The following is a 41,418-nucleotide window of genomic DNA, read 5'->3' as shown; positions in this document are numbered from 1 at the left end:
GTCTTCGCCGGCTCAGAGGTACAGCCCGGTGGAGTCCTCCGACCCCTCGAACCGGTCCGCGGCCACCGCGTGCAGGTCCCGCTCGCGCATCAGCACGTACGCGACGCCCCGGACCTCGACCTCGGCCAGGTCCTCAGGGTCGAACAGGACCCGGTCGCCGGGCTCCACGGTGCGTACGTTCTGCCCGACCGCGACGACCGCGGCCCAGGCGAGCCGCCGCCCGACCGCCGCCGTCGCGGGGATCAGGATGCCGCCGCCCGAACGGCGCTCGCCCTCACCGGTCTCCTGCCGCACGAGCACCCGGTCGTGCAGCATCCGGATGGGCAGCTTGTCGTGGTGGGGGGTGCTCTGCTCGTCTCTGTTGGCGCTCACGCCCCCGAACCTACCGGTCCGCACGGCACGGACACGCCTCCGGGTCGCCGCTGCTCCCCGCCGCGGCGACCCGGTCGTACGTGCCGGCGCCCGGTCAGCGCTTGTGCCCGCGCTTGCGCGACCCCGCGACGATCAGCCCGACCGTCCCGGCCACGATCAGCGCGGCAGGCACGACACGCTCCATCCGGGGCGCGCCGTCGTCGTCCACGAACTGGTCCCGCACCTCGGTCATCACGCGGTTGACCTGGACGTACGCCCGGCCGAAGACACGGTCCACGCCGGCTACGGCCTTCGCCTTGGCGTCCCCGACGATCGTCTTCGGGTGCACCCGCACCCCGATCTCGTCGAGCGTCTCGGCCAGCACTTCACGACGGCGCTTGATGTCCGCCTCGATCTGCGCCGGTGTTCTGGTGTCCGACGTCTCCGCCACCGTACGGCCTCCGAAATCTCTGATGCTGTTCCGAACAGTCTGTCAGCTCTACTTCACGTCGCACGGCAGGGGCACCCGGTTAGGCTGGCCGGATGAGCGAGCGACTTGAGCCCGGGGACGTTGCCCCCGCCTTCACCCTGCCCGACGCCGACGGCAACGAGGTGTCCCTGTCGGACCACAAGGGCCGCAAGACCATCGTGTACTTCTACCCCGCGGCACTTACCCCCGGCTGCACCAAGCAGGCGTGCGACTTCACCGACAACCTCGCCCTGCTGGCCGGCGCCGGGTACGACGTCCTCGGCATCTCGCCCGACAAGCCGGAGAAGCTGGCCAGGTTCCGGGAGCAGGAGGACCTCAAGGTCACCCTCCTCGCCGACCCGGACAAGAAGGTGCTGGAGGCGTACGGCGCCTTCGGCGAGAAGAAGCTCTACGGCAAGACCGTCACCGGTGTCATCCGCTCCACGGTCGTTGTGGACGAGGACGGCAAGGTCGAGCGCGCCCTGTACAACGTCAAGGCGACCGGCCACGTGGCGAAGATCATCAAGGATCTGGGCATCTGAAGCCGCCGCCCGGCCGCTAGCATGGCCGGGCAGCAGCAGGCGGCCGTGGTGGAATTGGCAGTCACGCTGGGTTTAGGTCCCAGTGGGGTAACTCCCGTGAGGGTTCGAGTCCCTCCGGCCGCACCAGCTCTCAGCCCAGCAGCTCCCGCACCACCGGGACCAGGGCACGGAACGCCTTCCCGCGATGGCTGATGGCGTTCTTCTCGTCCGCGCTCAGCTCCGCGCAGGTACGGCTCTCGCCCTCCGGCTGCAGGATCGGGTCGTACCCGAAGCCGCCCGTACCCGCCGGCGCCTGCCTCAGCGTGCCGAGGAGCTGCCCCTCCACCACCCGCTCGGTGCCGTCCGGCAGCGCCAGCGCGGCCGCGCAGGCGAAGTGGGCGCCCCGGTGCTCGTCCGCGATGTCGGACAGCTGGGCGAGCAGCAGGCCGAGGTTGGCGGCGTCGTCGCCGTGCCGGCCTGCCCAGCGGGCCGAGAAGATGCCGGGGGCGCCGTTCAGCACGTCGACGCAGAGCCCGGAGTCGTCGGCCACGGCGGGCAGTCCGGTGGCCCGCGCGAGCGCGTGCGCCTTCAGCAGGGCGTTCTCCGCGAAGGTGACGCCGGTCTCCTTGACGTCCGGGATCTCGGGAAAGGCGTCGGCGCCGATCAGCTCGTGCGGCAGCCCGGCGTCGGCCAGGATGGCCCTCAGCTCGGTGATCTTTCCGGCGTTGCGGGTGGCGAGGATCAGGCGGGTCATGGGGGCCAGTATCCCCGGCTCCACGCCCGCGTCCCGCCGGGGGTCACAGCTCCGTCCGTCCCGCCCCCGCGAGCGTCCGCGGTCGAAGACCTCGGCCGTCCTCAGGCGTCCTCGGGCACCGGGCACCGGGCGACGGGCACCGGATGATCCGGCCGCCATGACGCGGCATATGGGCGAACGGAGTCGACGGGCACCTGCCCGAACGCCCCTCCCGGTCCGACGCCGGGAACTTCCGGCCCGTTCCGCGAGTCGACGGGAAGGGACAATGTGTGTGCGGGATCACCGATCGGGCGGAGCGAGATGGAACGCGCGCAAACGGAAGAGGCGAAGCCGGGGCGCACTCCCCGGCCGGCCACGGCTGCCGGACGGGCCGGGGCGTACCGGACCATGACCGCCTTCACGGCGGCCGACGAGGAGCGGCAGCGCGGCGTACGGCGCATGAAGCTCACGGCAGCCGGACTGCTGCTGCTCGTCGCGGTCGTGTACGCCCTGGCCACCTGGGCCGGGCACTCGGGGGCGGGCCCCTGGACGGGTTATGTGGCGGCGGCCGCCGAGGCCGGGATGGTCGGCGCGCTCGCGGACTGGTTCGCGGTCACCGCGCTGTTCCGGCACCCGCTCGGCCTGCCCATCCCGCACACCGCGATCATCCCCACCAAGAAGGACCAACTGGGCGTCTCCCTGGGCGAGTTCGTCGGGGAGAACTTCCTCTCCGAGGACGTCGTACGGCAGCGGCTCGCCGCCGTCGGCATCGGCAGCAGGCTCGGTGACTGGCTGGCCGGGCCCGAGAACGCCGACCGGGTCACCGGTGAGCTGGCCACCGCGCTGCGCGGCGCGCTGACCGTGCTGCGCGACTCGGACGTCCAGGCGGTGGTGGGGGAGGCGATCACCCGGCGGGCCGACGCGCGGGAGATCGGGCCCGCCGTGGGCAAGCTGCTGGACCGGATCGTCGCCGACGGCGGCCACCGGCGGGTGGTCGACCTGGTGGTGGGCCGCGCCCACGAGTGGCTGGAGCGGCACCGGGACGACGTCATGGTGGCCATCGAGGGCGGCGCGCCCGGCTGGACCCCGCGCTTCGTGGACCGCAAGGTCGGCGACCGGGTCTACAAGGAACTGCTGCGCTTCGTCACCGAGATGCGGGAGATGCCGGCGCACCCCGCGCGGGCGGCCCTGGACCGCTTCCTCACGGACTTCGCCTCCGACCTCCAGTCCGACACCGAGACCCGGGCCCGGGTGGAGCGGCTCAAGAGCGAGGTGCTGGCGCGGGACGAGGTGCAGGACCTGATCGCCTCCGCGTGGACCGCCGTACGGTCCATGATCGTCGCGGCGGCGGAGGACGAGCGCAGCGAGCTGCGGACGCGGGTGCGGGCCGGACTGCTCTCGCTCGGGCAGCGGCTGGCGACCGAGCCGAAGATGCAGGGCAAGGTCGACCGCTGGGTGGAGGGCGCGGCCGTCCACGTGGTGACGTCCTACCGCAAGGAGATCACCTCCCTGATCACCGAGACCGTGGCGGGCTGGGACGCGGAGCACACCACCCGCAAGATCGAGGCGCACATCGGGCGTGACCTCCAGTTCATCAGGATCAACGGCACGGTGGTGGGGTCGTTGGCGGGGCTGGTGATCTATACGGTGTCGCGGGCGCTGGGGGGTTGAGGGGGTGTCCTGCGGGGTCTGCCCGGGGGCGGGGCGGCTCGCCTCCAGGGGTGAGCCCGGGGGCCGAAGGGCTCCGCCTGCGGGGTGAGGGTGGTGGGCTGAGTGGCCGTCCCCCTGGGTGAGCCTTGCGGGCGGCCCGGTCTCGTAACACGCGGGACGGGCACCCGTAACTCGTCCTTCGACGACGAAGGGGTGCCGATGAGCGAGGGGTGTCCATGAGCGCGGAGTCCGGGACGCCGCCACAGGCCGGCGGGACGACCAGCACCGACATCCCGGCCCGGCTGGACCGCCTGCCGTGGTCCCGCTGGCACTGGACGATCGTGATCGGTCTGGGCACGGTCTGGATTCTCGACGGCCTGGAGGTCACGGTCGTCGGCAACATCGCGAGCCGGCTGTCCGAGCCCGGCAGCGGTCTGTCGATCAGCTCCGGCCAGGTCACGGGCACCGCGGCCGCGCTGTACGTGGCCGGTGCGTGCGTCGGCGCCCTGTTCTGGGGCCGCCTGACGGACCATTTCGGGCGCCGCAAGCTGTTCATGATCACGCTGGCGGTGTATCTCGCGGCGACGGCGCTGACCTCGCTGTCCACCGAGGCGTGGTGGTTCTTCCTGTTCCGGTTCCTGACCGGCTTCGGCATCGGCGGCGAGTACGCGGCGATCAACTCCGCGATCGACGAGCTGATCCCGGCGGCCTATCGCGGCCGGGTCGACCTGATGATCAACGGCAGCTTCTGGCTGGGCGCGGTCGGCGGCTCCCTGCTCTCCATCCTGGCCCTCGACACTGCCTTCCTGCCGGAGAACATCGGCTGGCGCCTGACGTTCGCGCTCGGCGCGGTACTGGCCGTCGTCATCCTGCTCGTACGCCGGCACGTCCCGGAGAGCCCGCGCTGGCTGCTGATCCACGGGCGGGAGCGGGAGGCGGAGGAGATCGTCTCCGGGATCGAGCGGAAGATCGAGGAGGAGCGCGGCGAGCCGCTGCCCGCGCCGGAGGGCCGGCTGGAGATCCGGCGGCGCGGCAGCGTGACGTTCGTCGAGATCGCCCGGACCGTCTTCGGCCGCTACCGCAGGCGGGCGGTGCTCGGCTTCTCCCTCTTCGTCGGGCAGGCGTTCCTCTACAACGCGATCACCTTCGGCTTCGGCGCCATCCTGACCCGCTTCTACGACATCCCGGCCGACCACACCGGCTACTACTTCGCCGTCATCGCGGTCGGCAACTTCTTCGGCCCGCTGCTGCTGGGCAAGCTGTTCGACACGGTGGGCCGACGGGTGATGATCTCCTCGACGTACCTCCTGTCCGGTGTCCTCCTCTTCGCCACGGCCTGGCTCTTCGGCCGGGGCACACTGAGCGCGGTCACCCTGACGGCCTGCTGGTGCGTGGTCCTCTTCTTCGCCTCGGCGGGCGCGTCCAGCGCCTATCTGACGGTCTCGGAGATCTTCCCGATGGAGACGCGGGCCATGTCCATCGCCTTCTTCTACGCCCTCGGCACGGCGACCGGCGGCATCAGCGGCCCCCTCCTCTTCGCCGACCTCACCGGCACGGGCCGCGTCGGCGACACGGTCCTCGCCTTCCAGATCGGCGCGGCGCTGATGTGCGCGGCGGGGCTGGTGGCGGCGGCGCTGGCGGTACGGGCGGAAGGACGCTCGCTGGAGGACGTGGCTACGCCGTTGTCGTCTTCGGCGGGGGCGGAGGAGAAGGGGGTGGGGGTCAGGTAGCGAACTCGGGGCCGTCCGCGTACGTCGGACGGACCCGCCCTGCTCAGCCCCGCCGGTCGGCTACCGCCCACGAGGCGAGAGCGACAGCACCGGCCACCCCGAACACGGACGGCCAGGCCCCGACCTTCTTCGCCAGCGGATGCGACCCGGCGAACCCGGCGACATAGACCCCGCTCAGCGCCGCCGCCGCCGGAACCCCGGCCCGCGCACGCCACTCCCGAGCGGCAACGACCCCGGCGGCGGCCAGCACGACGCCACCGAGCGGGCGCTTCTTGGTCCAGCGGGCTGTGCCATATCCGACGATGAGGCCGGTGGCGGCGATAGCCGCGCCAGGAACCTTGGCCATCTCTGTCTCCTGTCGTCCCGTATGCCGTTGTTCGGTTTGTCCGCTGCCGAGGCTAACGCGCGCCGCCGAACGCCCGGCGACCGGGTCACCCACCTCGAAGTGGTCGAAAGCCTTTCCATGCCCCGCCGATCGAGGCGCACCTGCGCCTCGCTGTCCCAACGAAGGCGCAAGCGGTTTCACATCATCAAGCCGCGTGAATTGCCCTGCCAGCTGAGCATCAGCGGGACAACCTCATTCGGCTTGCGGCGCAAGGTCTCCTATGTGTTAGCGATGTCAGCTTGCTCCGCACGCACGGTGTGCACTGCTGCCCCCGCCGCCTGAATGAGCTGTACCAGTACCGCCTGCACCGCTGGCTGAGTGCTGATCTGGTCCAGCGAAGCCACCAGGACGTGAGCGACGTTCTCCTGACGAACCGTGTGCACGAAGCGGTCGAGCTTGAGCACGCCGTCGTCCTCCTCCACGATCGCCCGCAGCTCGAAGCCATTGCGCTCGGCGTACCGCTTGAATTTCTCTTCGATCGCTCGGAGGTCGGTGTCTCGCGTGTCCTGGCGCACGCGCATGTATCCATAGGCGACGGGTTTGGTCGTCATGATGCGTCCTTCTTTGGTCGGAGGCTTTCGCGCAGTCCGACAAGGACGCGCTGCATGAGGGCGGTCGATGCTTGCTCGGCCACCGGGCCGGAAGGCGGGTTCGTCGCGCCGCGTACACGCCGAAACGGCAGGTGAACGCTGGCCGGTGGCGCGGGCGGAGCCGTCAGCGCAAGGTGCGCCCAGACGACTTTGCCGCCAGCCGGCGGTCGATAGACGTTCCACCGTTCGGCTAGCGCCTCGATGAGATGGAGGCCGCGTCCGCCCTCGGCGTCCGCGGCAGGAGTTCGCATGGTCGGCAGCTTCGCGCTGCGGTCCCAGACCTCGACGTGCAATACGTCATCGACGGCCCGAAGCTGCACGGCTATGACGTGCTCGGCGCTGACCTGCCAGGCCGGGTGGTTCGGGTGGGGGAAGCCAGTGGCCTCAACCGCATTAGTGAGCAGCTCAGATGCGACGAGTGCGGCGTCGTCCATGTGGTCGTGCAGGTTCCAGTGACCGAGTGTTTGCCGTACAAAGGCGCGGCCGACAGGAACAGCGCTTGCGACGGCTGTCAGATGAAGGCTGGCGACGTAGAGCGTGTTCCCGGCAGTGTTGGCGACGATCACGGGTGATCACCGCCCGGTGAAGTGACAGCCAACTCGGCCCAGACGCTCTTTCCGATCACCTTGAGCGTCACACCCCAGTCGACGGCGAGCGCTGCTACGACCTGGATGCCTCGGCCGGTTTCAGGCAGCTCACCAGCGGACGCCGGCGAGGGCGCCATGTGCGGACTTCCGCTGGCCCAGTCGCGTACGTCCACCCGGAGAACATCATTTTCGAGGTGATAGGTCACCACCACGCGACTTCCGCGAGCTGCACGTCCGTGCACGATAGCGTTCGTGACCAATTCGGTGACTACCCACTCTAGAGAGGTAGCGATCTGGGGTAAGTCCCAGCAGTAGGCAACCGTTCGTGCTTTAGCGCGGGCGCCGGGCACGGCTGATCGATGTCGTCGGTACTGTGCCTGCTCTGACCTGGTTTCGGCCATAAGCGATCCCCTCGGATGGGTCCAGTGTGCCAAGGGTGTTGCCATCGGTCGCCGCGTTCCGTGAACGCATCGACACTATGGGTACTGTGCACCGTGGACCTACCAAAGTGTCAAGTCCCCACTTTGGTAGGGGTCGAACCCTTGTTGCCCTCACCGTGCGTGAACGGCACACTTGACGTGCATAAAGGAGTAGGGGAGGCGGCCGAACGTGCCGATCAACAACAACCCGACGTTCCGTCAACGACGTTTGGCGCGGACGTTGCGCGAGCTGCGGACGGCCGCCGGGCTGACCCACGCCGACGCCGCGAAGGTGCTCGGCTCAGCCGAATCAAAGGTCGGCCGCATCGAAAACGCCCAGTCTGGCATTCGCCTGCCCGACCTCCGCGCCCTGATGGACGCTTACAACGTCACGGACCCGACCGAGCGGGCTGCCATTGAGAAGCTGAGCCGGGAGGCGAAGCAAAAGGGGTGGTGGAGCCGCTACCTCAACGTGGTTGACCCGGCCTATGCGGCGTACGCAGCGGTCGAGTGGGACGCGAGCGAGCTTTACAACGTCGAGACCAACCTGGTGCCGGGCCTGCTACAAGTGCCGGAGTACACCGAGGCGTTGATCCGCTTGCAAGCTCCCGACGCCACGAAAGACGCCGTGCAGGCGCAGATCAACGTGCGGCGTGAGCGTCGTGCGATTCTGACGCGGGACAACCCGCTCCAGCTCTGGGTGATTGTTACTGAGAACGTACTGCACCACCGCGTCGGCAGCACCGACGTGATGAAGACCCAGCTAGAAGCCCTCATCGAGGACAGCAAGAAGCAGAACATCGAGCTGCAAATCCTGCCGCGGGAAGACCCGATGAACGCCTGCCTGTTCGGGCCGTTTGTGATCATGAGCTTCCCGACCAGTGCAGAGACCGACGTGGTGTACACCGAGTCGCCCACCAGCACCCTCTACTACGAGGATGCTGCCGACGTGGAGACGTATACCACCCTGTTTCGGCGGCTCAACATGGCAGCTGCCAACGTCAGCAAGTCGCGGGCTCTGATCTATGACGCCCTCAAAGAAATGGAACAAGGCTGATGAAGCCAAACATCGATATCGCTTCGGCTGCCGGGTTGGAATGGGTGAAGTCGAGCTACTCCGGCAACAACGGCAACTGCGTCGAAGTGGCTGTGCTCCCCGCTGGCGCCCGCGCGCTGCGTGACAGCAAGAAGCCCCACGGCTCAGCGCTCGTGTTCAGCACGGAGGAGTGGGGCACATTCCTGGCTGGCGTCGAGGCCGGCGAGTTCAAGTTGGCGTAACCGTCGCTCGCTCTCGGACGCAGTAATGCCCGGACCGCTACGGTGCCGGGCACTGCTGCGTTTTGCAAGGAGGGGCATGGAACAAGGGCTCGTGGCCTGAAAATTGAAGACGCAACACCGACGACGGCCCGCTTGAACGCGACCTCAGTCCTCACCATGACTTCCCTGCGACGGGTGCCGCCCGGACCAGCCGGCTCCTCGCCGCGGTTCAGGGTGTACGGATCAGCTCGCCGTAGCGACTGCCGAATACGTCCATACGTCGGCCGGCAGTTCATGCTTGAGGCGCCAGGTGATGGCCATCGGCTTGCTTCCGTTATGGGCCTCGTACGTGGCCGGTCCCAGCAGCATCCAGGGTTGGGACTTGCCTATGTCGGTGTTCTTGTACCGGCGCATGAAAAGGAGGACTTCGGTGCCCAGTGCCTGGTGTTGCTGGTAGCGCTTACCCGTTCGAGAATCCTCAGAGGTAGCGTTCTGAGACTCCCAGTGGAATCGGGTCGGACTAAGCGCGTAATCCCGGTACCTGACAGTGGGAGAGAAATCCTTCTCGTTTTTCTCCAAAGTGATGAGCAGGGCATCCGTTTGCAGTTCATCGACCCACTGCACCCCTTGTGCGAAGGAGCGCGGCATCTGTCCGCCGAAGCGAGCGACACCTAGGGCAGCGAGGACCTCCGAGCGGTTGTAGGCGCTATGTACCTTCAGTGGTACCTCTCCCAGGCGCCCGGCCAGCGAGATAGGGAAGTGATCAGCCCGATCCATCACGTAGGTGAGGAGCTGGCGCAGCTCGTCACGGAACTCCTTCAGCGGGCGCAGCGACTCTAGGCCGTCTTGGTAGCTGGTGAAACCGCCAGCATTGTCCCAAATGTTGAAGAACAGCATGCGAGCGTAAGCCTGATCAAGGGGGCTCAGCTCCCCGTAAGTCGGGGCGTCGTCCTGGAGCAGTCGCTGATAGGCGTCCGCGCGCTCCGGATCGTCAACATGCAGGAACGCGTGGACTCGCTTGAGCAGTGCAGCCTCGGCAGGGGGTGCGGCCTCTTCCAGGAACCCAGCGCGACGCAACACCGTGGTCCAGGAGTTGTCGCTTTTGTAGAGCTCCTTGATCTCGCGCCGACTTTCTCGAAGGTAGTCGGCCAGACGAGGTGTGTGGTACGACTTCACCTCCTTGACCAGGGTCTTTACCGTGGCGCCCAATTGGGTGCGGATATTATCGAGGACGAATTCCTTGGACTTCCCCTCCAGGATGATCTGGCAGCCCGATGGGAGCTGGGGGAAATCGTGCTCGATGTGATCGACCAGTCTGTTCCGGGTCAGGTTGGTCAGAGCTCGGAACTGCTCCTCGAACCGGAACTCGGCCCTGTGCTGTCCGATGAAATCGAGGACGGTCAGTACCGGCTTGGTCTCGGTACGCCTCAGCCCTCGGCCCAGTTGCTGAAGGAAGACAGTAGCGCTGTTGGTCGGGCGGAGCAGGAGCAGAGTGTCCACGTCGGGGATGTCGAGACCCTCGTTGAACAGATCAACAGAGAAGATCACCTGAAGCTTGCCGTCACGCAGATCGGCAAGGGCCTGGGCGCGTGCGTCCGGGGAAGAGTCACTGTCGAGCGCTACAGCCTGGAAGCCGGCCTCGCGGAAGAAACCCGCCATGAAATGCGCGTGAGCCTTGGTGACGCAGAAGCCAAGCGCGCGCATGGCGCCGGGGTTAGAGACCTTGTCCTGGATCTGCTTCACCACGATCCGAGCGCGAGCATGGTTGCCCGTGTAGAGCTTGTCGAGGTCCTGGTCGGTGTACGAACCCTTCTGCCAGTTCAGGTTCGTCAGATCCGTGCCATCGGGGACGCCGAAGTAGTGGAAGGGACAGAGGAGGTCATTCTCCAACGCCTCCCAGAGGCGCATCTCGGCAGCGATTCTGCCATCAAAGAACTCATCCTGGACGTTGCGTCCGTCCATCCGCTCGGGAGTGGCCGTCAGCCCCAGCAACTCCCGGGGTGCGAAATGCTCAATCACTCGTCGATACGTAGACGCGGTGGCATGGTGGAACTCGTCGATCACGATAATGTCGAAGTGGTCAGAAGCCAGCTGCTCCAGACGCTGCACATTGAGGGACTGAACGCTGGCGAAGACGTGATTCCACTCGCGCGGGTCTTGGCCGCCGTGGAGAAGCTCACCGAACGACCCGTCATCGAGCACTTCGCGGTATGTACGGAGGGACTGCCGCAAGATTTCCTTGCGGTGGGCGACAAAGAGTAGACGCGGCTGACCACCCTCGAAGTTCTTACGCAAGCCGCGGTAATCAAGGGCGGCCATCACGGTCTTGCCAGTGCCGGTGGCAGCAACGAGGAGATTCCGGTGGCGCCCACGCAGTTCCCGCTCGACTGTGAGGCGTTCCAACATGTCCCGCTGGTGCGGGAAGGGGCGTACCTCGAGACCAGAAAGGTTGATCTTCAGATCCCTGCCGGAGCTGGTGCCGCTCGCTTGCGCCAAAGCTTCGTCCAAGCGCGCACCGTGCTGGTCAGGGTCGTATGTCTCGAAGGCGGTGTCATTCCAGTACGCGTCGAAGGTTGCCTCGAACTTGTCCAATACGGCCGGCGTGGCTACCGATGACAGGCGCACGTTCCATTCGAGCCCGTCGAGCAGTGCGGCTCGAGAGAGGTTCGAGCTTCCCACGTACGCCGTGTCAAAGCCTGTGTTGCGGCGGAATAGCCATGCTTTCGCATGCAGCCGGGTGGAGCGGATTTCGTAGTTGACCTTCACGGTGGCGCCAAAGTCTCGTACGAGGCGGTCCAGGGCATGGCGGTCCGTGGCACCCATGTATGTGGTGGTGATGACTCTGATCGGCACACCGCGTTCCTTAGCTGCGCGCAGGGCATCCTCAAGGACTCGTATCCCGTACCACTTCACAAAAGCGCACAGCAGATCAATGCGGTCCGCGGTAGCAAGTTCGGCTCGAAGCTCGGTGCCGAGGCTCACATCCTCCGGGGAATTCGTCAATAGGGATGCCTCGGACAGTGGTGTTAGCGGTCGGACGGAGTAGGCCCCCGGAGCTTCCTGCTTGGCAAGCGCGAGCAGTTGCTGCGGGCCCTCGATGAGAGCGCTGACCGGCTGCGGCTCGCTTTCGGGCGTGCTCTTGGTAGCGAGGGCTGCCAGGAGCTCGTTAGCGAACGGCACCCGCTGGTCCGATGGGAGCTCGGCGAGCTTCTGGGTGACCATTGCGCCGATGTGCCGAGCAAGCACATGAGGCGTGGACTCCGCACTGACTTCTGTGTTAATGGCCTTCCAGCCCTGAGCCTCAAGCTGCGCGAGCCCACGCTGGTCGTCTTGAGTGATCAGCTTCTCGTACACCCCAGCAACCGGCTCTGCCGGTCCCTTGGCCTCTGCCACTGCAACCCCCTCAGGTGCCCGTCAATGTCGCTTAGTTGTAACAGCCAGCACTGACAACGGTCGAAGGGGTGGTTGGCGCGCCCTACCTCGCCCCATGGCACTCCGCATAATCCCGCCCACTCACACACCAACACCCATCCCCCCGCCCCGGCGGCCAGGTCACCGCCAACCCCCGGGCCGCCAGCGTCGTCGCGTACTGCGGGAGCAGGGCGGGGTCTGTCGGAGAGGCTCCCTCCGAGGCGGCGAAGGCTTCGTAGGAGGGGACCGTGCCCGTGACGATGCCGAGGTTGGGGGTGCCGGAGGTGGAGAGTTCGCGGAGGGAGGTCTCTATGGTCGCCAGGTGGGCGGGGTGGGAGGGGTACTCGGACTCCAGGGCCGGGTACGCCGTCACGAGTTCCGTCAGTTCCGGAGAGGGCCAGTGCAGGACCGCCACCGGGTACGGGCGGGAGAGGGCCTCGCGGGCCGTGGAGAGCTCGGCTCGGAGGCGGGAGAGTTCGGCCTCCAGTTCCGCCGGGTTCTCCGAGCCGAGGGACCAGACCCGCTTCGGGTCGTGGAGTTCGTCCAGGGAGACCGGGGAGGTGTGGAGGGTGTCGGCGAGGGCGTCCCAGGTGTCGTGGGGCAGGCCCAGCATGCGGCGCACGCGGTGGCGGCCGAAGAGGAGGGGGTGCGTGGCGTACGGGGGTTCCGGCACGTCCGTCAGGAGCAGGACCGCGCCCTCGTGGAACGTCTCGTGCGCCGCCTGGAGTTCGTCGTGCGACTCCAGCGCCTCCGCGACGATCACCCACGGCGCCGCCTCCCGCGGGGCGCCGGCGCGGATGCCGTCGATGATCGCCCGCGCCTCGGCCTCGTGGCCGTACTCCCACAGGTTGGCCGCCTTCAGGGCGCGGACGAGCTGCGGATGCTCCAGCGGACCGGCGGAGGACAGCAGGCGGTCGTAGAGCGCGGTCGCCTCGGGGTGGGCGCCGGACAGTTCCAGGTGGGCCGCGGCGCGCAGCAGCAGGGCCTCCGCGTCCTCGGGGTACAGGCCGGCGGTCCGCTCCAGGCGTGCCGCTTCGGCGGTGTGGTCGACGTTCTCGGCAGGCGTGTCGGGGCGCATGGGTGACACGGTACTGCCGAGGGGTGACAGCGCAGGAGGGCGGCCGAGGAGGAGATTTCTCCAACTCCCGGCGAAGATCGGGAACCGGCTCGCCACACCCCGCGTTGTACGGGGTGAGCGGGCCTGTACAGCCCGTGGCCATGGGGGTGGGGGACGCGAGAAGGGGGGTGGGGTCCGTGGTGAGTGGTCGGTTCGTCGTCCTGCGTGCCCTGCTGCCGCTGTTCGTCCTGGTCCAGCTGGTGCTGCTCCAGGCCGCGTTGCTCGGGTCGGGCGGTCTCACCACCGCCGTCGCGCTCGCCGCGACCACCGCCGCCGGCACCGCCCTCGCCCTCTGCTCGCTCCTCGCCGCCCGCCGCGTCCCCGCCGTCCCGCCGACGCGCGTCCGTACCGCGATACGCGACAGGGCCCGCCGTACGGCGTTCCTGGCGCAGCGCGACCCCGACGCCCGGGGGCGCCGCCGCCCCCGGGCGCCCGGCCGGGTCCTGCCGACGACCTGCGCGTAGGGCCGCACCACCCGTTGTCAGCCCCGCCCGCGCGGGTCGTCCTGCCAGCGGCCGTTTCCGGCCGCGTCCAGCACCCGGCACGACGCCACCCCGTACGGAGGGTCACCCATGTCCGTCTTCGCCCGCCTGGTCGAGCAGCTCGCCGATCTGCTCCAGCCGTTCTTCCACGCCTCGGCGACCGCCGCCGCGATCGTCCTGTTCACCGCGCTGGTACGGCTGGCCGCCCATCCCCTCGCCCGCGCCGCCGCCCGGGGGCAGCGGGCCCGCGCCGCGCTCCAACCCAGGATCGCCGAGCTGCGCGAGAGGCACGCCCGGCATCCCGAGCGGCTCCAGCGGGCGGTGCTGGAGCTGCACACCGAGGCGAGGGTCTCCCCGTTCTCCGGCCTGCTGCCCGTACTGCTCCAACTCCCGGTGTTCTACCTGCTCTACCACCTCTTCTCCAGCGCCACGATCGGCGAGAAGCCCAACAGCCTGCTCGGCCACGACCTGCTCGCCGCGCCGCTCGGCGGGCACTGGGCGGACGCGGTGGGCGGGGGGGTCTTCGGCGGGGCCGGCCTGGTCTACCTGGTCCTCTTCGCCGTCGTCGCGGCCGTCGCCACCGTCAACTGCCTGCGGGCCAGGCGGACGGCGGCCGGGAGCCCGGCCCCGGCGGCCGACGCCGTACCGGGGCTCGGCGTGGTCGGCAAGGCGGCCCCGTTCCTGTCCTTCCTCACCCTGGTCACCGTCGCCGTTGTCCCCCTGGCCGCCGCGCTCTACGTCGTCACCAGCACGACCGTGAGCGCGGTGGAGCGGGCGGTGCTGTCATGACCGGCGGCCAGGGGGCGGAGGGGTCAGAGGAGGATGTCCGCCAGCTTCCGCCAGGCCGCGCGGGGCAGGTCCTCCGGGGAACCCTCATGCACGACCTGGAGGGCGACGTGGTCCGCGCCCGCGGTGAGGAAGGAGTTCACCGTGTCCCGGACGCGGTCGTCGTCGCCCCAGGCGTACAGCGCGTCGATCAGCCGGTCACTGCCGCCGTCACGCAGATCCTCCTCGCTGAAGCCGATCCGCAGGAAGTTCTTGGTGTAGTTGGGCAGCGTGAGGTACATCGCCAGGTGTTCACGGGCCAGCGCGCGGGCGCGGGCCGGGTCCGTCTCGAGCACCACCCCCAGCTCCGGCGCCAGCAGAGGCTCGGCACCCGTCATCTCGCGTGCCTCGGCGGTGTGTTCGGGGGTGGTGAGATAGGGGATCGCGCCGAGGGCGCGGTCGGTGGAGAGCGTCAGCGCCTTCGGGCCGAGGGCCGCCAGCACCCGGCGGTCGGGCGGCACACCGGCGCTGTCGAGCTGGTCGAGGTACGAGACGAGGGCCGTGAAGGGCCGGTGGTACTGCTCGGCCAGCTTGGCGTGGCTCATGCCGAGGCCGAGCAGGAAGCGGCCGGGGTGGAGGGCGTCCACCTCGAAGTAACCGGCGGCGGCGGCCTTGGAGTCGTGCTGCCAGATGCTCTGGATGCTGGTGCCGACGATCAGCCGGTCGTCGTCTCCAGCAGCGGCAGCGCGTTGACCGGCGCGCTGGAGCCGCCGAGCCACGCGGTGCCGTAGCCGAGTTCCTGCAGCTCGGCCGCGGCCTCCCCGATCTCAGCGCGCCGGCTCGGGTCCTCGTTGCGCAGGCCGATGCTCCAGACGCCGTACCGGCCGATCTCCGCCTTGGAGATGCTCCTGCTCGTCGAGTCGCTCATCGGAATCTTTCCCTCCGGCTGGATGTCGTGCACGAACGATCGTCGTGCACGCCGGGCCCGACCGGAAGGAGCCGCGCGGGGATCACTCGCCGAGGAACCGCTCCAGGGCCTCCACCACCAGGCGGTGGTCCTCCAGTTGGGGCAGACCCGAGACGGTCACCGAGCCGATGACACCCACGCCCGCCACGGTGACCGGGAAGGAGCCACCGTGCGCCGCGTACAGGTCGGGGTCGAGCCGGGAGGAGTCCTCGAACGTGGTGCCCTTGGCCCGGAAGCGCGAGCCGACCAGGTAGGAGGCGGAGCCGTAGCGCTCCACGACCCGGCGCTTACGGGCGATCCAGGCGTCGTTGTCCGGGGTCGAGCCGGGCAGTGCCGCGTGGAAGAGCTGCCGGCCCGCGCGGTGGATGCCGACGGCGATCGGCGCCTGCCGCTCCCGGCCCAGCTCGACCAGGAGGGAGCCCAGCGCCCAGGCGTCGTCGTGGGTGAAGGTACGGAAGACCAGGCGCTGTTCCTGCGCCTCCAGCTCCGCCACGCTCAAGGCGTCCTGTGCTTGCGTCATCAGAGGGTCACCGTCACCTTGTCGCGGGCGGAGCGGCGGGCCGCCTCCAGTACGTCGAGGGTCTCGGCGGCCTCCAGCGCGGTCACCGGGTTGGGGCCGGTACCACGGACGGCGGCGGCCACGGCCGCGTAGTAGGCGGGGTAGTCGCCGGGCAGCGTCCGGACGGCGGTGCCGCCGCCGGTGACCGGGGACTCGCCGGCGCCCAGGCGGCCCCAGAGCGACTCCTCCTCGACGCCCCACGCGGTCTCGGTGCCGGGGCGGGCGCCGTCGCGCAGCGCCGCCTCCTGCGGGTCCAGGCCGTACTTCACGAAGCCGGCGCGCGAGCCGAGCACCCGGAAGCGGGGGCCGAGCTGGGCGGTGGCGGCGGAGACGTGGAGGTGCGAGCGGACGCCGCTTGCGTGGGTCAGGGCGAGGAAGGTGTCGTCGTCCGTCTCGGCGCCGTCCCGGCGGACGACCGTCTCGGCGTACACCTCGGTGACCTGGCCGAACAGGGTCAGTGCCTGGTCGACGACGTGGCTGCCGAGGTCGTAGAGCAGACCGCCGATCTCCGCCGGGTCGCCGGACTCGCGCCAGCCGCCCTTAAGCCGCGGGCGCCAGCGCTCGAAGCGGGACTCGAAGCGCCAGACGTCACCCAGCGCGCCGTCGGCCACCAGCTTCCGCAGAGTGAGGAAGTCGTTGTCCCAGCGGCGGTTCTGGAAGACGGAGAGCAGCACCCCGTGCCCGTCGGCGAGGGCGGCCAGCTCGCGGGCCTCGGCGGCGGTGCCGGAGACCGGCTTGTCCACGACGACCGGCAGGCCGGCCTCGATCGCGGCGGTGGCGAGCGGGACATGCGTCTTGTTCGGGGACGCGATGACGATCAGGTCCAGCTCACCGGCGCGCTCGAGCAGCTCCTCGGGGGTCGCCGCGACGCGGACGTCCGGGAACTCGGCGCGGGCCTGCCGGCCGCGCTTGGGGTTCGAGGTGACGACCGTGTCCAGGACGAGGCCGTCCGTGGCGGAGATCAGCGGGGCGTGGAAGACGGAGCCGGCGAGGCCGTAGCCGATCAGGCCGACGCGGAGGGGTGTACCAGTCATGCCTCCTACTTTGGTAACGCTGTTGCCAAAGTGCAAGCGGCAGGGAGAATGGACCCGTGAACAGGACTGACAGGACGGGGAGCGCGCCGACGGGAGCGAATCTGCTCGCGGTGCGGTCGCACAACGCCGCGCTCGTGCTCGATCTGCTGCGCGGCGCCGGGCCGGAGGGCATCAGCAGACTCGAACTGGCCGAGCGTACGGGGCTCACCCCGCAGGCCGTCAGCAAGATCACCGCCCGGCTGCGCGAGGACGGCTTCGCCGCCGAGGCCGGACGCCGGGCCTCCACCGGCGGCAAGCCGCGTACCGTGCTGCGCCTGGTCCCGGAGGCCGGGCACGCGGTGGGCGTGCATCTGGACCGGGACGAGCTGCGGGTGGTGCTGCTCGATCTGAATGGCACCGTGGTCGGCGAGCGGCGCGGTGAGACCGGCCTCGGCGCCGGCGCGGAGACGGTGCTCGCCCTGGTCACGGACGAGGTGACCGCGCTGGTCGCCGAGGTGCTGGGCGGCCAGGTCCCCGCCGACGCCGGGACGCTGCTCGGGGTCGGGGTCGCGCTGCCGGGACCGCTGGACCACACGGGCGGGGTGCTGCACCGGGTGACCGGGTTCCCGCAGTGGGAGGGGTTCGGGCTGCGGGACGCGCTCGCCGGGCGGCTCGGCGTACCGGTGGTCGTCGACAAGGACACCAACGCGGCGGCGCTCGGACTGGCGGCGGGGGGCGAACACGGCTCGTTCGCCTACCTGCACCTCGGTACGGGCCTCGGTGCCGGCCTGGTGATCGGCGGCACCGTGCACCGGGGCGCGCGGACGGGGGCCGGGGAGTTCGGGCACCAGGTCATCCAGCTGGACGGGCCGCTGTGCGAGTGCGGGGACCGGGGGTGCCTGGAGGCGCTGTGTCTGGCGGCCGTCGGCCGCGGCGAGACCGCGGAGGCGGCCCGGGTGCTGGGGGTGGGGGCGGGGAACCTGGCGGCGCTGCTGGACATCGACCGGTTGCTGCTCGGCGGGCGGACCGTCGCGGCGGCGCCGGGGGCGTACATCGAGGGGGTCTCCGGGATTCTCGCCGCGCGGGCCCGGCGTGAGGGGCTGCCCGGAGGGGCGCTCCCGGTCCGGCTGGCGCCGGGTGGGGAGGGGGCCGTGGCCGTGGGGGCGGGGCAGTTGCTGCTGGCGCCGCTGTTCGGGCGGGCGGGTGGCTGAGCGGGGGCTGCCGGTTGGCGCAGCCCCGGTCCACTGATCGAGCGGAGCTGAGGGGTGGGCCGGAGTGGCGTGGGGCTCTGTGCCGGGTGTCCGGCATGTTCATATGCTCATGCGATTGTCATCCGACCTGTTGATGCCCCTGTCACTGTCCCGGCCTCGGCCTCGGCCCCGTTCACGGCACCGGTCCCTGTCCCTGTCACTGTCCCTGTCCCGCTCCTCCGCGTCCGCCTCCGTGCCGGCCTCGCTCTGTCTGGTCGCGGTCACCGCACTCGCCCCCGTGTCGTCCGCCGCCGCGGTGGCCCCGTGCGCGGCGGGCGATGACGGTTCCTTCCCGCTCGGTACCCGTATCCACGGCGGTCCCGCCGGGTACCGGGCCGGCGGCGCGCCCGGCACCTGGTACATCGACCTGGTCAGCACCGGGTCGCAGACGTGCGCCGGTGTTCACCCGGTCGTGGTCCTTGTCGACGACGAGCGTCTTCTGCGCCCCTCGCAGGCCAAACTCGACTTCTACGACGGCCGCAGGCGCCGCCCCGTCCGGCTGGAGAGCACCGATCAGCAGGAGCTGGTCGGCGTGGTCGGGGCCGACGGTTTCGCCGGGTACACGGTGGCCCCCGGCAAAACGGTCACTGTCAGGTTCCGGCTGATGATCACCTCCGACGCCTTCGCCGACCACGTCACCGCCAAGGCCGCCCTGGTCCAGCGGCGCGGCCAGGACGGGGAGTGGGTGGGGGAGTCCGGCGACTACGTCTTCGACATCGACGGCGAGGAGCCGGAACGCAACGAGTCGCGCGACCCCGCCCGCACGGAGGGGCCCGTACCGCCGGACGAGCCGGACCGGTCCAGCCGCCCCGACCGCCCGACGGCCCCGGACGAGCCCGCCCGGCCGGTGGGCGCCGATGAACCCGGCCGCCCCACGGGAACGGACGCATCCGGCCGCCTCACCGGCACCGCCGAGCCCGGCCGCCTCACCGGCACCGCCGAGCCCGGCCGTCCCACCGGCACCGCCGAGCCCGGCCGTCCCACGGGAACGGACGAGTCCGGCCACTTCACCGGCACCGATGAGCCCGGCCGCCGCACGGCCACCGACGAGCCCGACCGGCCGACAGGTACGGACGAGCCCGGCCAGCTCACGGGTACGGACGAGCCCGGTCACCTCGCAGGCACCGACCAGCCCGGCGGGACCACCGACCCGACCGACCCCGACAGCTCCCCGGTCAGCCCCTCCCGAGCCCCCGACACCACGGAGGCAGACGTCACCCCGGCCGCCGAGGACGACCTCGCCGCGACAGACCTCCCCACCACCGCTCCCCCGGCCTCGGTCGACCCCACCCCGCCCGCGACCGGCGACGATCAGGACGACGACGATCACGATGACGACGACGATCACGATGACGACCCCGACCAGCAGCTCGCCGAACTCGCCCACACCGGCCGCCCCCTCCCACGCGGCCTCCTCGCGGCGATCGCCGCCCTCCTCGTCCTGCTCGGCACCACGGCCCTGGTACTGACCCGCAGACGCCACTGAGCCAGCCGTACCCCAGCGACCGCGGGCCACCACCCCCACAAGCCCTGGCCCGACACCCCCCGCCCCCGCCACCCCTCCCACGTAACTACCCTGGACACCTCAGCCGTCGGCAGACACCCGCAGGAGGACGCACGCATGGCAGACCGCAGGCCCATCGAGTCATGGCTCACCGACATGGACGGCGTTCTGATCCACGAGGGTGTGCCCATTCCCGGCGCCGACGCCTTCCTGAAGAAGCTGCGCGAGGCCGAGCGGCCTTTCCTGGTGCTGACCAACAACTCCATCTACACCGCCCGCGATCTGCACGCGCGGCTGACCAGGCTGGGCCTGGACGTGCCGGTGGAGAACATCTGGACGTCCGCGATGGCCACCGCCCAGTTCGTGGACGAGCAGCGGCCCGGCGGCAGCGCGTACGTCATCGGCGAGGCCGGGCTGACCACCGCGCTGCATGACGTCGGCTACATCCTCACCGACCACGACCCCGACTTCGTGATCCTCGGCGAGACCCGCACCACCGAAACATATTTGGCCCTGACCTGCGGCTTGTCGCCCTCGGTGACGAGACGTAAACGTGTGGTCCACCCTCGCAGAAGGCCCCCCCACGATAGCGGGAGGGCCCTCTGCGTTTCCAGCGGCTTCAGATCAAGTCGACCAGATCAGCGATCGAGTCGACGACATGCGTCGGCGCGTAGGGGTATCGGTTGATGCTCTCGCGGCTGCTCAGGCCGGTCATGACGAGAAACGTTTCCAGCCCGGATTCGAGCCCGGCGAGCACGTCGGTGTCCATGCGGTCGCCGATCATCGCGGCGGCCTCAGAGTGGGCCCCAATCTTGTTCAGCCCGTGGCGCATCATCAGCGGATTGGGCTTCCCGATGAAGTAGGGCTCCTTGCCCGTGGCCTTCGCGATCAGTGCGGCAACCGATCCAGTTGCCGGCAGAGGCCCCTCGGCGGAGGGGCCGGTCTCATCGGGATTCGTGCAGATGAACTTGGCGCCCGCGTTGATCAACCGCACAGCCTTCGTCATGGCCTCGAACGAGTACACCCTCGTTTCGCCGAGAATGATGTAGTCGGGGTCCACGTCGGACATGGTGTAGCCGACTTCGTGCAGGGCGGTGGTCAGACCCGCCTCGCCGATCACGTAGGCGGTGCCGCCGGGGCGCTGCGAATCGACGAACTGCGCGGTGGCCAGTGCCGAGGTCCAGATGTTGTCGACCGGCACGTCGAGGCTCATAAGGTCCAACCGGCGTTTCAGGTCTCGCGGCGTGTACATCGAGTTGTTCGTCAGGACCAGGAACGGCTTCCCCGAACCCTGAAGCTTCTTGAGGAAGGCGTCGGCGCCGGGGATGGGGACGCCTTCCTGTACAAGGACGCCGTCCATATCAGTAAGCCATGCCTCGATCGGCCTACGCTCGGTCATGATCTCCAACCCTCCGGCCTCCGGGTCCTATGTGCCATCCGACCTGCGGCGTCAGCCTATGGGACGGAGCGGAACCCTTCGATAGAACGCGCGTACGGCTTTGCAATGGGGTGCAAGGTTGCTTACGTGACGCAAGGGAGTAAGCGGACTACCCATGGATATTTATTCTAAACGTACAGATCGTATGCCAACATCAGCCTCTGCCGGTGCTCGAACAGAGTGCGAACGCTGGCTGCCGCCAGCCAGCACCCGCACCGCCAGGGAACCGTCGCATGTCCACCTCCGGCCTGATCCGCCAGCTCGACGCCGATGTCGAGTCCCGCCACCGCCTTATCAAGCCCAAAGGTCGCGGCCCGCTCGCCGCGACCGCACTGGGGCTGGGCTTTGTGTTGGTGGGCCTTACCGTCTCGGCCGGACGGATGACGTACGAGTCTTCAGGCGACCCGTCGCCGGGGTTGCCCCATAGCGCAAATGACGAACTGCCGTCGAGTCGGACACCTGAACCCAAGTCTGCTGACCGCGCAGCCGCCATCTTGCAATCCCTAACCGGCCCCGATGAGGTATCCGGCCAGAAGATAAGCGGACATACACGCGGCACATTCATCGTCGCGCTGAAGCGTGCCGGACTTACGGCAGCAGAGGCCACCGCCGTCATCGACACGGCCGTACTCCCCGCCTCCTTGCGGAGCGAGATGCACGCGTTTGAGAAGGCTGGAATGGCCTCCGTCAGGCAGGGAGCCACGAGGCTGAACGCGATGCTCATGGTCGCGCTCGGTAACCTACCAGCACATGATCAGCGGTATCCCGCTGGCGCTGGACAGGGAGGTCAGGGAAGCGGGACTAGCCGACCGCAGGCCACCGTCCGAGTCGCGCCCGACTTCAATGCGGCCTCTGACGAGACGGATCGCGGCAACCCGCACGATGATGCGCCCGCAACCGCCGAGGGCGACTTTGACTATCACGATGCGCTCGGCGATCTAGTGGACGCGCTTAATCCGTTCCAGAGCTGGAGCCGATCGGCCTTCCGGGTGTCGAGCCTTGTTATCCCCTCGGTTTCGGAGGAGTCGGGCGAGATCAGGGTGACGGTGACGACGGAGACACGGCAGGGCGTGACCGTCACAACCGAAATCACGCTATCGATAGAGAGCGAGATTGCCACCCTGGTCACGCAGGCCATCGACAGTGACTCCGGCGAAGTGTTGACCGACCCGATCACGGCCAAGGCGCCAAACGAGGACGCTGTATCGGCTGTCGCCTTCGGGCAGCTCGCACAGGGTCTTTACGAGGCACGGACCGAGCAGAGGGCGCAGGAGAACGATCACGCTGCGCTGACGGCGCGGTATGTGAGAGCAGAGGCGATCGAGTCCACTCAAGAGTCTTCGGAGCCTGCTCAGGAAGCCGAAGAAGCGCCGGAGGAGGATACGTCTTCCGACGCCCCTCCTGAGGCTGTCCCGGAGAGGTCAGAAGCCGGTGACGGGCTGCCCGGTAAGTCGCTGAGCGATCTGCCACAGCATTCCGCCGCGTGATGCTTTCAAGAGCACCGTGTCGCCGGGCTGGAGGATCTTTTCAAGGAGGTCGGCGGCGGTCTTGTTGTCGGCGACCATGGCAAGATTCTCAACTCCGTGTACCCCGGCGTAGAGGACCATCTGTTTCACGATGTCGCCGCCGACGCCGATCACGATGTCGACGCCTAGCTCGCCAGCCATCCTGCCGACGCTGCGGTGAGCCTCCAAGGCTCCGTCGCCCAACTCCAGCATCTCGCCCAGGACGGCGATGGTGCGACCGCCCTGCGGCTGTGGCGTTGTCTCTGTGGTGACGGTGCCGTCCGCCTTGGTCATCGGGCCTCTCCGGTGCTTAGGGGTGCGAAGGTGATTGCCCTCCCCGTGTAGGAGGCGGACAAGCGGCTGAGCTGAACGCGGTCGTGAGTCTGGCCCCAGCCCGATGGGTCCCTGAAGTGGATCGTCGGGCTGGGGCCGTCCTCATAGCCGCGAAGAGTGACGAGATGGCCGCCCTTGCGTCCGTCTACGGGGAACTGCTCAGTTACGGACACGACGAGCGGGGCCTTGTCGAGACGCCCGAGCAGGTCTTCCGCAGGCACCGGCTCTGCGGCGGCCGGCACGCCGAGGTCGCGCGCCAGGCTCGCGAGCCCCGCATGAAGGGCTCCACGCGGGGTTAAGACCTCGTGCTTGACGGCGAGCTTGAGGAGTTCGGTCACTGTAGGGGCTTCGCGTCCGTAGGCGATCAGAATCGCCCGGAGCGAGGCTAGGCCGCACGCCCGATTAGACCACTCAATCCGGTCTCCCAGCGCCCATCCGCCGTACAGATCCCATTCGGCGGGGTCGATGAGCTGTCGGCACAAGGGGACATCGTGGACGCGCGGCACAGTGGCAGGCTCCTACCTGCTAGGCGGCAGCCTCCCGCGTCGCAGTAGGCACGGAGAACACGGGAGCGGGCAGGGGGACATCGTACGGCCGGCGGGCCAGGGCCTCGTGAAGCATCGCCAGTACGACATCCGTGTGCGTGAGCCCGACCATCGCGGCCCCGACCGCGAAGTTGCTGTCTCGGGACATGCCGGGAGTGCTGTTGACCTCCAGCACGTACGGCTCACCGTCCTCAGTGAGAATGAAGTCGACGCGGGCTGAACCATGTAGGCCGAGCCCGCCCCAGAGCGTGTGGGCGTCCCGATTGATCTTGGACAGCACATCTGGCGTCAGGTCGGCGGGCCGCACGGTGACGGCACCCTTGGAATCCACGTCGAGCTTCGTGTCCGCGTCGTAGAACTCGGCCTCGGTCGCCTCGGTGGTCAGCGGGGGGAAGGTGACCACGGTACCGCCGGGCAGCTCAAGCAAGCCCACGGTCAGCGGCGTGCCGCTCACGTAGTCCTCGATCAGCACTTCGGCGGTCTCCTCCCCGGCGGCGTCCACCAGGGCGCGGGGCAGGTCGACCGCCTCGCGCACGAGGCTCATGCCGACGCTCGATCCTCCGAAGGGAGGCTTGATCATGACCGGGCGGCCGGTCCAGTTCGCCGGTCCGCCGGACCAGACGCGCCAAGCCGGAGTGGGGACGCCGAGCGTCAGCATCACCCGCTTGCAAAGGATCTTGTCGGCGCAGACCGCAGATGCCGCGACCCCACTGCCGCAGTACGGCTTGCGCAGGTAGTCGAGGAGGCCCTGCAATCGACCATCCTCTCCGTAGGGGCCGTGGAGGTTAGAGAGTGCCACGTCGTACGCGGTCAGGTCCGCGATGAACTCGGGCTCCGTGGGGTCCAGGACGCTCCACTGCGCGCCGATCTCGTCGAGCGCGTTGCCGAGGGCGGTCACGGACCGCTGTTCGACGGGGCACTTCGAGTGGTACAGCCTGTCTTCGGCGGATACGGGTCCGTAGATCAGGGCGACACTGAGGCCCTGCTGGCTGTTGCTCCACTCGCGCAGGTCATCGGCGGCCTTCTGGACCGCGAGACGGGATTCAGGGCTGAGGAAGAGAGTCATGCGATCACTCCTGAGAAGGTGTGGGTGACCGGGCCGCCAACCCACGCGGCTCGGTCCGGACGGGTTTCGTGCGGACGGACGGTGAGCGGCTCCCCGGCCTGGTTGTGGACCCTGACGGCCTTCTTGGTGACGAGACCGCGCATCTGGGCGATGACGACGGCCGCGACGGCGCCGCTCCCGCAGGAGAGCGTCTCGGCCTCGACCCCGCGCTCGTAGGTGCGGATCTTGAGGGCTTGGTCGCCGAGGCGCTGTACGAAATTGACGTTTGTGCCAACAGGGGCGACACGCTGGTGGTGTCGGACGACGCGTCCCGCCGTCTCGGTTTCGATGGCGTCCACGTCGCTCACTACGGCCACGACGTGTTCAGTGCCGGTATGAACGCTGTCGAACCATGTGGGTTTGCCGTTGATGGCGACCTGCAAGAGACGCGGGTCGATCGCGTTCACCTCGGCCGTCACCCATACGGCGTCCGACGCGACGACCGACTCGTGCATGACGCCCGCCATGCGAAGCTTCGAAGTTGCCTTCGTTCCCGAACTGTCGCTGTAGGCCACCCAGGCCGCGCACCGCAGTGCATTGCCGCACATGGTGGCCACCGATCCGTCCGCGTTGTAACACGCGACTTCGAGCACGTCGGGGTTGTCCTTGGCGGGGTGACTGATGACCAGACCGTCTGCACCGACGCCGGTACGCCTCGCGCACAGGCGCACCGCCGTCTTGTCCCAAGTAGCGATATTCCTGGGGGCGTTGGTGATGAGAACGAAGTCGTTACCCGCTCCGTGGACCTTGCGAAATTGCATGCCGAAGTTCCTCACGTCGTGCGGTGAAGGGGGTTGGTGCTAAGCCCGAGTGGGCTGGTCAGATGGGGCGGTAGACGGTGCGCGGCTCGCGCATGATCCAGGGCGGACGGCCGACGAAGTGCAGGACGCGACTGGAGGTGGTGCCGGCCGACCTCATGTCCCGTATCTGCTCGTACTGGCCGTCGAGGAGTACGAAGTCGCCTATATGAACATCGCCGGGCGGGCTGTACGTTCTAACCGTCCCGGCGGGGGCGGGGGGCGACTCCTGAGGTACCACCGGTTCGCCCCACTGTACGTACTGCATTAGCCCCTCCAGATTCCGATCACGATGGCGCCGCCGATCGCGAAGACGGTCGCCAGGTAGGCAAGTTGTTGATGGCGGTGACTCATCAAAGTCCGATCAGGAAGCTCTCTACTCGTCGCCTAACCGCCTCGACTCCGATCTCGGGCAGAGACATCCAGGCGGCGCCGCCTGCTTCGATCACGGAGGAGGAGACGGCATTGGAGTGGGCGCGGAACAGGTAGCGGATGCCGACACGGAGGCGGGGGCCGAAATGGTGGTGACCCGCCTCGGTCACGTCGACCAGGAAGGCGCTGTCGGCACTGCCATGGGTCCACACGTTCCGGATGCCGATCTGCTCGTCCAGCAAGCGCAGGGCGGCACCGCTCAGAGTGTCGTCCTCGTCCTCCGGCTCGGCCTCGGCGAGTGCGTAGCGGCCACCATTGCGCAGGCACAGGATGCGGGCCTGCTCGTCCACGACGACGGCCCCCGTCACGACGATCGGGCAGCGTTGGTCGTGGGTGCATGTTCGGCGTCGCGAGTGGTCCACTGCTGCGTCGTAGACCGGCAACAACCCCATCTGCTCGTCGGGGTGTCTGGATATGTAGTGGGACAGTTCTTTGATGATCTGGTCTTCGCCGATCACGGTGCCTCCAGGTCGTTCCTGGAGGTGTAGATCCACAGCAGCCGGCGGGAGAGGTCGGCGATCTCGCGGAGGTAGATGAACGTCCCGAACGTCGGCGTCTCAGCGGTCGGTCGGTTCGGGAGTTCAATCAGTTTTCGCGCCTGTCGCACGATCTGCTGCGTGTCGGCATCCTCTTGGGCGCCGAGGTCCGTGTCGAGAAGGCCGCTCAGTTCGCTGGCAAGTCGCGGCATGTAGTGGTCCATCTGCTCGCGAGTCGTCGTGCCGAGGCGGAATCCGAGAACGGTATCGGTCAACGAGGTCACTTCCGGGACGCAAATGGGGTCATCGTCGCCCCCACCTTCGTGCGCCAGTTCCCCGGGCTTGCCTAAACTTGCCAACGCCATCACGTCCCTCCCAGGCACGTTTTGGAACCGTGCGCACAACGGTAGGAGGAATGGCGGCAATAACTCCAGGAGTGTGCCCGTACTTGCCAGGCTCAGTCGAGTGAATCGACGGCTTTGGTGATGATGTCGCGTGCGGCATGTCCCGTGACAGCGAGACCGGCCAGTGCCGAGAACGTCTCGGCGTACATGGCGACCTCATGCCTTTGCACGACAGTCAGATGCGCGGAAACCAGTTCGACATTCACTGTGTGATCATCGAAGAGAAAGAACCCCTCAACGGGCATGAAAGGCCGTTCGATATCGCGCGGGATGATCCCGATACTCACCGTGGGCAGAGCCATGACCGTGAGTAGATAGCCGAGCTGCCCCGCAAGCACCGTCGGTCCGCCGACACGGTGATAGAGGGCGTCCTCCTCCAACAGGATGGAGAACTGATGATTCCGGTAAACGATCTTCTGCTTCTCGACGCGGACTTCAACCGCGGAGTCAATGTCGTCGACCAGGCCGCGGTGGTTGCGAATGGAGATCAGTAGCGACTTGATGTAAGAGGCGGTCTGTACGGGGCCTGGGATCAGCCACGGCGAGTAGAAGCGAAAACGCTGAGTGCGCTCCCAGAGCGGCAGGGCGGACCGCTGAGCGTGAGTGAGGCCCTCGCGCTCCATGTCGCGCCACTCGACGTACATGCCTTCGATGCCCTGAACCGTAGAGACCAAGTCCTCGGCCTGGTCATCCGCGCCGCACGCGTGGCACCACGCACGGAGGTCGCGCTCCGAGGGGGCGCGTGTGCCGCTCTCGAAGCGCGATGCCTTCGACTCGTGCCATCCGAGCCCTTGAGCCAGGGCTCGCTTTGTGAGCCCGGCCGACTTTCGGATCTCTCCGAGGCGTCGTCCGAGCGACTTACGGGCTTCCTGGACGCTCGAAGATGCCGGTTCCATTTTACGGTGAAGATCCTATGCGAATTTTCAGTACGGCTCGAACTCTGCGTGAGGTGTGGCTTCATTCCAAACGGACTCGAATGCAGCTCCGCAGAACTTCACAATCTCCGAGTCGTCTGTGAGTTCTGGCTCTGTAGGCTCGCCTTCTCCGTCGAAGTGGTTCACGTACACGAGGCGGGAGTCGAAGATCCAGAAGTCATTTCCCGGCAAGGATAGGCGCGTGGCATCTCGCCGCGAAAGCCAGCGCACGTCCTCACCCGCCGCGATATTCAGCCCGTCCGTTACTTCGTACTCGAAGCGAATGTACTCGCTCACGGGAACGGAGACGATTCGCGCCCGTCGTACCTCGATACCTCGCGATACGGCCTCCGAGACGGTGGAGAGCCATGGCCCCCAGCGCTCCACCGGATCGATGGTCGCACCGGCTTGCCAGTCGATGAAGACGGGGTCCGACTTCATGTAGGCGTCGCGCGATTCCAGATGGACGGCAGTCCTGTGGCAGTCGCGGAACAGTTCCTCAAAGGTTGGGGTCGGCACCCTTCTCCTCCGGGTCGAGGTTGGCGGTGGAGGGGTCCGTGTCGACGGCGAGGAAGAACTTCGCCATGTACCGGGGTATGTCCACCGCCGTTTCATGGGGCGGGAGGTTCAGTTGGGCGAGTCGCTCCTCGTCCACCTTGAACCCCTGCACGAGGTACCTGTCCGTCTCCTCGTCCAAGTACACGGTGGGCGAGTTGCCGTTGGGGCTGTTCGGGTCCTTGCCCAGCTTGCGCAGTGCCATGGTGCCCTCCTCATGGGGCTGGTGTCGCCCTCTGTGCCCGATCCTGCACGATGCACCACTGGGGCGTCGAGAAACTTGCCGGGACTTGCCAGGGTGCAGAAGTTGACGTTACTCAGCCGGCATGAGGGCGACGAGCAGCGGACCGGCCGCCGCACTCCCCGGCTAGCCGAAATTGACCGCAAGGGAGCCATGGGCGAGTTGGGCGGGTTCGACGGGCCTGCTAGATGGGCCGGCTGGTGAGGACGGACAGTACCTTGATCACGCGCTTCAAGGTGCCGCCGCTGTAAGCCGCGAGGTCGGACAGGTTCTTGATCTGCGCAGTCGCCTGCTCTGCGGTCGGAGCTTCCAGGGCGAAGTAGGCCAGGGAGAGATCAATTCGCTTGTCGAGGTAGTCGATGGCGGCGAGAGCTTCCTCATGCAGGGCATCGAGTGCGGTTTCGTCCTCGACTTGCTGCACCTCTTCGTCGTTGAACGGGCGAGTCATGAGGGTGCCGTCCGGCTGCCGCTCGTAGTAGGTACGGCTCGCGTCATCCCAGAACTCGAACTCGTCCACGTCCATCTCCGGCGGCGCCTCCACCGCAGGCTGCTCGGGCGGGGTCTCGCTCATGCCGCGATCTCCAAGTCATCGTAGCTGTCGATGTAATCCGCACCGTTGAGGTGGGATGCGAGCTTGCCAATGCCGCGTTCAAGGCGGTAGCGGATGGCCCGGTCGGTGACGGCCTCACGGGTGGCGATCCTCATGTCGTCCCAGTCGAGGGCAAAGCGCATGAACAGCGCCCGCCGCTCGGCGAGGGACAGGGGGGCCGTCTTCCAGCCGCGTCGGATGTCGGCGAGGTGGGCGAACAGGGTGCCGGCGGATTTCTTGTCGACAGTCCCCTTCGGCATGTCCGCGTCCGGGGCCGTGGGGTTGCGGATGCCGTACGCGGCCTCCACGTCCCACACGGCCGGTAGTAGGTGCTCGACCAAGCGCCGGTCGTACCCGCTCACACTCGCCCTCTCTCGGCCGCCTCGCAGGCGGCCTCGTAGGAGGTGTGCCGGATGCGGCGCTTCGCCTCGGTCTTCACGCGGTCGGTGAGGTCGAGGAACAGGCGGTGATAGAGGACGCCGAGGCCGAGGTCCGGGTCGGCGAGGCACTCGTTCACCATGTCCGGCTTCGTCGCCAGGATGATCAGGGCCTCTTGCCGGGCGTCGTCGTACTCCATGGTCAAGGTGTCCTCGTAGCCGTCCGCGATGCGGCGGGCTGCCCGGCCCGCGAGGGCCACGACCTCGGGCAGGTCGAGGACGCGCCAGTCGGCTGTCACCTGACCACTTCCTTGACCGGCACTTCGCCGTCCTTGGTGATCGCGACGATCAGGCCCGGCGCCCCGCGCGTGCCCTTCATGTGCCTCCACCACGTCGACTCGGACTCCATGGCCGGGATCTGGATGAAAGTTCTGGGACCGTCCGTGTCCACGAACTCGTGGTGCAGATGGGCGGCGAGGAGGAGATCCGCGGTGTGCAGGGCGCTCGTCTTGTCGAATGCTTGGCCGCGCCACCACTCGAAATGCTTGCCCGGCCGCCACTGATGCCCGTGGGCGTGGACCACGACGGTTCCCGAGCACTCGACGGTGACCGTCAGCTCGTCCGTGTCCGGCACGTACACCTCGACATGGGCGAACTCCTCGCCCGCGAGGGTCAGCGCCTCGCTCACGGAGATCAGGGCGTCAGTGTCGTGGCTGTCGTCGTACCGGGTCACGCCCTTGCCGCCCGGCCGGACTGCCTCGCCGTGGTTGCCGGGGACAGCTACGACGGTCAGCCGTGCGACCAGCGGAGCGAACTTGATGATCGCGTAGGCCATCAGGCGCCGGGTAAGGCGTATCTGCTCGGTGAGGGTGAGCTGAGTACGCCACGTGTTCGCGCCGCCCTGCGAGACGAAGCCTTCGACGTGATCGCCGAGCCAGGCCAGGTGAACGTGCTCGATCTCGAACCGCTTGCGGTAGTCGTCGAGCCTGGCTACGGCCTGATCGATGCAGTGCATCGCGCGTACGAGGGTGCCCTCTGGGCCGTCGCCGTCGATCTTGCCGAACTGCATGTCGCCGATGGCGACGATCATCGTGTGGTCACCCGTCAGGCTGTCGGGCACCCAGCCCGGCGCCTCGTCGAAGACCTTCAGCAGTTCCTCGATACTCGGGCGTTCGAGTACCGCCGGCACCTTGCGGCGGCCGAAGGAGAAGCGGGCCGAGACGCCCGGCTCACCGCTGGCCATTGTCCACTCCGAGGAGCGGAAGCCGGTGACTTCCCACTCGGCGGGGTCGAGCTGGTGGGCGCGGAGGACATCGGCGGCAGTCGACTGCGGGTCGATGCCTTCGGGGCCCCGCACAGTGACCTCGGCAGCGTCGCCGGACACCTCTATCTGGCGGGTGAAGTCCTTGTCGGGATCAGCCTGCCGCGTGGACGGGGCCGGGGCTGTCGGGACCGAGAGAAGGTCGTCGAGGAGAGAGTCTGGCACTAGGTTAAAACCCTTCCCGCAGTGAGCGGCGGTAGGTGCGGATGGTGGAAGCCGAGACGGCGTGGCCGTGGCGGCGGAGGACGAGCGCCAGGCGCTCGGCGGAGGAGGCGGTGTCGAGGAGGCGGAGGACGACGGTCTCCCGCACATCGGGCTCCAGCTCCTCGTAGATACGGTTGAGGGTCGGTCCGGGCTGTCCGGGCAGGGGATCACTCACTGGCGCCTCGCTCGTCGAGCGCCCGCGCGGCCTGCACCGCGTACGCGGCCACGGTCAGCAGCCGGGTTCGGCGGGCATCGTCGGTGCCGGCGGACAGAGCTGCGAACGCCTGCTCCAGGAGGTGACCGTCCGTGCCCTCGACCCCCCTCTCGGCACGGCGCAGGTTGTGCGCGAGCCAGGCTTCGTATCGCTCGGCATAGTCGGCGAGGTGGGGCGTCCGGCCGCCGACGAGCGGCAGGGAGGGCGGGATCTTGGCGGCCCGGTCCTGCACGGCCTTAAGCGTCTCGTCGATCGCGGGGGCGCGGCGGGTGGGCTTGCGGGGTGCGGTCTTCTTGGCGGTCTCGGTCACTGTTCGTCCCCCTTGATCAGGTTGTGCAGGGCTGCCATGCCCCCCTGCTTGTAGGTGTCGGTCACGTCGCCGTCCCGGAGTCGCATTCCCTTCGCCTGGCGCAGGGCTCGGCAGATCCGGGTGGTGAACTCGGCGCCCGCGTCGTCCGGGTCACCCCACACGCGGACGCGGTTGAACCCGGCGAGCATCCGGCGGTGACGGCCCTGCCAGATCGAGGCTCCGGGGATGGCGACGGCGTGCAGGCCCGCCTTCTCCAGGATGATCCGGTCGAGTTCGCCCTCGGCGACTTCGATCGTGTCCCCAGCCCTGTGGATGGAGTTGACCCCGTACATGCGGGGCGGCTCGTCCTTCACCGTGGCGTACTTGCCGTGGCCGAAGGCCCGGTGGTCGTGCTCCTCAAGACAGCGGAAGCGGATCGCGAGGGGGCCGCCGCTGCGGTCGAGGTACGGGATCGCGAGCCATCGCCGGTACTTCTCGTGTCCAGGGAAGGGATGGTCATCAGCTACGACGCCAAGCCGGTATGTAGCTGCCTCCTCCCGTCCGATTCCCCGGTCGAGGAGGTACCGCGCGGCGCCCGGAGTAAGAGCTGCCTGATAGGCCGCGGTTGCTTCCTCCAGCATCTCGCGTTGCGAAGGAGACAGAGGCCGCAAGGGCTCGCGCTCCGACAAAGTCAGTGCCTTCCTTTTCCATGATCAGTGAGTACGAGTCGCCGCCCTTCCCGCAGGAGTGGCATTTCCAGAGCTGCCGGTCGGTGTTCCACGAGAAGGAGGGCGTCTCGTCGTCGTGGAAGGGGCACCGCGTCATGCCGGCGGCCCGCTGCGAGTTGAAGTCGATGTCGTAGTGCTCGAAGACGGCTTCGAGCGTGGGCTTCTCGTCGTGGTCCTGGCGGTCGTTGTCGACTCGGGCGAACCTCATGCCGCCCTCCGGCCGACGAACCACCCCTGGTCGTCGTCGTATCCGAGCGATTCAAGTCCGGCGCCTGCGGCGGTCTCCGGGCTGAAGCGGCCCAGCTCGGTCAGCAGCCGCTCGTGCTCGGCCGCTTCTTCGAAGGTCAGGGCGGTCACTCGATGTCCAGCCCGAAGTGCCGGGCCACCGTGGTCAGGACGTACGCCTGGTGCCAGGGCTTGCCTCGCCGCTTGACCACCACGATGCCGTCGACCCTGCGTACATCGATGCCGCGATGGCGGGCGAAGTTGGCGACCTCGCGCTCCATCTCGTCCACGAAGGGGCCGGGGGTGAACGCCGAGGCGTTCTTGTTCTCGATCACGGTGAACAGGCCGTCGTCCTCGCGGACCACCTGATCGCCTTCGTCGTCCTTGCCCGCAAGGCGCAGGCGCTCGATGTCGAAGCCCTCCGCGCGCATCGCCTTGTTGAAGTCGATCTCCCAGGCGGCGCCCTTGCGCTTGTTGGCCCTGTTCCGGGCGGTCACATCAGGCACTAGCTTAAAACCCCCTACTGCTTTTCGAGGACGGCCGTGGGCGACCACGGCTGGGACGGAGAGGCGAGCGGGATCGTCCGCTCCAGCTTGGAGAACCGGGTCACCTCGGGGTGGCAGCGCATCGACGCGTACCGGCGGGCGGTGGGGTCGCAGGGCCCCATCCTCTGTTTGATCACGGCGACCCGGTACTCGTGGCTGTTCGGGTCAAGGGCGACCGAGAGGCTCAACTCCGGCTTCTCGGACAGGCCGCCCTTCACCTGATCCCTGGATGGCGGGGCCCAGGGGTCCGACTTCGCCTCCCAGGACTTGTCGCTCGCGTGGTGCAGCACGATCACCGTCGCGCCGGTCGCGCGGGCCAGCTCGGTCAGCCCGCTCATCACGGCCATCTGCGCGGTGTAGTCGGACTCGGCCTCGGCGAAATCCATCAAGTTGTCGAAGACCAGGCAGCTCGGATAGTTGTCCCACAGCTCGACCCACGCTTCGAGTTCCTCGTCGATGGCCTCCCAAGTGATCGGGGAGCCGAAGGCGAACGTGAAGGGCAGGCCGGACAGGGCGTGCAGGTACTCCGTGCGGTGGCGTCCGCCGGCAGCCATCCCGGCCTCGACCATCTCCGTGGTGTCGCCGGTCATCATCGACGCGAGCCGCGAGGACGCGGTGAAGGCGCTCATGTCGGCGGAGAAGTACAGGGTCGGCAAGGCCATCTGGGCGGTCCAGTACAGGGCGAAGCCTGACTTCTGTGTGCCAGACCGCCCGGCGATCATGATGACCTCACCGTGGCGCGGGCGGCACCCCATGCCGTATAGGGCCTCGAAGGCTTCAACGCGTGGGAGTTCCTTGCCGGACTCGGCGTGCAGGGCGAGCGACCTCGCGGGGGTCAGCACGGGCGGACTCCTCTCTGTGTTCGGTGCGGCAGGTGCCGGCGGATGGAATCAACGGGGTGGTGCATGGGTCCTCCGGACCCGCGAGGCGGGGGCCAGCCGCGTGACCGGCCCCCGGCGCCTTGCGTGGATCAGTCGAAGGACGGGGCCTCGGCGGCGGCTGCGGTCACCGCGGCCTCGCGCTGCTCGGCGTACTGGATGACGGCCTGGCGGACCGAGGCGTCGGAGACGGGGCGCCAGACCCAGGCCGGGTACGCGCCCGGCCGCTTCGGCGGGATCTGGGTGAGCTGCACGATGGTGGCGCTGCCCACCATTCCGGCGAGGTCGCGGGCGAGGAGGGTCTGCTCGATGCGCATGCCCTTGTTGATCTCAGGGGACAGGGCGTCGAGCGCGGCCTTGTCCTTGAAGATCGTCACGTCGCAGAGCGCGGAGTCCTTCGGGCCGTTCGGGGTGGGGCGCTGGGCCTCGTAGGAGTTCACCTCGATCAGCAGGGCGGGTGCGTCCTTTACGTCGTTCGGCTTGAGCCAGCCGCCGCCGGTGCTGGGGATGTCGACAAAGTTCAGGGACAAAGGGTTTCTCCTTCGGTTCGGTACGGGGGGTGCGTCTCAACGAGACGGGGTTCGGTGCTCGGTACGTACTTGAGGACGGACGCGAGGATCAGGGGGAGGAGGCGGGAAGCGTGGCGGGTCATGCGGCCTGCAACTCCCTGCCGCGCGCCTTGTAGGCGGTCATGACCTCGGGGTCGGCGAAGAAGGACTGGTTGCCGGCCCAGAACTTCTGGAGGTCGGCGATGCTGGCCTGCTTCTTGATCTCGGCCAGGGCCCAGGCGCTTCCGCTGTCCTTCGGTGCGGCGGGTGCGGCGGGTGCGGCGGGTGCGGCGGGTGCGGCTTCGGCCTGCGACCACGGGTCGGTCGCCTGGGGGCGGTCGAGCTGCGACGCCGGTATGACCGTGGCTCCCAGGTAGGCGGCGAGGTTGCCCTTCCCGTGGGCAATGTTCGTGGCCTCAAGGACCAGCTCGCTCAGGGTGAGTTCGGCGACCACCTCGGGCTTGAAGCCGAAGTGGTCTGTGATCCAGCCCCTCACGGTCTCGGGAGTTCCCCGGAAGACCGCCCAGGTGTCCTCGTGACCCTTGCCGTACTTGATCGTGATGGTGATGCCGTGATCGTTCACTGCTTCCTTCCTTCTCTCTGGAACTAACTTAACACTAGGATCTAGGTTAACAAGTGCCGGCGGATGTGACCCCGGACACCCAGGGGAGCATGGCGCCCTTCGTGCTGCGGGCGGCGCGGATCTGCCGGGCCAGTCGCGCGGCGTCCCAGCCGATCTCCAGGTCGACCCAGTGCAAGGTGCACTCGCCGGAACCGGCCGGAAGGTTGATGATGATGCCCCACTTCTTCGAGACATGGCCGGGCAGTGGCGAGTACGCCACCGCGGCTTCGGCCGCCGGCACCTCCCGCTTCTTCCAGGCGGCGAACGCCTTTCGGTCGGCCGGGTCCACGGGGAAGCGCGTGCGGTCGTAGAACTCGCCGCGCGAGTACACGGCAAGCTGCGTCGCCATCTTGAGCTTGCCGTACGTCACGGTGCCTGTCTTCAGATCGCCGATGAAGTGGCCCTCGATGTGCTCGCCGTCCGGGCCGGGGCCCGCGTACTCCAGGAGGCGGTCGAAGGTGCCTCCGGTCCCCAGCTCGGGTACCACGACGAAGCGTTCGACGGCCTTCACGGTGAACGGCACCGTGGCCCCCATGTACGCGGCCATGTCGAGCTGGTCGAGCGCCGACGTGCCGGCGGGAAGCGGCTGCCCTCGGTCGACGTACTCGGACAGCGTGTGCAGGTGGGTTCCCTTCTCCCGCTTCGCGTTCGCTCCTGAGATGTCCTGGGCCTGCTCGGCGAGCCGGTCGAGCCTCCGCTTGTCGGCGGGGTCCTCGGGGTCGAGCTGGTTCACCATGTCGAGGAGAACCGGCCGCTTTGCTGCGCCGACCAGGGTCATGCGGGACTTCCACCCCGAGAGGGCGCTCTTGTCCTCGATGCAGTCGATGAAGGTTGTGGTGCGGGTCAGGGCAACGGGCTTGCCGCCCTGCTTAGGGATGACGAGGGGCCGGTCCCAGCCGTCGCGGGGCACGTCCACGGCGGGGGTCAGTTCGACGATGTGCACAGGGTCTCCGTCTCGAAGGGGTCGATCTCGGGGTCGATGGGGTGCAGCCACATGCGCACCGACCCATCCGGCAGGAGTTCCGAGTCCTCGTCGAGGATGGGCTCCAGGCCGAGGGGCTCGGCGGCCTTGAGGGCGCGGGCGACATCTGCCGGTACGGCGCCAGGGCGAGCGGTGACCGAGTAGTTCCAGGTCTCCGGGTCGCTCACCAGGTCGACATGGCCGAAGGCCAAGCAGGTAGCGGTCAAGGCGTCGCTCTCTTCATTAAGGTAGTACCAAGGTGCTGATTCCTGTCCCACGCAGGCGGGAGCGCCGAAGACGCCTCCTGGGGCATGACTAGGAAGCTCGGATCGCACTTCCCCTCCGCGATCTACGAGCAGGTAAAACACTAGGTCACAGGCGGTATGTCGCCCGTAAACCTCTGTTCTAATCGAAGCCTGAGTAGGGCATGAGAAAGGCATGAAAAAACCCCGAGCCTCGGGCTCGGGGTAACTGCGTCGGCGGTGGGACTTGGACCCAGGTGTGCATCACTCCTCAACCTGCGGGCGCAGCCCGGTGGAGGGACGGCGGATGAGGGCCCCCTCGGGGTCGGAGTCCTCGCGGGGTACGTAGAAGAACCCGTCCTCAGTGTCGCGGTCGTAGTACACGACCTGACCGGTCTCCTCCAGCATCTTCTTCCAGCTCGCCAGCTTCGAGGCGGCGCGCCCCTTCAGCTCCTCGCCCGCCTTCAAGCGCGCCTCCGCACGCAGCATGACCAGCGGATACTCCAACATGTGCTGAGGTGCGATCTTCCAAGGGATCATGTCCGTGTCGCGAGTCACCCGCCGCGCGATGCCGTGGCGGCGGCGGTACGCGGACCACATCGGGACGGTGGTCTCGATGTCGTACTCCTCCTTGTACTGCTCCACGATCCACGCGTACGTCTTGCCCTCTTCGAGCCAGCGTTTTACTTCCGCGTGGTCTTGGACCTTCGAGGCGGGCATGATGCTCCTTCGGTTGCGACTCGGGGTCTTACCTTCACACCCTGGGCGGTATCAAGGTTGACCCATCCGCCCACCATGTGTCAACCTAGTGCCCGCTGCGCAAGCGGTCATAACTTAACAACCAGACATAAGGCGGCCCCGGCGGTGGTGGTGCACCCCGAGGCCCGGCACCAGGAGCTAGCACTCCCAATGCAGATCCATCGTATCCCGAAACACGATCGGGACTTCGTGATGATCGCCAACAAGGCGATCCAGGACCCGCGCCTCTCCCACACGGCGCGCGGCATCCTCGCTCTCGTCCTCTCCCTGCCCAGCGGGGTCAAGGAAAACGTCCGCACACTGTCCGACAACTACCCGCAGGGCCGATCCGCGGTGGCCAAGGCCGTCAAGGAACTGCGCGAGTTCGGGTACTGGGTGACGAGGACCGCCCGCGACGAGGAGTCGAACCAGATCCTCTCCACCGTGGACGTGTACGAGCTGCCGAACCTGGCCTCTGCCCCGGTTCCCACTCGTCCGGTCACCGGCCGTAAGGGCACTCGCAGGGCGGGCACGTCCCCTATCGGGGAAAAGGACTCTTCAAAGGACGGGGAAAAGAACCCTCCCTTCCCTCCCGCTGAGCCGGTCTCGAACGCCGACGCGTCGAGTGCGGCTGAGCAGCGGGAGGGCTCCAGCACCAAGAACGACAAGCAGTCGGCGGAGGCCGCCCGCATCCTGCGCCGCCTCGGCACCATCGACACCCGGCTCCGCCTCGCCGACCGGCAGGTCAACAAGCTCGCGCCGCAGGTAGCTGACTGGCTGGACCGTGGCGCCACGGTCACCCAGATCACCGATGCCGTCACACAGGGCCTCCCGGCGAAGATCTACTCGGCAACCCGCCTGATCGCCGACCGCCTCGACCGCAAGCGGCCAGAGCGCCAGCGCCAGTGGCGCGAGATCCGCGACTGCCCCGAGTGCCGTAACCCGCTGCCCTTCGGCCAGGAGACCGGCATCTGCGGCGGCTGCGCGACAGGCGTCGCCTTCACGATCGACTGCACGACCGGCGAAATCGCCGAGGACGCGCCGCAGGCCGAGTACCAGCCGCCTGCCATGACCGCCGCCGGTCTCGCCGCCTTCCAGGCCGCGCGTGCCGCCATGCGCGCCTGACCAGACCTTTCCCCATGCCACGCCCCTTTGAAGGGACACCCATGTCTTCCCGCCTGCCCCGCTCCGCCTACATCGTCGGCGGCCTTGTCCTCGCTGTCGCGCTCGCCATGTCTGCCCCCGGCGAGTACCAGCTCGCCCGCGCCGCCGGATGGAGCGAGACCGTCGCCTCCGGAATGCCGGTCTGCATGAGCGTCTACGCCTGCTTCGCCGTCTGGTTCGTCGAGACGCGCAGGAAGGGCGAAAAGGGCCGTGGAACCGCCGTTGTGGGCGCGGTCGGCGCGCTGGCCATGACGGTGGTCGGCCAGATCATCGCCCACTGGATAGCCGCCGGGTTCATGCAGTCGTCGATGGCGCTGACCGCTGCCGTCTCGACCGTTCCGGGCATCGTCGCCGGGCACGTCGCCCACATGATCATCCGGGCTGCCCGCGAGGTGCCGGCGGAAGCCGAGCTGGTCGTCGAGGACGAGCACCAGGACCCGGCCGCCGTGCCCGTGCAGCCGACCCTCGACGGCGAGGTGACGCCCGTGGACGAGGTGGCCAAGGCCCGCGCCAAGCGCCGCCCTGGCCGCCCGACCCCCAGCCTCGACGAGATCAAGGCCGCCGCGAAGGCCCTCATCGCTGACGGGCGGGAGGTCACCGGACCCAACCTCGCCAAGCACATGGGGCGCGACCGTCGCACCGGCAGCCGCTACCTGAAGAAGCTCAACACCCCCGCCTGACAGACGCCTCGATCGCCGTACGGGACAATGGCTCACCACTGTCCCGTACGGCGAGGAGCACAAACAGAATGGACCTGAAGATCACCGTGCGTGGATGCGATCAGTGCAAGAGGAAAGACCGGCCCGCGACGCGCTACACCCTCACCGTCGAGGACGGCGAGAAGGTGACGCGCGACCTGTGCGCCGAGGACGCGGCCCCGCTTGAGGCCGTCTTCGGTCCGCTGCCGAAGGCGGAAGAGATGAGCCCCGAGGACGCCATCAAGGAGCAGATCCTCACACTCCTGGAGGAGGGGGAGCGGGAATCTTCGGCTCGCCGCGCCCGGCGGGAACAGGAGCACCGCGAGCAGAACTCGGCGTCCGCGAAGAGGCCCCCGGCCAAGAAGGCTCCCGCGAAGCAGACGACCGCGAAGAAGGCTCCCGCGAAGCGGACGACCGCGAAGAAGGCTCCCGCGAAGCAGACGACCGCGAGGCCGCCCGGCACCAAGAGCTTGACCGTCGCCGAGATCGAGGCACTGAAGGCCGAGGGGAAGCAGTAGGCCCAACGCACGAAAGCGCCCCCTCGCGAGCCGGTGACGGCCAGGAGGGGGCGCTTGGTGGCTACTCGGGGTCGGAGCTATCCGGGCCGTCGACCAGGCCCAGCGACGTGGCCACCTGCACGATCAGGGCAACCTCGGGACGGTCGGCGTAGACCACGGCCACAGCGCTGACCAGGACACCCAGGGCCGCGACGACTGCCGCGACACGGGAGCGGTACCGGACAGGCAAGGCGGACAGGAACGCCGCGACGGGCTTGCGGTGCTTGCTCATCGGCGGCCCGCCTGCTTCTGGAGAGCGACGAAGCCCTTGGGGCCGATCCGCGGGTCGTGCAGTCCGCTGCGGTAAGCCGGGTTGCGGTCGTGGAAGCGGGCCACAGCCTTCTGCGTCTCGGCGCCGTAGAACTTGGTCACCGCGCCCTTGATCGGGCCGTAACCGGCCTTGATGAGGAGCCGCTGAAGCTCGGCGACCTGGGCGTGCGTGGCGCCCGGCTTCACGGCGCCGCTCAGGGCGACGATCTTCGAGCCGGAAGAGGAGCCCGGGGACGATCCGCCGGCACCCTTCACCAGGGCGATCAGGCGGGAGATCGGGAAGTTGCCCGGATCGCCGTGATCGTTCTCCGGGACGTGCTGGTGACCGCAGATCCCCCGGAACTTGTTCCACTCGGCGAAGGTCATGCGCTGCTTGTTCTTGGAGCCGTACGAGGCGGGGTACGCGAGCCAGGGCTTCGAGGTCGCCACGAGCGGGATGCCGGGGTACGTGGTCGTCAGCCACTTCACGAGGTCGACGAGACCCTTCATGTCCGCGTCTGTGGCGCTCGGCCAGTACAGGCCGGGGCCGCCCTTGGCGCAGGTGCCCACCAGCTCGATCTGGACGCAGTTCAGCGTGTTCGTCTCGACTCCGCCGCTCGCGTTCACAAGGGCTCGCGAGGACTCGTTCGCGTCGAAGTGCTGCCGTACGGTCGTGCCCTTCACGGTGAAGTTCGGTGCCGAGCCGCCGCCGCCGTAGGACGGGAAGCTTGATCCCTCCGTGGTGTGCAGCACGATCACGTTCGGCTTCATCGTGTTGCCGGGGTACTTCTTCGCGAACCACTGGGAAGTGGTGTCGGCCTTGGGGTACTTCGCAGACAGGGTGTGTCTCCTTCGGGCATAGGAAAGGCCCTGTCCGGCGGGACAGGGCCACAGGGGCGGGGTCGGTATTACGGCCTGGGGACAGGGCCGCTGATGTGGGAGTCGAGCCGTTCGGCGACGGCAAGGCGCTCGGCGCGTTCGTGGGACAGCTCGATGCGCAGCTCGCGGATGTCCCGGCTGTGCTCGGCCTGGCCGGTGAGGACGCGATCGAGTCCCGAGATCACGCGGTCGAGGTCGTCCCGGAGGTTCGTGGTGTGGGTGTTGGAGACCTGATCGCGGGCCTCCTGCGCGTGCTCGCGTACCTCGTTGAGTGCTGTCCCCTGGCGGCGGACCAGCTCGACCAGGACGCCGACGAGGGCGACGAGCACAGTGCCGGCGGCGGAGACGAGAGCGGCCTGTGTCGCCGGGGCGAGGGCGAAGGTCACGCGGCCTCCAGGGCTGCGAGCCGGGCCTCCAGGTCTCGGAGGCGCCGCTCCTGTGCCTGCACGACAGGCAGGAGAGCCACGCCGAGGAGGTCATAGCGCAGGGCGTCAATGCGTCCCCGCTCGTCGTACGTGACGATCTCGGGGAGCGTCTCGGCGACTTCTTCGGCGATCAGCCCGAACTCGTCCCGGCGGTAGTCCCCGTCCTCCTCCTTCGGGCGGCGGTCATAGAGGCGGGGACGCAGGGACAGAACGGCGTCGGGGGCGATGTCGATGTCCCGGACGTTCTGCTTGAACCGCAGCGAGGACGTGTTGCGGCAGAAGGTTCCGTCTCCCTCGACCCACACCGCGTAGTACGTCCCTGAGCCGGAAGCGGAGTTGCTGTGCGGCTTCTTCGAGCCGTTGGCCCAGGCGATCGTGTCCCCGGCCTCCAGGTACGAGGAGTGGGAGTGGGACGAGGGAGGGAACGTGGACGGCTTGGAAGTGACACTCGACCACGTGT

At 68.1% G+C, this 41,418-nt stretch carries 55 protein-coding genes, 1 tRNA gene and 2 pseudogenes (1 of these 58 only partly in view); 15 read left to right on the top strand and 43 right to left on the bottom strand.

What is annotated here, in order from left to right; translation table 11 throughout:
* Nucleotides 1-12: 12 nt before the first annotated feature.
* On the bottom strand, nt 13-315 hold the full coding sequence (locus ACFWN1_RS01700) for a co-chaperone GroES (RefSeq protein WP_135788791.1): 303 nt from the start codon (nt 313-315) through the stop codon (nt 13-15).
* 151 nt (nt 316-466) lie between these two features.
* Nucleotides 467-802 (bottom strand): DUF3618 domain-containing protein, encoded by a 336-nt coding sequence (locus tag ACFWN1_RS01695; RefSeq protein ID WP_384357010.1) that lies wholly within the window; start codon nt 800-802, stop codon nt 467-469.
* 92 nt (nt 803-894) lie between these two features.
* On the opposite strand from ACFWN1_RS01695, the gene bcp reads away from it, so the two are divergent.
* The gene (gene bcp, locus ACFWN1_RS01690; RefSeq protein ID WP_384357007.1) at nt 895-1,362 is read left to right on the top strand and encodes a thioredoxin-dependent thiol peroxidase; all 468 of its coding nucleotides are present in this window, start codon (nt 895-897) and stop codon (nt 1,360-1,362) included.
* Between the two features lie 39 nt (nt 1,363-1,401).
* Nucleotides 1,402-1,488 (top strand) — tRNA-Leu (locus tag ACFWN1_RS01685).
* A gap of 4 nt (nt 1,489-1,492) precedes the next feature.
* Here ACFWN1_RS01685 and rdgB read toward each other — a convergent pair.
* On the bottom strand, nt 1,493-2,095 hold the full coding sequence (gene rdgB / locus ACFWN1_RS01680; RefSeq protein ID WP_384357004.1) for an RdgB/HAM1 family non-canonical purine NTP pyrophosphatase: 603 nt from the start codon (nt 2,093-2,095) through the stop codon (nt 1,493-1,495).
* Between the two features lie 300 nt (nt 2,096-2,395).
* Here rdgB and ACFWN1_RS01675 point away from each other — a divergent pair, with 300 nt between their 5' ends.
* Both ACFWN1_RS01675 and ACFWN1_RS01670 read left to right on the top strand, forming a co-directional pair.
* On the top strand, nt 2,396-3,745 hold the full coding sequence (locus tag ACFWN1_RS01675) for a DUF445 domain-containing protein (RefSeq protein WP_384357001.1): 1,350 nt from the start codon (nt 2,396-2,398) through the stop codon (nt 3,743-3,745).
* Between the two features lie 215 nt (nt 3,746-3,960).
* Entirely contained in the window at nt 3,961-5,454 is a 1,494-nt protein-coding gene (locus tag ACFWN1_RS01670) for an MFS transporter (protein WP_384356998.1), read from the top strand.
* A 43-nt stretch (nt 5,455-5,497) separates the two neighbouring features.
* Here the strand turns inward: ACFWN1_RS01670 and ACFWN1_RS01665 are convergent, their stop codons facing one another.
* The 4 genes from ACFWN1_RS01665 to ACFWN1_RS01650 form a co-directional block, all read right to left on the bottom strand.
* Entirely contained in the window at nt 5,498-5,800 is a 303-nt protein-coding gene (locus ACFWN1_RS01665) for a hypothetical protein (protein ID WP_384356995.1), read from the bottom strand.
* Between the two features lie 257 nt (nt 5,801-6,057).
* Nucleotides 6,058-6,390 (bottom strand): recombinase family protein, encoded by a 333-nt coding sequence (locus ACFWN1_RS01660; RefSeq protein WP_384356992.1) that lies wholly within the window; start codon nt 6,388-6,390, stop codon nt 6,058-6,060.
* Nucleotides 6,387-6,995 carry an ATP-binding protein gene (locus ACFWN1_RS01655; protein WP_384356989.1) on the bottom strand — a complete coding sequence of 203 codons (609 nt, stop codon included), beginning with the start codon at nt 6,993-6,995 and terminating at the stop codon, nt 6,387-6,389. Before ACFWN1_RS01655 ends, ACFWN1_RS01660 begins: the two co-directional genes overlap by 4 nt.
* A complete protein-coding gene (locus ACFWN1_RS01650; protein WP_384356986.1) occupies nt 6,992-7,417 on the bottom strand; it encodes an ATP-binding protein in 426 nt (141 codons plus the stop codon). The genes ACFWN1_RS01655 and ACFWN1_RS01650 overlap by 4 nt, the downstream gene beginning before the upstream one ends.
* A 208-nt stretch (nt 7,418-7,625) precedes the next feature.
* Between ACFWN1_RS01650 and ACFWN1_RS01645 the strand changes: the two genes are divergently transcribed.
* Together ACFWN1_RS01645 and ACFWN1_RS01640 are read left to right on the top strand one after the other, a co-directional pair.
* Nucleotides 7,626-8,492 carry a helix-turn-helix domain-containing protein gene (locus ACFWN1_RS01645; RefSeq protein ID WP_384356983.1) on the top strand — a complete coding sequence of 289 codons (867 nt, stop codon included), beginning with the start codon at nt 7,626-7,628 and terminating at the stop codon, nt 8,490-8,492.
* Nucleotides 8,492-8,713 carry a DUF397 domain-containing protein gene (locus ACFWN1_RS01640; protein ID WP_384356980.1) on the top strand — a complete coding sequence of 74 codons (222 nt, stop codon included), beginning with the start codon at nt 8,492-8,494 and terminating at the stop codon, nt 8,711-8,713. Before ACFWN1_RS01645 ends, ACFWN1_RS01640 begins: the two co-directional genes overlap by 1 nt.
* A gap of 222 nt (nt 8,714-8,935) precedes the next feature.
* Here the strand turns inward: ACFWN1_RS01640 and ACFWN1_RS01635 are convergent, their stop codons facing one another.
* Together ACFWN1_RS01635 and ACFWN1_RS01630 are read right to left on the bottom strand one after the other, a co-directional pair.
* Entirely contained in the window at nt 8,936-12,085 is a 3,150-nt protein-coding gene (locus ACFWN1_RS01635; protein WP_384356977.1) for a DUF3427 domain-containing protein, read from the bottom strand.
* 82 nt (nt 12,086-12,167) lie between these two features.
* Nucleotides 12,168-13,181 carry an SEC-C domain-containing protein gene (locus ACFWN1_RS01630; RefSeq protein ID WP_384356974.1) on the bottom strand — a complete coding sequence of 338 codons (1,014 nt, stop codon included), beginning with the start codon at nt 13,179-13,181 and terminating at the stop codon, nt 12,168-12,170.
* Nucleotides 13,182-13,360: 179 nt separating this feature from the next.
* On the opposite strand from ACFWN1_RS01630, the gene ACFWN1_RS01625 reads away from it, so the two are divergent.
* On the top strand, nt 13,361-13,684 hold the full coding sequence (locus ACFWN1_RS01625) for a DUF6412 domain-containing protein (RefSeq protein ID WP_384357017.1): 324 nt from the start codon (nt 13,361-13,363) through the stop codon (nt 13,682-13,684).
* 108 nt (nt 13,685-13,792) lie between these two features.
* Complete coding sequence (yidC, locus tag ACFWN1_RS01620) at nt 13,793-14,491, top strand: membrane protein insertase YidC (RefSeq protein WP_384356971.1); 699 nt, start codon at nt 13,793-13,795, stop codon at nt 14,489-14,491.
* A gap of 23 nt (nt 14,492-14,514) precedes the next feature.
* Here yidC and ACFWN1_RS01615 read toward each other — a convergent pair.
* The 3 genes and pseudogenes from ACFWN1_RS01615 to ACFWN1_RS01605 form a co-directional block, all read right to left on the bottom strand.
* A pseudogene (locus ACFWN1_RS01615) lies at nt 14,515-15,395 on the bottom strand (LLM class F420-dependent oxidoreductase).
* A gap of 82 nt (nt 15,396-15,477) precedes the next feature.
* A complete protein-coding gene (locus tag ACFWN1_RS01610) occupies nt 15,478-15,954 on the bottom strand; it encodes a heme-degrading domain-containing protein (protein WP_384356968.1) in 477 nt (158 codons plus the stop codon).
* Complete coding sequence (locus ACFWN1_RS01605) at nt 15,954-17,027, bottom strand: Gfo/Idh/MocA family oxidoreductase (RefSeq protein ID WP_384356965.1); 1,074 nt, start codon at nt 17,025-17,027, stop codon at nt 15,954-15,956. Before ACFWN1_RS01605 ends, ACFWN1_RS01610 begins: the two co-directional genes overlap by 1 nt.
* 56 nt (nt 17,028-17,083) lie before the next feature.
* Here ACFWN1_RS01605 and ACFWN1_RS01600 point away from each other — a divergent pair, with 56 nt between their 5' ends.
* The 3 genes and pseudogenes from ACFWN1_RS01600 to ACFWN1_RS01590 form a co-directional block, all read left to right on the top strand.
* On the top strand, nt 17,084-18,217 hold the full coding sequence (locus ACFWN1_RS01600) for an ROK family protein (RefSeq protein WP_384356962.1): 1,134 nt from the start codon (nt 17,084-17,086) through the stop codon (nt 18,215-18,217).
* A 232-nt stretch (nt 18,218-18,449) separates the two neighbouring features.
* A complete protein-coding gene (locus tag ACFWN1_RS01595) occupies nt 18,450-19,742 on the top strand; it encodes a hypothetical protein (protein ID WP_384356959.1) in 1,293 nt (430 codons plus the stop codon).
* A gap of 135 nt (nt 19,743-19,877) precedes the next feature.
* Nucleotides 19,878-20,255: pseudogene (locus ACFWN1_RS01590) on the top strand (TIGR01457 family HAD-type hydrolase); the annotation flags it as partial.
* A 124-nt stretch (nt 20,256-20,379) separates the two neighbouring features.
* On the opposite strand, the gene ACFWN1_RS01585 reads toward ACFWN1_RS01590, so the two are convergent.
* Nucleotides 20,380-21,159: an HAD-IIA family hydrolase gene (locus ACFWN1_RS01585; protein WP_381272570.1), complete on the bottom strand. Its 780-nt coding sequence runs from the start codon at nt 21,157-21,159 to the stop codon at nt 20,380-20,382.
* A 272-nt stretch (nt 21,160-21,431) separates the two neighbouring features.
* Between ACFWN1_RS01585 and ACFWN1_RS01580 the strand changes: the two genes are divergently transcribed.
* On the top strand, nt 21,432-22,685 hold the full coding sequence (locus tag ACFWN1_RS01580; protein ID WP_381272573.1) for a hypothetical protein: 1,254 nt from the start codon (nt 21,432-21,434) through the stop codon (nt 22,683-22,685).
* Here the strand turns inward: ACFWN1_RS01580 and ACFWN1_RS01575 are convergent.
* From ACFWN1_RS01575 to ACFWN1_RS01450, 26 genes are all read right to left on the bottom strand, one after another.
* Nucleotides 22,620-22,997, bottom strand: coding sequence for a glutamate ligase domain-containing protein (locus ACFWN1_RS01575; protein ID WP_381272576.1), 378 nt, complete (start codon nt 22,995-22,997; stop codon nt 22,620-22,622). The genes ACFWN1_RS01580 and ACFWN1_RS01575 overlap by 66 nt on opposite strands.
* The gene (locus ACFWN1_RS01570; RefSeq protein WP_381272578.1) at nt 22,994-23,542 is read right to left on the bottom strand and encodes a C39 family peptidase; all 549 of its coding nucleotides are present in this window, start codon (nt 23,540-23,542) and stop codon (nt 22,994-22,996) included. The genes ACFWN1_RS01575 and ACFWN1_RS01570 overlap by 4 nt, the downstream gene beginning before the upstream one ends.
* Before the next feature lie 19 nt (nt 23,543-23,561).
* Nucleotides 23,562-24,647 carry an ATP-grasp domain-containing protein gene (locus tag ACFWN1_RS01565; RefSeq protein WP_381272581.1) on the bottom strand — a complete coding sequence of 362 codons (1,086 nt, stop codon included), beginning with the start codon at nt 24,645-24,647 and terminating at the stop codon, nt 23,562-23,564.
* Entirely contained in the window at nt 24,644-25,447 is an 804-nt protein-coding gene (gene dapF, locus ACFWN1_RS01560; protein ID WP_381272583.1) for a diaminopimelate epimerase, read from the bottom strand. The genes ACFWN1_RS01565 and dapF overlap by 4 nt, the downstream gene beginning before the upstream one ends.
* A 58-nt stretch (nt 25,448-25,505) precedes the next feature.
* Nucleotides 25,506-25,751 carry a hypothetical protein gene (locus ACFWN1_RS01555; protein ID WP_384356953.1) on the bottom strand — a complete coding sequence of 82 codons (246 nt, stop codon included), beginning with the start codon at nt 25,749-25,751 and terminating at the stop codon, nt 25,506-25,508.
* Between the two features lie 85 nt (nt 25,752-25,836).
* A complete protein-coding gene (locus ACFWN1_RS01550) occupies nt 25,837-26,373 on the bottom strand; it encodes an NUDIX hydrolase (RefSeq protein WP_381272586.1) in 537 nt (178 codons plus the stop codon).
* A complete protein-coding gene (locus tag ACFWN1_RS01545) occupies nt 26,370-26,756 on the bottom strand; it encodes a hypothetical protein (RefSeq protein WP_381272589.1) in 387 nt (128 codons plus the stop codon). The genes ACFWN1_RS01550 and ACFWN1_RS01545 overlap by 4 nt, the downstream gene beginning before the upstream one ends.
* A gap of 92 nt (nt 26,757-26,848) precedes the next feature.
* Nucleotides 26,849-27,691 carry a helix-turn-helix domain-containing protein gene (locus ACFWN1_RS01540; protein ID WP_381272592.1) on the bottom strand — a complete coding sequence of 281 codons (843 nt, stop codon included), beginning with the start codon at nt 27,689-27,691 and terminating at the stop codon, nt 26,849-26,851.
* Between the two features lie 27 nt (nt 27,692-27,718).
* Nucleotides 27,719-28,228: a DUF6879 family protein gene (locus ACFWN1_RS01535; protein ID WP_381272595.1), complete on the bottom strand. Its 510-nt coding sequence runs from the start codon at nt 28,226-28,228 to the stop codon at nt 27,719-27,721.
* Nucleotides 28,209-28,469, bottom strand: coding sequence for a hypothetical protein (locus tag ACFWN1_RS01530; protein ID WP_381272598.1), 261 nt, complete (start codon nt 28,467-28,469; stop codon nt 28,209-28,211). The genes ACFWN1_RS01535 and ACFWN1_RS01530 overlap by 20 nt, the downstream gene beginning before the upstream one ends.
* Nucleotides 28,470-28,689: 220 nt before the next feature.
* Nucleotides 28,690-29,076 carry a hypothetical protein gene (locus tag ACFWN1_RS01525; protein WP_381272601.1) on the bottom strand — a complete coding sequence of 129 codons (387 nt, stop codon included), beginning with the start codon at nt 29,074-29,076 and terminating at the stop codon, nt 28,690-28,692.
* The gene (locus ACFWN1_RS01520; protein ID WP_384356947.1) at nt 29,073-29,411 is read right to left on the bottom strand and encodes a hypothetical protein; all 339 of its coding nucleotides are present in this window, start codon (nt 29,409-29,411) and stop codon (nt 29,073-29,075) included. The genes ACFWN1_RS01525 and ACFWN1_RS01520 overlap by 4 nt, the downstream gene beginning before the upstream one ends.
* Before the next feature lie 41 nt (nt 29,412-29,452).
* Nucleotides 29,453-29,770 carry a hypothetical protein gene (locus ACFWN1_RS01515; protein ID WP_381272606.1) on the bottom strand — a complete coding sequence of 106 codons (318 nt, stop codon included), beginning with the start codon at nt 29,768-29,770 and terminating at the stop codon, nt 29,453-29,455.
* A complete protein-coding gene (locus ACFWN1_RS01510; protein WP_381272608.1) occupies nt 29,767-30,957 on the bottom strand; it encodes a hypothetical protein in 1,191 nt (396 codons plus the stop codon). Before ACFWN1_RS01510 ends, ACFWN1_RS01515 begins: the two co-directional genes overlap by 4 nt.
* Before the next feature lie 4 nt (nt 30,958-30,961).
* Nucleotides 30,962-31,171, bottom strand: coding sequence for a hypothetical protein (locus ACFWN1_RS01505; RefSeq protein WP_175512290.1), 210 nt, complete (start codon nt 31,169-31,171; stop codon nt 30,962-30,964).
* A complete protein-coding gene (locus ACFWN1_RS01500; RefSeq protein WP_381272611.1) occupies nt 31,164-31,520 on the bottom strand; it encodes a hypothetical protein in 357 nt (118 codons plus the stop codon). Before ACFWN1_RS01500 ends, ACFWN1_RS01505 begins: the two co-directional genes overlap by 8 nt.
* On the bottom strand, nt 31,517-32,137 hold the full coding sequence (locus tag ACFWN1_RS01495) for a toprim domain-containing protein (protein ID WP_381272767.1): 621 nt from the start codon (nt 32,135-32,137) through the stop codon (nt 31,517-31,519). The genes ACFWN1_RS01500 and ACFWN1_RS01495 overlap by 4 nt, the downstream gene beginning before the upstream one ends.
* Nucleotides 32,019-32,324, bottom strand: a complete 306-nt coding sequence (locus tag ACFWN1_RS01490; RefSeq protein ID WP_381322037.1) for a CHC2 zinc finger domain-containing protein — start codon at nt 32,322-32,324, stop codon at nt 32,019-32,021. The genes ACFWN1_RS01495 and ACFWN1_RS01490 overlap by 119 nt, the downstream gene beginning before the upstream one ends.
* 107 nt (nt 32,325-32,431) lie before the next feature.
* Nucleotides 32,432-32,584, bottom strand: coding sequence for a hypothetical protein (locus ACFWN1_RS01485; RefSeq protein WP_175512293.1), 153 nt, complete (start codon nt 32,582-32,584; stop codon nt 32,432-32,434).
* Nucleotides 32,581-32,949, bottom strand: a complete 369-nt coding sequence (locus ACFWN1_RS01480; RefSeq protein ID WP_381322034.1) for a hypothetical protein — start codon at nt 32,947-32,949, stop codon at nt 32,581-32,583. The genes ACFWN1_RS01485 and ACFWN1_RS01480 overlap by 4 nt, the downstream gene beginning before the upstream one ends.
* A 23-nt stretch (nt 32,950-32,972) precedes the next feature.
* Nucleotides 32,973-33,839: an AAA family ATPase gene (locus ACFWN1_RS01475; RefSeq protein WP_381272620.1), complete on the bottom strand. Its 867-nt coding sequence runs from the start codon at nt 33,837-33,839 to the stop codon at nt 32,973-32,975.
* A 128-nt stretch (nt 33,840-33,967) separates the two neighbouring features.
* Nucleotides 33,968-34,405, bottom strand: coding sequence for a hypothetical protein (locus ACFWN1_RS01470; RefSeq protein WP_381272623.1), 438 nt, complete (start codon nt 34,403-34,405; stop codon nt 33,968-33,970).
* A 118-nt stretch (nt 34,406-34,523) separates the two neighbouring features.
* Nucleotides 34,524-35,006: a hypothetical protein gene (locus ACFWN1_RS01465; RefSeq protein ID WP_381272625.1), complete on the bottom strand. Its 483-nt coding sequence runs from the start codon at nt 35,004-35,006 to the stop codon at nt 34,524-34,526.
* Between the two features lie 46 nt (nt 35,007-35,052).
* The gene (locus ACFWN1_RS01460) at nt 35,053-35,988 is read right to left on the bottom strand and encodes a hypothetical protein (protein WP_381272628.1); all 936 of its coding nucleotides are present in this window, start codon (nt 35,986-35,988) and stop codon (nt 35,053-35,055) included.
* Entirely contained in the window at nt 35,970-36,233 is a 264-nt protein-coding gene (locus ACFWN1_RS01455) for a hypothetical protein (protein WP_381272631.1), read from the bottom strand. Before ACFWN1_RS01455 ends, ACFWN1_RS01460 begins: the two co-directional genes overlap by 19 nt.
* Before the next feature lie 279 nt (nt 36,234-36,512).
* Nucleotides 36,513-36,968, bottom strand: coding sequence for a hypothetical protein (locus ACFWN1_RS01450; RefSeq protein WP_381272633.1), 456 nt, complete (start codon nt 36,966-36,968; stop codon nt 36,513-36,515).
* Nucleotides 36,969-37,157: 189 nt separating this feature from the next.
* Here ACFWN1_RS01450 and ACFWN1_RS01445 point away from each other — a divergent pair, with 189 nt between their 5' ends.
* The 3 genes from ACFWN1_RS01445 (at nt 37,158) to ACFWN1_RS01435 (ending at nt 39,366) form a co-directional block, all read left to right on the top strand.
* The gene (locus ACFWN1_RS01445) at nt 37,158-38,111 is read left to right on the top strand and encodes a hypothetical protein (protein WP_381272636.1); all 954 of its coding nucleotides are present in this window, start codon (nt 37,158-37,160) and stop codon (nt 38,109-38,111) included.
* A 41-nt stretch (nt 38,112-38,152) separates the two neighbouring features.
* Nucleotides 38,153-38,830 carry a hypothetical protein gene (locus ACFWN1_RS01440; protein ID WP_381272638.1) on the top strand — a complete coding sequence of 226 codons (678 nt, stop codon included), beginning with the start codon at nt 38,153-38,155 and terminating at the stop codon, nt 38,828-38,830.
* Nucleotides 38,831-38,898: 68 nt separating this feature from the next.
* Complete coding sequence (locus tag ACFWN1_RS01435; RefSeq protein WP_381272640.1) at nt 38,899-39,366, top strand: hypothetical protein; 468 nt, start codon at nt 38,899-38,901, stop codon at nt 39,364-39,366.
* Between the two features lie 61 nt (nt 39,367-39,427).
* On the opposite strand, the gene ACFWN1_RS01430 is transcribed toward ACFWN1_RS01435, so the two are convergent.
* From ACFWN1_RS01430 to ACFWN1_RS01415, 4 genes are all read right to left on the bottom strand, one after another.
* Nucleotides 39,428-39,637, bottom strand: a complete 210-nt coding sequence (locus ACFWN1_RS01430; protein ID WP_381272642.1) for a hypothetical protein — start codon at nt 39,635-39,637, stop codon at nt 39,428-39,430.
* On the bottom strand, nt 39,634-40,425 hold the full coding sequence (locus ACFWN1_RS01425) for an N-acetylmuramoyl-L-alanine amidase (RefSeq protein ID WP_381272645.1): 792 nt from the start codon (nt 40,423-40,425) through the stop codon (nt 39,634-39,636). Before ACFWN1_RS01425 ends, ACFWN1_RS01430 begins: the two co-directional genes overlap by 4 nt.
* A gap of 137 nt (nt 40,426-40,562) precedes the next feature.
* Nucleotides 40,563-40,919 (bottom strand): DUF2746 domain-containing protein, encoded by a 357-nt coding sequence (locus ACFWN1_RS01420; RefSeq protein WP_381272648.1) that lies wholly within the window; start codon nt 40,917-40,919, stop codon nt 40,563-40,565.
* Nucleotides 40,916-41,418, bottom strand: the 3' end of a protein-coding gene (locus ACFWN1_RS01415) for a tail fiber domain-containing protein (protein WP_381272650.1). 808 nt of this gene lie beyond the right edge of the window; the window shows 503 of its 1,311 coding nt (coding positions 809-1,311); the start codon falls outside the window, past its right edge — the gene reads right to left on this strand; its stop codon occupies nt 40,916-40,918. The genes ACFWN1_RS01420 and ACFWN1_RS01415 overlap by 4 nt, the downstream gene beginning before the upstream one ends.

It is taken from the genome of Streptomyces sp. NPDC058459 (genome assembly GCF_042721685.1).
In the GTDB taxonomy this organism is placed as follows: domain Bacteria; phylum Actinomycetota; class Actinomycetes; order Streptomycetales; family Streptomycetaceae; genus Streptomyces.
Note: the sequence above shows the minus strand (reverse complement) of the source record. Positions and strands in the feature narration are given on the sequence as shown.

Excerpts from the sequence above, each read along its gene's own strand:
- yidC (WP_384356971.1), top strand. The coding sequence starts at position 13,793 with ATGTCCGTCTTCGCCCGCCTGGTCGAGCAGCTCGCCGATCTGCTCCAG.
- dapF (WP_381272583.1), bottom strand. The coding sequence starts at position 25,447 with ATGCAATTTCGCAAGGTCCACGGAGCGGGTAACGACTTCGTTCTCATC.
- ACFWN1_RS01605 (WP_384356965.1), bottom strand. The coding sequence starts at position 17,027 with ATGACTGGTACACCCCTCCGCGTCGGCCTGATCGGCTACGGCCTCGCC.
- ACFWN1_RS01575 (WP_381272576.1), bottom strand. The coding sequence starts at position 22,997 with ATGACCAAGGCGGACGGCACCGTCACCACAGAGACAACGCCACAGCCG.
- ACFWN1_RS01440 (WP_381272638.1), top strand. The coding sequence starts at position 38,153 with ATGTCTTCCCGCCTGCCCCGCTCCGCCTACATCGTCGGCGGCCTTGTC.
- ACFWN1_RS01490 (WP_381322037.1), bottom strand. The coding sequence starts at position 32,324 with ATGACGCGGTGCCCCTTCCACGACGACGAGACGCCCTCCTTCTCGTGG.
- ACFWN1_RS01580 (WP_381272573.1), top strand. The coding sequence starts at position 21,432 with ATGTCCACCTCCGGCCTGATCCGCCAGCTCGACGCCGATGTCGAGTCC.
- ACFWN1_RS01660 (WP_384356992.1), bottom strand. The coding sequence starts at position 6,390 with ATGACGACCAAACCCGTCGCCTATGGATACATGCGCGTGCGCCAGGAC.
- ACFWN1_RS01610 (WP_384356968.1), bottom strand. The coding sequence starts at position 15,954 with ATGACGCAAGCACAGGACGCCTTGAGCGTGGCGGAGCTGGAGGCGCAG.
- ACFWN1_RS01585 (WP_381272570.1), bottom strand. The coding sequence starts at position 21,159 with ATGACCGAGCGTAGGCCGATCGAGGCATGGCTTACTGATATGGACGGC.
- ACFWN1_RS01675 (WP_384357001.1), top strand. The coding sequence starts at position 2,396 with ATGGAACGCGCGCAAACGGAAGAGGCGAAGCCGGGGCGCACTCCCCGG.
- ACFWN1_RS01525 (WP_381272601.1), bottom strand. The coding sequence starts at position 29,076 with ATGAGCGAGACCCCGCCCGAGCAGCCTGCGGTGGAGGCGCCGCCGGAG.
- ACFWN1_RS01545 (WP_381272589.1), bottom strand. The coding sequence starts at position 26,756 with ATGGCGTTGGCAAGTTTAGGCAAGCCCGGGGAACTGGCGCACGAAGGT.
- ACFWN1_RS01650 (WP_384356986.1), bottom strand. The coding sequence starts at position 7,417 with ATGGCCGAAACCAGGTCAGAGCAGGCACAGTACCGACGACATCGATCA.
- ACFWN1_RS01445 (WP_381272636.1), top strand. The coding sequence starts at position 37,158 with ATGCAGATCCATCGTATCCCGAAACACGATCGGGACTTCGTGATGATC.
- ACFWN1_RS01430 (WP_381272642.1), bottom strand. The coding sequence starts at position 39,637 with ATGAGCAAGCACCGCAAGCCCGTCGCGGCGTTCCTGTCCGCCTTGCCT.
- ACFWN1_RS01700 (WP_135788791.1), bottom strand. The coding sequence starts at position 315 with ATGCTGCACGACCGGGTGCTCGTGCGGCAGGAGACCGGTGAGGGCGAG.
- ACFWN1_RS01665 (WP_384356995.1), bottom strand. The coding sequence starts at position 5,800 with ATGGCCAAGGTTCCTGGCGCGGCTATCGCCGCCACCGGCCTCATCGTC.
- ACFWN1_RS01435 (WP_381272640.1), top strand. The coding sequence starts at position 38,899 with ATGGACCTGAAGATCACCGTGCGTGGATGCGATCAGTGCAAGAGGAAA.
- ACFWN1_RS01540 (WP_381272592.1), bottom strand. The coding sequence starts at position 27,691 with ATGGAACCGGCATCTTCGAGCGTCCAGGAAGCCCGTAAGTCGCTCGGA.
- bcp (WP_384357007.1), top strand. The coding sequence starts at position 895 with ATGAGCGAGCGACTTGAGCCCGGGGACGTTGCCCCCGCCTTCACCCTG.
- ACFWN1_RS01530 (WP_381272598.1), bottom strand. The coding sequence starts at position 28,469 with ATGGCACTGCGCAAGCTGGGCAAGGACCCGAACAGCCCCAACGGCAAC.
- ACFWN1_RS01640 (WP_384356980.1), top strand. The coding sequence starts at position 8,492 with ATGAAGCCAAACATCGATATCGCTTCGGCTGCCGGGTTGGAATGGGTG.
- ACFWN1_RS01450 (WP_381272633.1), bottom strand. The coding sequence starts at position 36,968 with ATGCCCGCCTCGAAGGTCCAAGACCACGCGGAAGTAAAACGCTGGCTC.
- rdgB (WP_384357004.1), bottom strand. The coding sequence starts at position 2,095 with ATGACCCGCCTGATCCTCGCCACCCGCAACGCCGGAAAGATCACCGAG.
- ACFWN1_RS01670 (WP_384356998.1), top strand. The coding sequence starts at position 3,961 with ATGAGCGCGGAGTCCGGGACGCCGCCACAGGCCGGCGGGACGACCAGC.
- ACFWN1_RS01555 (WP_384356953.1), bottom strand. The coding sequence starts at position 25,751 with ATGCAGTACGTACAGTGGGGCGAACCGGTGGTACCTCAGGAGTCGCCC.
- ACFWN1_RS01425 (WP_381272645.1), bottom strand. The coding sequence starts at position 40,425 with ATGAAGCCGAACGTGATCGTGCTGCACACCACGGAGGGATCAAGCTTC.
- ACFWN1_RS01565 (WP_381272581.1), bottom strand. The coding sequence starts at position 24,647 with ATGACTCTCTTCCTCAGCCCTGAATCCCGTCTCGCGGTCCAGAAGGCC.
- ACFWN1_RS01630 (WP_384356974.1), bottom strand. The coding sequence starts at position 13,181 with ATGCGCCCCGACACGCCTGCCGAGAACGTCGACCACACCGCCGAAGCG.